Genomic DNA, 57,671 nt, shown 5'->3' with positions numbered 1-57,671 from the left:
ACGTCGCGCTCTGGTCTGAGCGGGATTTCTCCCGATGACGGCGCCGTGCTCATCGGCTACGGCGCGCCCGGGAGGCCGGAAGACCTTCGCCGGCCAAGAGGGTGTCCGCCGGGTCGCGGAGCAGCTCAGGGCCGGACAGCCGACGCTCACCGCGCGAGAAGCCGGCACGGTCATCGAGGGGGTGTGCTCGCCCGCAGAACGACGTTCGTGGCGACAGGTACGATCCGCGGGGCGTCGTCGTCCGAGAGCGCGAGCTCCATCGCACGGAGCCCGACCTGCTGCAGAGGAACGGTCACGGACGTCAGCTCCGGGACGACGTCCACCGCCGGGCCGATGTCGTCGAAGCCGGCGACGGCGATGTCCCGGCCAGGGACAAGCCCGGCGTCGCGGAATGCGGTCATCACACCGATCGCCATGACGTCGCTGACCGCGAAGACGAGTTCCGTGCCGTCCAGTCCCCGCCGGACGAGCTCCCGGGCCGCCGCACACCCCCCTCGGCGACTGAACTCGGCTTCGACCACCAGCCGCTCGTCGACGTCGATGCCGAACTCGCGCAGGCCCTCCACGAAACCGCTGCACCGGTCACGGGACGTCCTGAGGCCAGTCCCCGCCCGGACCACCGCGAACCGCCGGTAGCCGCGTCCTACCAGCGCGCGGGCAAGCTGCCGCGCTCCCCCGTAGTTGTCGATGCTGACGGTGTGGAACGGCAGGTCGTGCTGGCTGATCAGGACCACGCTGCCGCCGGCTTCCCGGTAGGCGTGGAGCTCCTCGACGAGTGCGTCGCGGGCATCGGCGCCGTCGACGCGGCTGCCGGTCAGGATGATGACGCGGGGGCGCATGCCGCGCAGCGTCCCGACGATCTGGAGTTCCCGCTCCGGCGAGCGGTCCGCGACCGCCATGGTCACGATGAGTCCGGCGGCCTCGGCCGCCTGCGTCACGCCGGCCGCGATGGAGGAGAAGTACGGGTCGTCGACACCGCTGACGACCAGCGCGGCGATGTTCGTCGAACCCCGCGCGATCGCCTGGGCGGACAGGTGCGGTGCGTAGTCCAGTTCCGCGGCCGCGGTGAGCACACGGTCGACGTTCTCCTGCCGGACGTTGCGGACGCTGCCGTTGAGCACGCGCGACGCCGTCGCCTGTGAGACGCCCGCTGTCCGCGCCACATCATGGAGGGTCACCTGACGCCCCTCGGATACGGCCTCCCCGCGACGCCCCGCAGGCGCTGCCGCTCCATCTTCCATGCCGCACATTGTGCACCGAGCCGCCCAGCGCGCAAGGCGTGTGCGACGCAGCAGCGCACCGGCCTGGGGAGTGACCGTCGGGACGGAATCCAACCGGGCCGACGTGACCACCTACCAGCCAGGCGACCGTATCCCGAGTCGGCCGACCATGCCCCCCTCGGTCCGGCCGACCGTATCCCGTGTCGCTCACCGGCACTTTCGTCCACACCTCCGCCGCCTGGCCGGGGACATCCTCGGGTAGCGTCGGCGGCGGCTCGTTTTCGTGGTGCGGGAGGGACGCGCGATGCCCCATTCAGCCAGGCCGACCGTCACCCTGCGTGACGTGGCGGCGGCCGCCGGTGTGTCGGTCTCGACAGCGTCGCGAGTGCTGGGCGGCAGTTCCCGGACGGTCGCGGAGGAGTACCGGCAGCGGGTCGTCTCCGCCGCGGCCGCGTTGCGCTACACCGCGGACGCCGCGGCCCGGGCGATGCGGCGCGCGAACGACTCGATCGCGGTCGTCGGCGACGATCTCACGACTCCGTCGATGGGGATGGTCGCCGCGGCGATGGAACGGCGAGCGCGCGACGCGGGTGCGTTCGTGACCGTCTCGTCGACCCACGGCACCGCCGAGCGCCAGCTCGAAACCGTCCGGTTGCAGCGTGCTCTGCGGCCGCGTGCGCTCATTCTGACTTCGAGCCGCCTCGACACGAAGGCCCTCGGCGGGCGCCTGCTCGACGAGTTGCTGGGCTACGAACGCGAGGGCGGCCGGGTGGTGATCGTCGGTGACACCGACATGCCGTTCGACTCCATCAGCTTCGACAATCACGGCCCTGCGAAGGAGTTGGCCACCTACGTCGCCGGGGCGGGGCACCGGCATGTGACGATCCTCGCCGGCGCGCGCGGACAGGGAAACGTCTCGGCCCGTACCGCGGGTTTCATCGCGGGTCTCCGCGACGGCGGCGTCGAGGAGCGGCACATCCGGGTCGCGCACTGCACGGTGAGCCGCCAGGGAGGGTTCGACGCGGCGCGGCGGTTGGTCTCCGAGGGGCTGGAGCCGGCCCACGCGGTCCTCGCCGCCAACGACACCATCGCCATCGGCGCGATGTCCGCCTTCCGTACTGCCGGGGTGGCGGTGCCGGACCAGGTCTCGGTGACCGGTTTCGACGACATCGAGCTCGCGACCGATGTGACACCACGGCTGACGACCGTGTCGTTGCCGCTGGCGCAGGCAGGTGCCGAGGCGGTCCGCCTCGCACTCGCGGACCGTACGGAAGCAGAGCATCTGATGATGCGCGGGCAGGTCGTGGTGCGCGACAGCACAGCGGCCCACGTCGTCTGACCCGCCCCTGAGCCGGTCACTCCCGCCGACCTGCACAGCGCCTTCGGGCCACCAGACCTGCAACGTCAAAGCCGTATTTTTTACCCGCTGACCGACGCTTGACGCCTTCGAGCACGGACGCGCACACTGCGCGGAATACGATTTCCCACTGAGCAAAGACTCTCCATCGGGCGGTTTCCGCCTCTGCGATCCACGCGACACACGCCCCGCACCGAGTCTCAGTGCAAGCCGCACCCACACCCGCACTCCCTCCCAGGAGGATCTTCCGTGCACCACGTCATAGGGCTGCCAGACAGGCACATCAGACGGTTGGCGGCCCTGGCCGCCCTGATCATGGGACTGGCCCTGCTGACCGGCCGAGCGCTGTCGCCCGCGTACGCCGCCACCACCACGGCGATCACCGTCGACGGCACCAGCGCAGGGCGCACCTTCGACGGCGTCGGCGCGATCAGCGGCGGTGGTGGCAACACCCGCCTGCTGGTCGACTACCCGGCCACCCAGCGCAACCAGATCCTGGACTACCTGTTCAAGCCCGGTTACGGCGCCGCCCTGCAGATCCTCAAGGTCGAAGTCGGCGGCGACGTCAATTCCACCGACGGCTCCGAGATCAGCTTCGAGCACACAAAGGGCGACATCGACTGCGACGCCGGCTACGAGTGGTGGGTGATGGAGCAGGCCAAGGCCCGCAACCCCGGCATCAAGCTCTTCGCCCTGGCCTGGGGCGCCCCCGGCTGGATCGGCAACGGCAACTTCTACACGCAGGACGGCATCGACTACATGATCGACTGGCTGGGCTGCGCCAAGCAGCACGGCCTGTCCATCGACTACATCGGTGGGCTGAACGAGAAGACGTACAGCGCCTGGTTCTACCAGAACCTGAAGTCGGCCATGGCGGCGAACGGCTACGCCTCGACCAAGCTGGTCGGCGGCGACGAGACCGTCTGGAACATCGCCACCGGCATGAAGAACAGCACCGCCCTGTACAACGCCGTGGACATCGCAGGCGCCCACTATCCCTGCACGTACCAGTCGGCGATGACCACCTGTTCCTCCTCCGCCGACGCCCAGTCGCTGGGCAAGCCGATCTGGGCCAGCGAGAACGGCTCGGAGAACGCCGAGACCGGGGCGGCCCCGGTCGCCCGCGCCATCAACCGCGGCTACCTCGACGCCAAGATGAGCGCGTACATCAACTGGCCCATGGTGGCCGCCGACTACCAGAACCTCTTCTTCCACGACCAGGGCCTGATCACCGCGAACCAGCCCTGGTCCGGCGCCTACAGCGTGTCCCGCACCGCCTGGTCCATCGCCCAGACCACACAGTTCACCTCACCCGGCTGGAAGTACCTCGACAGCGCCTCCGGCTACCTCGGCGGCGACCGCGCCAACGGCAGCTACGTCAGCTACGCCGCGCCCGACAAGAGCGCCTGGAGCACCGTCTACGAGACCCTGGACGCCACCGCGTCCCAGACGGTCACCTTCGACGTCGCCGGCGGCCTGCCCGGCGGAGCCCTGCACGTGTGGTCCACCGACCTGTCGCAGCCCGGCGGCGCCACCCCGCGCATGGTGCGGAACAGCGACCTGACCGCCTCCGGCGGCACGTACACGCTCACCCTGGACCCCGGTCGCGTCTACACCGTGACCACCACCACCGGTCAGGGCGCCGGAACGACCACCACGCCCACCCGCAACCGGCTCTCGATGCCGTACTCGGACTCCTTCGCCGGCTACAGCACCGGGCAGGAGGCGAAGTACTTCGCCTCCATGAACGGTGCGTTCCAGGCCGCCCCCTGCACCGGGGGCCGCAGCGGCCAGTGCCTGCGTCAGACCGCACCGACGAAGCCGATCATCTGGTGGGCGCCGGCCTCGAACGACGTCCAGCCCTACACCCTCATGGGAGACCTGGGCTGGAGCAACTACACGGTCAGCTCCGACGTACTGCTGGAGAAGAGCGGCAGCTCCGCTGAGATTCTCGGCCGCGTGGGCACTCAGTCGAAGTTCAGCACCGGGCTGAACGCCTACCATCTGCGCCTGTCCGACACCGGATCCTGGGCGTTGCTGAAGACCGGCACCACCGGCACCAACTCGTGGAACTGGACCACCCTGGCCAGCGGTTCGGTCAGCGCGCCCGGCACGGGCACCTGGCACAAGCTGGCCCTGACCTTCCAGGACAGCACGATCACCGCCAAGATCGACGAGACCACCGTCGGCACGGTCACCGACACGAGCTACGGCGCGGGCCTGGTCGGCCTGGGCACGGCCGGCTACTACCCCGTCGAGTACTCCAACCTGTCCGTCACCCACGAAACCGTCCCAGACCGCTCCGGCACCTACAAGATCATCAGCGTGGGCAGCGGCAAGGCGCTCACCGCCTCGAACGGAGGAACCACCGACGGCACTCCCATCGTCCAGAAGACCGACCAGAACAGCGGCAGCCAGCAATGGAAGCTGACGTACACCAGCGGCGGCTACCTCACCATCACAGGTGTCACCAGCGGCAAGGCCCTCGACATCAACGCGGCTTCCACCTGGCCCGGCACCCAGTTGCAGCTGGGGACTTCCAGCGGGAGCGTCAGCCAGCAATGGCTGATCGCGCCGGCCGGCAGCGGCACCTACACCATCGAGTCCCGGTCGAACGGCTACAAGGCCGACGTGTACAAGGCGCAGACCACCGACGGCACACCGATCGACCAGTGGTTCACCAACGGCAGCACCAACCAGCGATGGAGGCTGGTCAAGGTCTCGTGACGGACTGAGCACCCGGCCGATCCCATGGGCGGGGCAGGCCCCCATCGCCGGCCTCCCCGCCCATGCGCCAAGAAGCCTGACTTCGGCCTGCGCTCCCGCGCCCATCGGGCGACGGATACCCGAGCGGCCAGTGCCGTCGGCTTCCGGCAGGCCCCCACAGCGCTGCCGCGTTCATCTGCTCGAAACCTTGACTCACTCGAGGTCCGCTGGGCACACTGCGCGGAATACGTTTTCCCAGTACGTCCGCAAGGACAAGCACGAGGCTTCCAGACGGTCGGCTTCACATCCGGGAGGGCACTGTGACACCGCTATCAAGACGCCTGGAGCCGCCGGCGATCTCTGCTCCCGACAGGGCACGTCCGGCCGGCCCGGTTCCCGTGGCGTCAAGCATCCGCGGGTGTGTCCGCCGCACGGTCCCGAACCGCCCCCGCCCCGGGTCGTTAAGCGACGCCTCGACCGGAGGCGCCACGACAGGAGCCAGTACCTCACCACCGCAGACGACAAGAAGAGGACCATGACCGTCAATCGAAGACTTGTGTCACAAGCAACAGCCGCCGCACTCTGCGCGCTGGCAGTCGTGCTCGCGTCGATCGTGCTCATACCCGCGCAGCGGGCCTTCGCCGCGGGCACCACGTACTTCGTGAGCGCGAACGGCAGCGACAGCAACGCCGGAACCAGCAGCAGCGCGCCCTGGCGCTCGCTGAGCAAGGTGAACGCGACGACGTTCCAGCCCGGCGACACGATTCGCTTCGAGGCCGGTGACAGCTGGACCGGCCAGCTCTGGCCGAAGGGGTCCGGCGCCGACGGCGCCCCGATCGCCATCGACAGCTACGGAACGGGCGCCAAGCCGAAGATCGCGGGCCAGGGCACAGTCGGCGACGCGGTGCGGCTGAACAACCAGCAGTACTGGGAGATCCGCAACCTCGACGTGTCGAACGCGGTACCCACCGGAACGACGGACGGTTCGAAGCTCGGCGACCTCCGCGGCATCGGCGTGCACGGTGACAACGGCCAGACCCTGCACCACTTCGTGATCGACTCGGTCGACGTGCACGACGTCACCGGCGAGGTCAAGTGGGTCGGCGGCAGCACCGCCGACAACAAGCCGGGCATCACCTTCGCGCAGGGCTGGGACCGCTCGAAGGACACCGGCGGCATCGCCTTCCTCACCGGCGTCCAGGACATCACCGCGCCCGGCGCCCCCACGGTCCTCGACGGCATCACCGTCGAGAACTCCACCATCAAGAACACCTCGTTCAGCGGGATCGTCACCAAGCAGTACGCCGGTGACGCGCCCGGGGCCGTCTTCACCGGCTGGGGCAAGCGCGCCACGGCCACCGACCCCGCCTACACGCCGTACACCGACGTCACGTTCCGCGGCAACTACATCACGCAGGCCAACACCCCCTTCGGCTGCAACGGCATCTACCTCACCGGCGTCCGGGGCGGACTCGTCGAGGGCAACGTGATCGACCGGGTCGGTGTCTCCGGCGTCGAGACCAACATGGCCGACACCGTCACGGTCCAGCACAACGAGATCATGGGCACCCACCTCTCCTCGGGCGGTGCCGACCAGAACGCCCTGGACCCCGACATCGGCACCACCAACCAGGTGTTCCAGTACAACTACCTCCACGACAACGGCGACGGCATCCTGCTGTGCGCGTGCAACTCCGCGGTCAAGTTCGGCAGTGTGGTGATCCGCTACAACGTCATCACCGGCAGCACGCGGTGGAACATCCACATGTCGCAGCAGAGCGGCACGGTGGCGAACCTCTACAACAACACCATCGCCAACACCAATTCGCAGAACATGGTGACCGGCGGTGTCTCCGGCAAGGCGACGTTCACCAACAACCTGTTCGTCTCCAGTCAGTCCGCCCCCCAGTTCATACAACCGTCGAGCATCACGTACAACAACAACGGATACTCGTCCAACCTGACGACTCGGCCGGCGTCGGACGCGAACGCCGTGGTCGGCGCTCCGCAGTTCGTGAATGCCTCCGTCACGGGGCCGTACGGCGACGAGAACGGCCCGAGGCTCGGCACGGCGGCGAACTTCGCGCTCCAGTCGGGATCGGTGTTCGTCGACGCCGGAGCCACAGTCACCGGCAACGGCGGCCTCGACTACGCCGGGGCGACCGTGCCGATCGGGAACGGTCCGGAGATCGGTGCCTTCGAACGCGGCGCGCCCGACATCGCGTTCACGGACACGTTCGACGGCCTGGCGACCGGCGCACTCGCCAACGGGACCAACGGATGGCGGGTCATCTCGACCAACAACGACGTCTCCGTGGTGGAGACGCCGTCCGCCACCGACAAGAGCGTCCGGCTGACCCGCACCATCGAAGGCGGCGGGACCGACGGGACCAACCTCGCCCGCCTCTTCAGCACCCCGCTCCAGGGCGTGGTGACCATCGACACGCAGGTGATGCGCAACGACACGCAGGCCGGCTGGTTCGGACTGCCCTACCTGTACAACGCCAGCGGTGCCCCAGCCGTCAGCGTCGCCTTCGCGCGCGGCCAGATCCACGCGTACAAGGGCACCACGGACACGGTGCTCGGTACGTACACCAATGGCAAGTGGTACCGGGTCACGCTCACCGTGGACACCGTGAACCAGCGCTTCGACCTGGACATCGACGGTCATCGCGTGCTGAACGACGCGGCGTTCCGCACCTCGATGCCGGGGATCGCGAAGGTCGCGTGGTACTCGAACGGGGGCGAGCGCGGGGCAGTACACGTGGACGACGCCCGGATCTCGCGCGGCACCGGATTCGGCCAGTGAAATCCAGGGCCAGTCTGGTGGCGTGAGCATTCGGTAGGTGTGCCGAACCAGTAAGCGCTTCCGCGTCCCCCATGATGTTCAGCTCAGAGTGACGTCATGAAAATGAGGAATCGGATCTGCCTGGCCGATATCGGTCAGGCAGATCCGATTGCCGACTGATCAACGTGATGAAATCTGCTGCAGCGTGGCGCTCACCACCGGCACATAGAAAGTGGTAATACCCGCCTCGTTGGGATGTGTTCCCGACCCCTCTGTGCCAGGGAAACCGTCAACCAGGTCGTCGAATGTGTATTTCGCACGCTGAGTGTCATCGCGCGTGTCGAACGTCGTTTCTCCGAAGACGTCGGCAACGGCGACGTCCCACTTGCGGCAGGCTTCCAGGGTGGCCTCGCGCAGCGCCACCTGAGTGTCCCAGTCGCGCGAACCGAGTTTGTGGGCGGCGACGTACACGATGCGGGCGGTCGGCCATTTCCGCTCCATGGCGTGCAGCGTCTTCTCCAGCTCTTCGGCATAGGCGCCGAGCGTGTACGCGCGGTCCCGGAAGATGGACTGCGCGTCGTTGGTGCCTCCGTCGAAGACGACGAAGTCCGGCGCGATGTCGGTCGTTTGCTCGACCTGCGTGAGTATCTGCCCGCCGGAAGCATGCGGGTCGGCGCCGATGGTCGCACCGTTCCGGGCGAACTTGGTGAGGGTCATGCCCTCACGCTCTGCGACTACGTCCACGAAACTGTGCGGGTACACGTGTCCGTACACAATGCTGTCGCCGAAGGCATAGACGCTCTTGCCTGCCAACCCATTGTTCACATCGTCCTCCTTGCGGCTTCGCTATTCGAGTCTGATTTTAGACAGAACATTGACCCGTTGGGCGATCTGTACGTAAATTAAAAGAGACAGAAAGCGCTTACCGTTTTGAACTGGAGTGTTGACACACACATGAGCACAACCAACACCGGACTGCCCGGGGGCGTCGCCATCTCGCATCTGTCGGTCTACGACTGGCCTGCCGCCGACGGGGCGTGCGGCGGCACGCCGCACATGCACCTGGCGTGTTCAGAGGCTTACGTCGTCACCGGCGGACGCGGGGCCGTGCAGACGCTGACCGCTTCCGGGTACGAGGTCACTCCGCTCCAGGCCGGCACGGTCGCCTGGTTCACGCCGGGCACCATCCACCGGCTGGTCAACGAGGGCGATCTGCGGATCACCGTTCTGATGCAGAACAGCGGGCTGCCGGAGGCGGGGGACGCGGTTCTCACACTGCCCCCGCAGTACCTGACCGATCCGGAGACGTACGCCCGTGCCACCGCCATCCCGGCCGACGCGCCCGAGGAGGAGCAGGAGCGCGTTGCCCGGGCCCGGCGGGACCTCGCCCTGGAGGGCTACCGGGCACTGCGGGAGGCCGAGGGGACACAGGCCCTGGCCGCGTTCCACCGGGCCGCCGCAGCGCTGGTACGGCCCCGCATCGCCGAGTGGCGCGAGCGGTGGCGACACGGTGCCGAGGCCTCCGCCGCGGCCACCGGGGCTCAGCTCGACTGGCTGGAGCGGGGGGATTCCCCTCACCTCGCAGATGCCGCCGTGAGCTCTGAACAGCCCGCTGCCCGTGGGAAGTTCGGGATGTGCGGCCGGCTTGACGTCTACGCGAACTGAGGGCGTTGCGCACCTGAGGACGCGCGGCGTGCGCGGCCGGTTCGGCCCGCACCCACGGCCGGGCCGGATGGGCGGTGCAGGCGCAGGGGACGGACACGGTCCGCCTGCTCCGCGCCCACCCCGGCAGCGGCGCTGGTCACCGCCTGCGGCTGAGACGCCCTGCCGCAGGCGGCTCGGCCGTCGACTCCCGCCAGACGATCCGGAACAGGGAGCCCTCAGCCGTCTCGGGCGCGCTGTCCCTCAGACCCGCGATCAGCTTGGCCATGGCCGTACTGCCCAGTTGTTCGAGCTCCACGTCGACGGTGGTCAGTGACGGGTTCATGAACTGTCCGACCCCGGCGTTGTCCCAACCGGTCACGCTGAGGTCTCCGGGCACGTCCCAGCCGCGCTCCCGGGCGCCCCGGACGACGCCGGCTGCGACGAGGTCGTTAGCCGCGATCACCGCGGTCGGCCGCGCATGGCTCGGGAGCGACCGTATCGCCTCGATGCCGGACTCTCCCGACCAGTCTCCGTCGAAGACCCCGACGGACTCGACCCCGAGGCGTTCGACGGTCTCCAGATAGCTCTGCTTGCGCGCCCTCGCGGAGGCGAACTGCGCGTCGCCCGCCACATGGAAGAACCGGGAGTGACCGAGCTCCGCCAAGTGCTCGATCATCCGCACCAGGGGCGTGGCGTCGGCCAGTTGCCCGATGCCGCGCATCTCGTCGTCGAAGTCGGCCGAGATCACCACGGCCGTCCTCTGGTGCAGTTTGCTCTCCACGGTGGGAAGCACGGGGGCGAGGGAGAGGATGCCCTCGTACTGTCCCGAATCGGCGAGCTCCAGCAGGCGGTCGCTCCTCGCGCGTACGCCGCCCCCGGCACTCACGACATCCACGAAAAACCCTGCGTCCTGCGCCGTCGCGCCTGCACCCGCCAGCATGCGTGAGGGGTTGAAGGCCATGGCAGGCATGAGGATGGCCAGTCGGCCGGTCTTCCGCGTGCGCATCGACCGCGCCACCAGGTTGGGACGGTAGTCCAGTTCCCGTATGGCCTTCTCCACGCGTTCCAGGGTCGCCGGCTTCAGCCCGCCGTTGAACCGCAGATACCGCGACACCGTCTGGGGTGACACACCGGCGAGCCGCGCCACATCGGTGATCGTAGGCCGTCGTCGCGCCGTGTCAGCGCCATCCATCCGCTTCCCCCACCCTTCCGCCAACGTTCGGTGAAGTCAGAGACTACACACTCTTGACGTAAAAAGTGATCGTTCACTATGGTCCTCGCAACCCACAAAGTGAACGATCACTTTTCGGGTGACGCGGGGTCCGGGACGGGCCCGCACCACTGTGTTTCCGATGCCGCCGCTCAAGGGAGCAGTGCCGTGAGCTCCATCAACGAACTACGCCGGCTGCGCGGGTCCCAACGGGGCGCGCGACAGCAGAACAAGGCGGCGTTCTTCTTCCTACTGCCATGGTTCGTCGGGCTCTTCGGGATCACTCTCGGTCCGATGCTGGCCTCGCTCTACCTCAGCTTCACCAAGTACAACCTGTTGCAGCCGCCGCAGTTCAACGGAGTCGAGAACTGGACGCGCATGCTCGATGACGAGCGTCTGCACAAGTCGCTCGAAGTGACGTTCAGCTACGTCCTCGTCTCCGTCCCGCTGCAGCTGGCGATGGCCCTCGGGCTCGCCCTGGTGCTGGACAAGGGAGTACGGGGACTTGCCTTCTACCGCTCCGTCTTCTATCTGCCGTCACTGATCGGCGGCAGCGTGGCGATCGCCGTGCTGTGGCGCGCGATGTTCGGGACCAACGGCCTGGTCAACGAGGCCCTGGCCCTCGTCGGTGTCCAGGGGCAGGGCTGGATCTCGGAGCCGGGAACGGCGCTGTCCACCCTCGTCGTCCTGAACGTCTGGACCTTCGGCTCCCCCATGGTGATCTTCCTCGCCGGGCTGCGGCAGATTCCGACCTCCCTCTACGAGGCGGCCTCCGTCGACGGCGCGAAGCGCTGGCGCCAGTTCCGCAGCATCACCATTCCGCTGCTGACACCCATCATCTTCTTCAACCTGGTGCTGCAGATCATCCACGCCTTCCAGACCTTCACCCAGGCCTTCGTGGTCTCCGGCGGCACCGGAGGGCCCGCCGACTCCACCCTCTTCTTCTCGCTGTACCTGTACCAGCGCGGGTTCGGCCACTTCGACATGGGGTACGCGTCCGCGCTCGCGTGGGTCCTGCTCCTCATCGTCGCGGCCTTCACCGCCGTCAACTTCTGGGCCTCAAAGTACTGGGTGTTCTACGATGACTGACCGCACCGAAGCCGTACCCCGCTCGCTGCCCGCCCCCCGCCCTCACGCGATACGCCGGGTCAGACGCGCCGTGCGCGCCCCTCTCAAGCACTGCCTGTTGGCCCTCTGCGCCCTCACGATGCTGTACCCCGTCCTGTGGATGGTGGTCAGCTCGCTGCGTCCCAACAGTCAGATCTTCCGCAGTGCGGGACTCGCCCTGACGCACCCGCGCTTCGAGAACTACAGCAACGGCTGGCACGCCTTCTCCCATCCGTTCAGTCACTACATGATCAACTCGGCGATCGTCGTGACCGGCGCGATCCTCGGGAACCTCCTCGCCTGCTCCCTGGCCGCGTACGCGTTCGCCAGACTGGAATTCCGGGCGAAGCGCGTGCTGTTCGCCATCATGCTCGTCACCATCATGCTGCCGATCCACGTGATCATCGTGCCGCAGTACGTCCTGTACTCGGAACTCGGCTGGGTCAACACGTTCCTGCCCCTGATCGTGCCGAAGTTCCTGGCGACCGACGCCTTCTTCATCTTCCTCATGGTGCAGTTCATCCGTGGCATCCCGCGCGAGATCGACGAGGCGGCGCGGATCGACGGCGCCGGGCACGCGCGGATCTTCTTCCACGTCATCCTGCCGCTGATGGTCCCGGCCCTGGCGACCACCGCGATCTTCACCTTCATCTGGACCTGGAACGACTTCTACACCCAGCTCATTTACCTGACAGACCCGGACATGTACACCACTCCTCTCGCGCTGCGCACCTTCGTGGACCAGCAGAGCGCGACGGACTGGGGCTCGGTGTTCGCCATGAGCGTCGTGTCGCTCGTTCCCGTCTTCCTCGTCTTCCTCGCCGGGCAGCGCTTCCTGCTGCGAGGCATCGCGACCACCGGCGGCAAGTAACCGCGGGGGCTACTGCCGGACACGCGGAGGCGACCGAGTCATGGCCGTTCGGGAGCACCGCAGCCACCGATCCGACCCACTTATCAGCCACAGGAGAACCACATGAACCCCAGCCCCTTCAGACGCGTCGCGATCGGGGCGGTCGCCTCACTCTCGCTCGTGCTGACCGCCTGCTCCGGGAGCAGCACCGACTCCCCTGCCAAGCTCAGCGACAAGCCGGTCACCCTCCGCCTCACCTATTGGGGAGCGGACGCCCGCGCCAAGCTCACCGATGAGGCCATCGCTGCGTTCGAGAAGAAGCACCCCAACATCAAGATCAAGGGACAGTACAAGGACTGGAACGGCTACTGGGACGCGCTCGCCACGACGACCGCGGCCAAGGACTCCCCCGACGTCGTCCAGATGGACGAGCTGTATCTCGCCTCGTACGCCGACCGCGGAGCGCTGTACGACCTCGGCAAGGCCAAGAAGCTCCTCAACACCTCGCAGTTCGACGACCAGGCCCTGGCCACCGGACAGATCGACGGAACGCAGTACGCGCTTCCCGTCGGCGTCGGCGTCATGTCCGTCCTCGTGAACACCGACCTGTTCAAGAAGTACGGCGTGAAGGTTCCCGACGACAAGACGTGGACGTGGGACGACTACGCCAAGATCGGGAAGGAGCTGACGGACAAGAGCGGCGGCAAGATTCACGGCACGTCCACCGCACCGGGCTTCGACGCCGGCAGCCTCAAGTACTGGGCCCGTCAGCAGGGCGGCAACCTCTTCGGCAAGGACGGCAACGTCTCGCTCAAGCCCGCGGCGCTCGCTGGCATGTGGAAGTACGGCCAGAAACTGATCTCCTCCGGGGCCAGCGTCAAGGCCTCGACGATGGTCGAGGACCTGACCGCCGGAATCACCGCCGGCAGCTTCGCCACTGGCAAGACGGCCATGATCGGGGCCTACAACACGCAGATCACCGCGTTGCAGCAGGCCACTGGCGCGAATCTGAAGCTGCTGCAGATGCCCCACGTCGGCACCACCAAGGCCAACTTCTTCAAGCCCTCCATGTACTGGGCGGTCTCGAGCCAGAGCAAGCACCCGGCCGAAGCCGCCGAGTTCGTCAACTTCCTGCTCAACGACCCGACGGCCGCGGACATCCTCAAGACGGAGCGTGGAATCCCCGCGAACAAGAAGATGCTCCAGCACCTCGAGTCGGGTCTGGCGGGAACCGACAAGGCGGCAGCCGACTACATGAACGCCGTGACCCCGGGTGAGTCGCCGGTCGTGACGCCCAACGGCGGAAGCGGCATCGAGCCGGAGCTGCAGCGCTACAGCCAGGAGGTCTACTTCAAGAAGACCTCGCCCGACGCCGCCGCGAAGGCCTTCATCAAGGAGCTCCAGGGCGAGATCGACGCTGCCAAGTGACCTCCTTCCGGGGGCCGTCGCCGCTGCCCACGGCCCCCGGTAGCCCCACGAGAAGTGGGCCAGGAACCAAGAGAGAGAAACCACTCATGCCCAGCCCCCGGCCGCCGTACCGCGTGGCCATCATCGGCACCGGCGGTATCGCCCACGCTCATGCCGAAGCCCTCACCGAACTCTCCGAACGTGCCCGGCTGGTCGCCGTCGCCGACCTCGACCCCAGCCGTGCCGCCGAGTTCGCCGACCGATTCTCCGTGCCGCACGTCTTCAACGACCCGCAGGCTCTGCTGGAGAGCGAAGACCTCGATCTCGTACACATCTGTACGCCCCCGCAGACCCACGTACCGCTGGCATCCATGGTGATGCAGGCCGGCCTCACCGCCCTGGTGGAGAAGCCGACGGCACTGAGCCTGCGCGAGATGGACCAACTGGCCACGGTGCAGGAGCAGACCGGCTCCAAGGTTCTGACCGTCTTCCAGCACCGCTACGGTGCGGCTGCGGTACGCCTGCGCCGGTTGGCCCGCTCCGGCGCACTGGGTCGGCCACTAGTCGCCACCTGCGAGACCCTCTGGTACCGGCCCGACGCGTACTTCGAAGTGCCGTGGCGGGGACGCTGGGACGTCGAGGGCGGCGGCCCCACGATGGGACACGGCATCCACCAGTTCGACCTCATGCTGTCGGTCCTCGGCCCCTGGTCCCAGATCGCTGCACTCGCCGAACGCCAGGCCCGGCCCACGGACACCGAGGACGTCTCGATCGCCGCCGTCCGGTTCGACAGCGGAGCCCTGGCCACGGTGGTCAACTCCCTGCTGTCCCCCCGGGAGACCTCGCGCCTGCGCTTCGACTTCGAATACGCCACGATCGAACTCGAACACCTCTACGGCTACCGCGAGGAACACTGGCGGTTCACCCCGGCCCCCGGCCACGAGGGTCTCGCGGACCTCTGGACCGACGGTGCCGGGCCGGACGTCACGAGCGGCCACAGGCTCCAGATCGAGGCCGTGTTCGACGCCCGGGAGAGCGGACAGGAACCCGGCGTCTGCCTGCAAGAGGCGCGCCGCACGCTGGAGTTCGCGGCGGCGACGTACGCCTCGGCCTTCCGCGGTGTCCGCGTCAGCGCGGGCGATCTGACCGACGACGACCCGTTCGCGCTCAGCATGGACGGCGGCGCCGTGCCGTGGGAGCCGGTCAAGGAGGCCCTCGTATGAACGCTCTTGAGATCCGCCACGACCTGGGTACCTCGGTCACGGTCCGCGACGGCGGCACCGAGCTGTTCCGCTACGTCTACCGGCCGGACACCGTCCAACTGGAATCACCCAAGCCCTACATCCACCCCCTGCGCACCCGGGCCGGCAAGGTGGTCAGCCTGTTCCGTCCCCACGACCACGTGTGGCACAAGGGCATCGCGTGGTCCCTGCCCCACGTGGGCGAGGAGAACTTCTGGGGCGGTCCCACGTACATCCACGGACGCTTCTACGTCCAGCTGGAGAACAACGGAACCCAGGCCCACCGCCAGGTCGTCGACCTGGAGAGGGCCGACGGAACGGCGACGTTCGCCCACGACCTGGACTGGACCACGCAGTCCGGCGCGCTGTTCTTCACCGAGCGCAGGACGCTGCGAGCGAGCCTGATCTCCCCGGACGCCTGGGCGTTGACGTTCGAGACGCGGATGACCAACGTCTCCGGAACGGACGTCTCCATCGGGTCCCCGACCACCAAGGGACGGGAGAACGCCGGCTACGGCGGCCTGTTCTGGCGCGGCCCTCGGTCGTTCACCGGCGGGCAGTTCGTGACCGAGGAAGGGCTGGGCGGCGACGAGGTCCGCGGGCGGCGTATGGAGTGGATGGGCTTCGCGGGCCGCCATGACGAGACGGACGCGCAGTCGCTGGTGCTCATGGTCGACGACGCGGCCAACCCGAGTCACCCGCCGCAGTGGTTCGCCCGGACCGAGGAGTTCGCCTGCCTCAACCCGGCGCCGTTCTTCAGCGAGGAGGTGACCGTCGAGGACGGCGCGACCGTGCGGTTCCGCTACGGCGTCGGGATCGCCGATGCCGACGCGAACGCGGCTCCCGCACTCGCCGACGCGGTACGCCGGGTGCTCACACGGTCGGACACGCCGTCCGCACGTGCCGCGGAATCCACGGAATCCTCTTCAGGACGCTTCGCGACGGAGTGATCCGACCCCACTCGCTGTGCCACCCCGGCGTGCACTCCCCGCTCACCGGGGAGTGCACGCCTTCCTCGCGACCCCGGCTGACATCGCAACGGCCCGGCGCCTCTCGACCAACCGTGAGACGGCGGGCGTCCCGATGCTGCTCCGTCCTGCTCCCCGGCGAACCGGACGAGGTGGCCGCGGACGAGTTCGCGCGGAGCTGTGCGGTCCACTGCTCAATTCCCCGGGCCCCGCACCGGCCGTAGCTCTTCCGGACGTGACGTATCGCGTCCGCGTCCGCGCCTGAGCACACAGTTCGCAGCGCGGCCCAGGTCGCCGAGGCGGGCCCGAGTGGGTGGCACTCGCGAGCCTGCTGAAAGGCCGATTTCCCGGGTGGACTCGTCCCCGCCCGCGTCCCCCGTGACTTCCGGCACATTCGCTGGAAGACCGTCCACCCGGCCCGAGCACCTCCCCGGCCCGGACTTTCCCTCCTGACCGTCCACTTGGCCTTTCGGCCGGTGAGGGGGCTCGGGCTGCCAGAAGTTTCGCTGAGAATAGTGTGTTGCGGGTGTAAAAAGTGATGCTTGGCATGGACGCCACGGATGCGGTGCTTGATTGTGCTGGTCCGGCGGCTGAACCTGATCGGCAGTGCACATGGGAGAGGGCGCGGGGCGTGGAATTGCTGGACGAGTCTGATCCGGGGGCTGTAGGGGGTTATCCCCTGCTGGCGCGGCTCGGTGAGGGTGGCATGGGGCGGGTGTATCTGTCCCGGACGGTGTCGGGGCGTCCCCTGGCGCTGAAGACGGTGCGCGCCGAGTTCGGACGGGAGCCAGGGTTCGAGGAGCGGTTCGCGCGGGAAATCCGTAACAGCGACCAGGTGCGCTCTCCTTGGACGCCTGCGGTGGTGGACTACAGCCCGGTGGGGCAGCGCCCGCAGTGGCTCGCCACCGAGTACGTGGCCGCGCCGTCCCTGGCGGAGTGGGTACGGCAGTACGGCCCGCTGCCCGAGCAGAGCGTACTGGCACTGGCGGCCGAGCTATTCGGGGCGCTGGGAGCGGTACACGGGGCCGGGCTGGCCCACCGGGATGTCAAGCCGTCCAATGTGCTGCTGGGCCGCCGCAGTCCGTTGCTCATCGACTTCGGGATCGCGCGCGCGAGGGAGGACACGCGTCACACGAGGACCGGCGGTGTGATCGGTACCCCCGGCTATCTGGCGCCGGAGCAGGCGAGCGCCGGGGAATCGGGTGCGCCCGGTGATGTGTTCTCGCTGGCTTCGGTGCTGGTGTACGCGGCAACGGGCCGGGGTCCGTTCTCCCGCCCCGACGAGGAGTTCTCGCCTGCGGTGCTGCTCTACCGCATCGTGCATCAGGAGCCGAACCTCGACGGCGTGCCGGCGGCCCTGATCCCGTTCTTGCGGTCCTGTCTGGCCAAGCACCCCGAGCAGCGGCCCACGCCCGCCGATGTGAGCGTTCTGCTGGAACGCCTGGGCGGCCGGTGCGGTACCTGGCCGCAGCTGCTGCCCGAGGCACTGGAAAAAGATCTCGCCGTACGCGAGGAGGAGGCGGACGCCTTGGTCTCCACGACAGTGCGATCGCCATCTGTGCCGGCTGTGTCACGTGAGCCCGAAGACGGCCCGGCCCCGGCCGACGCGGGGACCGCCGTCCTGCCGCCTTCCGACGCCGTGCGACGGTGGCTGTCAAGCCGTACCGGCCGGGTGGTCGCCGGGACCACGGTCGCGGCCTTGATGGCCACGGCAGGCACGTTCGTCGTGCAGCCCTTCTCCGACGATGACGCGTCCGGCGGGACGCCTTCGTCGTCCGCGCCTACATCGCTTCCCGCGGCCTGGGCAGGTACATGGGTCGGTACCGGGCCGGGCAATCCCACACCTGACAGTTTCAATCAGCCCCGGACCGACCGGTTCACCGTCACTTTGACTCTCCACCCGGCACAACAGGGTGAGCCGGCGGGCAAGCAGGTCAGCAACGTGACCGAGGTGAACACCGGCCTTGAGCTGGGATGCACCGAGACACTGCAATTGCGGGAGGTACGCAAGGACTCGATGGTCCTCAAAGCTGTCACCAGCCAACCCACCGACCCGTCGGCCGAAGTCGGCTGCCCCAGCGGCAATGTCTACGTCGTCACGATGACCGACCGAGACACCCTGAGCCTGAGCGACGAGGGTGACCAGTCCGCCGGGGCGCCGTCCACCCTCACCCGGCGCTGACGGATGCGCCCGCCGGCCATGCGATGCCACGCCCTTCCCATCCATCGCCGGCTTCGCTGAGGCCGTAGCGCTCCGTCGCCTCCCTCCGGACGCACTCCCGGCCGCGAGGTGCGAAAGCAGTGCGTGGGCGGCGCGGGAGCGCGAGGCGCAGCGGGAGGCGGGAGTGCCGAGCCCGCGGGGCACTGCCCGGGCACCTTCGCTTCACCGGTGCGCGGAGGTTCCGCCGGGTGGGCCGATCCCGGCGGAGCTCCACCCGACGATCTCCCAGCCGTTAAAGTGGTGCCGATCCTGTCCACCGCGTCGGAGCCGACCTTGCCGAACATGTCCCACCTTGAGGAGCTCTTCTCCGACGAGGGTGACGGCGCCGCCGGCCCCGTGCGGTCGCCCGGCTGGCAGAGCACCGTCTCGCCACAGGGGCTCGCGGTGACGTTGATCGCCGATTACACCTTCCCCGTCCGGTCCTGGCTGCCGTCGGCGGCGATCGTGGCGCTGCTCGGCGAGTTCCAGGTGACCCCGGGCGCCGCCCGTACGACGATCAGCAGGCTGATGCGCCGTGGTGTGCTGGAGGGCAGCCGGCAAGGGCGGTACAGCTCCTACCGGCTGACGTCTCAGGCCGCCGTCGATCTGTGGAGCGGCGCCAGCTCGATCGCCACCTTCACCACTCAGCCCGACTCGTGGGACGGACGGTGGACACTGATCGCCTTCTCCGTTCCGGAACAGGAGAGCACGCGGCGGCGGGCGTTGCGCACCGCGCTGCGTTGGCGCGGATTCGCGCCGCTGTACGACGCGCTCTGGGTGTCGCCGCACCCCCTGACCTCCAAGGGGCGGGTCGAGGTGGCCGACCTGGCGCGGGGAGCGGTGACCGTGTTCCGCGCGCGGCAGGAGGAACTGGACACGGAGGTCGACCGCAGCCCGGTCGAGGCATGGGACCTGACCGGCATCGCCGAGCATTACCAGGCCTTCGTCAGCCGTTGGAGCGGCTTGCTCCCGCACATCAGCGCCGACGGCGTCACCGGAGCCGACGCGGTGCGCGCCCGGACCGAAGTCATGAACGCCTACCGGCACTTCCCCATCCTGGACCCGTTGCTCCCCATCGGGCTGCTGCCATCCGACTGGCCCCGGTCACGGGCGCGGGAAGTCTGCGTCGCGGTGTACGACGGGCTGCTCCAGCCCGCCCAGGACCATGTCCGCGCCGTGGTGACCCGATTCGCGGAGGGACCGCACCTCGACATCAAGGCCCATACGATCGCCGGCATGAGTGCGGGTATCGGCCACGGCTGACGGCGGGCCGTCGCGAGCGTGACCGGGCGGTGTGCGGAGACGCACACCGCGCCACTCGCGCCTCGATCTGTCGAATGCGCGTCGAAGACAACAGAGTTGGGCGCCAATGATTGACAGACCGGCACCCGATCGGGACTCTGACTGTTGCAACCCGATGTGGGAACGCTCCCAGAGGCGCAGCACAGGACCAGTGGAAGGAGAGGCACTCTCTGCCACGCTTCCGCGGAGGTCGGCAGGTGTTCACCGGCTCGCCCTGCCTCTGCCCGCAAGGCAACGCCACATCGATCACCACCACGGTCGCTGTCACGGGCAGGACCGGAACATCCTCCACCGGCGCGATACGCCCACCTGACCACCCCCACGGCTACGACCCCACCAGCTCGGTCAGTACGACCGCCCCGGCATCGCCGATGCCTCCTCCCGGCACCTGACCGAGCAGCGTTGCGAACCCCCCACACCAGGAGTCTTCATGACCATGCAACGGCGTAGTTTCCTGACCCTGAGCGCGGCCGGAGCCGCGGGCGTGGGCTTGTCCCTGCTCGGCACGGGCCAAGCAGGTGCCACCGCTCGGGCGGGAGCTCCGACCCAGCGGTTCGCGGTCGGCGTACGCCAGTACGCCTGGAGCCGCGGCAGCCGCCGTTGGACCACCTACGTCTACTACCCCGCCGCCGGCGCCCCGGGCGGCTCCCCGGTCGCCAACGCCCCCGTCGCCCAAGGCGTCTTCCCGGTCTGCGAGTTCATGCACGGCTTCAGCAGCAGCCCGCAGAATTCTTTGGCGATCATCCGCCCCCTGGCCGAGGCGGGCTTCATCGTCCCCGCCCCCCACTTCGCCAACCTCAGCGGCCAGGACGTCTACAACGGCAACCAGTCCAAGGACGTCTCCGAGGTCATCACGCGGACCCTCGCCCTCAACACCGCCGGGGACCCGCTGGCCGGCCACATCAACACAGCGGTCGGAGTCGGTGTCTCCGGCCACTCGATGGGCGGCATGACCACCCACGGACTGTTGACGGCCTGGCCGGACGCACGGATCACCGCCGCGATCCCCATGTCCTGCGTGGACATGGGCAACCCGAGCCCGTCGGTCCGCGCCAAGGTCCTGTTCACGCACGGCGACCGGGACGGAACGTGCCCGATCTCCTCCGCCCGCCAGGCGTACCGGGAACTGCCCGCCGCCAAGGCGTTCCTCACCTTCCGCGGCGCCGGCCACAGCAACTACTTCGGCGACTCCCGCACCGTCAACACCTTCGTGGACTGGATGCGGTGGAGTCTGTACGGCGGCACCGCGGCCCGCGACCGCCTTCGCACCGACGCCACCTCCAGCACCACCACCTGGGAATCCGCCCTGAGCTGAGGAGCAGCTACGCGCGGCTCCGGACGCGCGCATTGGCCGTGACCGCGGCACACCCGGGCCTGGCCGCCCAGGATGCGTGACCGTCCACGGACGCGCACCAGTCGGGGCAGCCCGGCCCTCGTCACAGCACGAGCGCTTCGCTGCTCCGACCACTTTCCGGGACTCCTGCGAGTCAGCCGCAGCGCCCACTGGCTGTGTACGTTCGCAGGCCCGCGCCCCAGAAATGGCACCCCCGAACAGCGGGGCGGCTCCGGCCGCTCGCGCTCGGGCAGAAAGGTCCACTTGAGGGTTCGACACCCTCAAGACCGCAAGAGAGGAAAGCCCATGGCTTCACTAGCAGGGAAGATCAGAGTCATTCTCCTTGCCGTCCTGTTGGCGGTTGCCGCATCTGTGTACGGCACGGCGCATCAGGCGTCGGCCGATACCGTGGCACAGTCGAGCGCTTCACAGATCGTGGCCGACATGGGCGCGGGATGGAATCTGGGGAACCAACTCGAAGCCACCACCAACGGATACCCCAGCGAAACGGCATGGGGCCAGCCGGCCGTGACCCAGGCCCTCATCGACAAGGTGCGGGCGGCAGGGTTCAAGACGATCCGGATCCCCGTCTCCTACCTGGGATACATAGGACCCGGCCCGAACTACACGATCAACGCCTCCTGGCTGAACAGAATCCAGGAAGTCGTCAACTACGCCTACAACAGGGGCCTGCATGTGCTGATCAACATGCACGGTGACGGCTACAAGAACGTGAGCGGCTCCTGGCTGATCTGCGACTCATCCTCCCAGACGACGATCAAGGCCAAGTACGAGAAGGCCTGGCAGCAGATCGCGAACAGGTTCAAGAACTACGACCAGCGCCTGATCATGGAGTCCATGAACGAGGAGTTCGACGGGCAGTACGGCCGTCCGACCCAACCGTGCTACTCCAACATCAACAGCTACAACCAGATCTTCGTGGACACCGTACGGAAAACGGGCGGAAACAACAGTTCAAGGTGGCTGCTCGTGGCCGGCTGGAACACGAACATCGACTACACCGCGGGGAATTACGGCTTCCAGCTTCCGTCCGACCAGTATCGCTCCCCCTCCATTCCCGCCAGTGAGCGGCGGATCATGATCTCCGTTCATCACTACAGTCCGTGGGACTTCGCCGGAGAGGAAAGCGGCACCATCACGCAGTGGGGACGAGCAGCGACCAATCCGTCGAGGAAGTCGACCTGGGGACAGGAGGACTATCTGGACGCCCAGCTCAAGACGATGCACGACGTGTTCGTCACGAAGGGATATCCGGTGGTGGTGGGCGAGTACGGTGCCATCGACAAGTCATCGTTCGATTCATCGAACAACAGGTATCGCGCGGACTTCGCCCGGGCCGTCGCGGCCACTGCCAAGAAATACGGGGCCGCAAGCGTCTACTGGGACAACGGTGCGACCGGACGGTACGGGTTCGGGCTGTTCGACCGGCGCTCCCTCACGGTGACCCAGCAGGGCATCATCAACGGCATCATGAGCGGCGTCGGTGTCCCTGTGACCGTCCAGGGCCCTTCCGCCTGACGCACAGCAGGACCGGAGACTCGGCAACGGGTACAGAACGGACCTCGGCGGGCGCGCAGTTGGACGGGGGGAGCGATGCCGCACGGTGTCGATCTCGTCCAACTGCGCGCCGGCCAGCCGGAGAAGCTACGCTGCTTCGCATCTGCGAGCACGTGCGACAAATGGAGGACAGAGATGTCTTCACAAGTGGCGCCCGGTGACGACATGACGACCGGACTTGACCGGCGCGCCGAGCCCAGGGAGTTCCTCCGTTCTCGCAGGGCCCGACTCAAGCCCGAGGACATCGGCCTGCCCTCGTACGGGCGGCGGCGGGCCCCCGGTTTGCGGCGCGAGGAGTTGGCGCAGTTGGCGGGAGTGTCGTACGCGTACTACGCGCGTCTGGAACAGGGTTACGGCGAGACCATGTCGGCCGAGGTGCTGGACGCCGTGGCCCAGGCCCTGCGCCTGAACGAGGAGGAACGGGACCATCTGATCCGGCTGGCCCAGCCCGGCCGTAACCGCATCGCAGGCCGCGCCCACGCCGCAGCGGCTACGGCCCAGCGTCCAGAACCTCCTGGACACGCTCGGCGTTCCCGCCTACGTCGTCAGCCGCCGTCTGGACGTCCTCGGACGGAACCGGCTCGCCACCGCCGTCTTCGGGGACTGGGCTCAAGTGCCGCCCGGGGAGCGGAACACGGCCCGGCTGATCTTCCTCTCTCCTGAAGTGCGCGACCGGTTCGCCGAACCGGACCGCACGGCTGCGATGGTCGCCGGCGTTCTGCGGAGGAACGCCGGCAAGAGTCCCGAGGACGCACACCTGGCCTCGCTGATCCGCGAGTTGTCGCAGAAGAGCGAGGAGTTCCGGCGACTGTGGGCCCGGCACGAGGTGAGCTGCGGGAGCGTCGGCGAGGTCGTGCGGATGCGGCATCCGCTGGTGGGAGAGTTCGACCTCGTGCACGAACCCATGGCGCTGCCCGGGGGCGCCCCCATGCGGCTGAACACCTACCACGCAGAGCCGGGCTCACGGTCGGAGGAAACCCTGCGGATGCTGGCCAGTCGGGAGATGGAGCCGCAGGACTGGGAGGTCGGTCCGGCCGGGGTGACCCGACGCTCGTGGGCCGGCATGAGCGGGCGGCGGCTCGGGGGCGGGCCGTCAAGCGGTCGGCACCGGGGTTGGTGGCATCGGGGCCGGGACGGAACCGTGGATGGGGCCGGGGAGGCGGGACAACGACAGGCCGGTGCCGTTGTTGGTGATGATGCGGCCCGCGTCGTACACGCCGAGCATCCGCCGCACCCGGACCAGGCCGAGCCGGGCGTCGACGGCGACCTCGGCGAACATGGCGGCGTAGCCGTCCATCGAGAACCGGCTTTCCGTTTCCGGGGTGTACGACCTGCGCGCCTCCAGGTGGGTGAGGTTGTTGCGGGTGAGGAGTTGCCGGTACGTCTCCCCGCGCGCGGCGTCGCCCTTGACGTGCAGCCGTCCGCCGCGGACCACGGCGTCGCCGGCGTCGACGCCGTGCAGCGGTGAGCGTTCGTCCTCGACCGCGAGCTCGAGGGCCTGCCGGCGCAGCTTGTCGCAGGTGTCCTGAACGGCGGATCCCACACTGAGCATGGTCTGCTAGGCGCCCTGGGCGGGGGCCGGCGGCATGGCGGAGTCGCCGAGCCTGAATTCGACGTCGGGTACGGCCAGGCCGAGGGCGTCGGCGGCGACTTGGGTCATGGAGGTGTACGTGCCCGTGTCGTGGGTCGCGGACTGGACCACGGCGGTACCGTCGGCGCCGAGTCTGGCGTGGGCCTGGGCCTGGCCGCGGAAGACGTCGTAGCAGCCGGTGGCCACACCGGCGCCGATCAGCCAGTCGCGGTCACGCGTGGAACGCGGCCCGGGGTCGCGCCGGTGCCAGCCGAAGGCACGGGCGCCGACGCGGAAGCACTCGCGCGGCCGCCGGGTGGAGAAGGGCTGCTGCTTGGACGGGTCCTCACCGGGTTCGTTGCGCAGCCCCAGCTCGATCGGGTCGATGCCGAGCTTGTGGGCGAGTCCGACCACCGCGGTCTCGATGACGAAGGCCGCGCTGCCGCAGCCGGGGCCGCGCATCCACTGCGGGGTGCTCACATCGAGCGGCACGAGCCGGACGTGCTGGCTGAGGTCGGCGCGATACAACGAGCGGACGCGAAGTCGCTGTACGCCTGTGCCCGGTGCCGGCCGGACTGGTCGTGGATGACGAACACCCTCACCGGGCGGCATGCCCCGCAGCCGGTGCTCGGGTACCCGGCCCGGTTTCACTCGTTCAACGAACGCCGCTTCCCTGATGCCTGAACCCGTTCAAGCATCAGGGAAGTCGGCCATCCAGCTCAGAGGCGGTTCGGGAGGGCGACCGTGGGGCGGGGCGGAGTGCCCATGTTGGCGCCGATGAAGAAGCTGGGGTGCGGGGGCTGGTTGTAGGCCGTGTTCTGCCAGGCCAGGGCCGTGCGGTACTGGGTGTCGTGGAGGAGGGTCGTGATCCGCGTACTGGTCTGGTACGGCGTGGCGTAGATCCGCAGGGCCGTGTTGTTGGACGTCGGCCAGATGACCTCCTCGCGCCAGTCGCCGAGGATGTCGCCGGACAAGGACGGCGTCGACTTGGTGCCGTTGTTGGAGTGGACCCCGGAGCCGGTGAGCAGGCGGGTGTCGCCGGAGGTGCCGTACTTGTCGATGTGGGTGCCGTCGAGGAGTTCGCGCGTGGTGTCGCCGTCCCACCACGCCAGGAAGTTGCTGGACCCGGGCTTACGGCTGGCGACCACCGCGCCCTTGGGGTTGCGGACGCCACTCACGAGCGACGACCACGACTCGGCGCCCGCGCTGCCGGACCAGATGTCACCGGACACACCTCGGCCGTTGTCACCGGCGGCCGGAGTGGACCAGAGGATCTGGCCGGTCCTCACGTCCGCCATCCAGGAGGACGGCTTGGAGCTGTCCTCGTCGACCTTGAACTCCTCCAGACCCGGCCGGGACGGGTCGAGGTCGCCCACATGCATCGCGTCCCCGTGGCCGTTCCGCGTCGTCCACAGGCCGTTGCCGTTGTCGTCGACGGCCATCGCACCGTAGACGATCTCGTCCTTGCCGTCGCCGTCGACGTCCGCGACCGACAGTTGGTGGTTGCCCTGGCCGGCGTAGCCGCTGTTGGCGTTGGAGTCGAAGGTCCAGCGGCGGGTGAACTGCCCGTTCCGCCAGTCCCAGGCCGCGATCACCGCGCGGGTGTAGTAGCCACGAGCCATGATCACCGAGGGGCGTGAACCGTCCAGGTAGGCCGTGCCCGCCAGGAACCGGTCCACGCGGTTGCCGTAGGAGTCCCCCCAGGACGACACCGTGCCTCGGGCTGGGACGTAGTCGACGGACTGCATCGCCTTGCCCGTCTGCCCGTTGAACATCGTCAGGTACTCGGGGCCGGACAGCACGTAACCCGAGGAGTTGCGGTGATCGGCCGAGGAACTGCCTATGACCGCGCCGGTTCCGTCCTTCGTGCCGTCGGCGGTCTTCATGGCGACCTCGGCCTTGCCGTCGCCGTCGTAGTCGTACACCTGGAACTGTGTGTAGTGGGCACCGGAGCGGATGTTACGGCCCAGGTCGATACGCCACAGGCGAGTGCCGTCGAGCTTGATGCCGTCGACGATCGTGTTGCCGGTGTAGCCGGACTGGGAGTTGTCCTTGGCGTTCGTCGGCTGCCACTTCAGAACGAGGTCCATGGCGCCGTCGCCGTCGAGGTCGCCGACGGAGGCGTCGTTGGCCTCGTAGGTGTACGGCGAGTTGCCCGGGGAGGTGCCGCCGGGCGGTGGGGAGATCGGCACGTCCTTGTACCCGGTGCGGAACTGAAGCGCGTGCTCGGACGACGCCTGCTCGATGCCGTTCACCACCGCGCGCACCGTGTAGTCGGCCGAGTCCGGGGAGCCGGCGTCCAAGTAGTTCGTCGAGGTGGTCAGGGGCGAGGAGTTGAGTCTCGTGCCGCCACGGTAGACGTTGAAGGCCACGTCGTTCGGGTCAGTGGCCAGCCACCTCCACGACACTAGGTTCCCGCTGCCGGTGTAGACGCTGGTCAGGCCCCGGTCGAGGCGTTCCACCTGCCGCGCGGTCGCGGCGTGCGCGGTCTGCGGCAGACCGGTGAGTGCGGAGAGGGCCAGTGCGGTGGCGGCCGTCAAGCCGCCGAACAGCCGCTTGCTCGACCGGCGTTGGAATCGCCATGGGGGCGATGCGGTGTGCTGATGACGGTACGGGTCGGTCACGATGACCTCCGATGTGGGGGGTGATGTGAAGATCGCGGCGACGGCGATCTGACCACAGCGTGGGAACGCTCCCATTCGCTGCGAGGGTAGGAATTCACTGATAGCCCGTCAAGCATCCCGTTGGCCTTTTCTGTTCGAGCATGTTCGAGTGCGAGCCGACGAGATGTCCCGTGTACAGCCTCGTCTCCGTCGCCGCATTCCACACAAAGGGCACTTGAACTGGGCTGACTCCCGCCGTTTCAGACAACTCACGGCCAAGGCGCGGCGAGCATCCGCCCACAGGATCGCACTGCTTCTTTCATGGATCGGGGAACAATGGTTGACAGCTTGGTGCTCGATCGAGAAGCTGCGTGATGCACCTCCGGTTCGTTGTGATGCGATTGCGCACTTAAGTCGCAACACCTCTGTGATCGCTCACAGTTCCGACCTGGAGGAGCGGCCTTGGCGTGCCAAGACCGCCCTCTTCGACACGTGCCACTCGCAAGCACTCCTGCCTTAGTTGTCGCCACACCGAGGGAGGCAGCATCGGCTGGATCGCACGCGGCTACACCAACTCCTTGAACCTGAGCGTCAGTTGCCCCCACATGACCCGCCCCTCGCTCCTGGACGTCTCTCTCACTGACCCGCTCTCCGCCGACCGCGACGCCTTACCCACGGCCGACGGAAGGAAAGGACCGACCATGTCCCCGCAACCCCCCACACCAGTTGCCGGGCGCCTCAGCCGGCGAACCCTGCTCAAGGCCACCACCACCACCGCCGGGGCGATCGCCACCGCCGTCGCGTTCGCCGAACTCGAGACGCCTGCCGAGGCCGCGGCGAGCTTCGTCAAAGGCGTCGACATCAGCTGGGCACCGCAGATGGAGGCGCGCGGCTACTCCTGGAAGAACGCCGGCGGGCAGACCCAGGACCTGCTGACCATCCTCAAGGGTTACGGCATCACCGCCGTACGGCTGCGCACCTTCGTCAACCCGTCCAGCAGCGCGACCGACGGGCACTGCAGCATCAACGAGGTCGCCACCTTCGCCAAGCGGGTCAAGGCCGCCGGGATGTCGATCATGCTCGACTACATGTTCGGCGACACCTGGAACTCCGTCGGCGTGCAGAACCCGCCCGCCGCCTGGCGGAACATGAGCTACAGCCAGATGCGCTCCGCGATGAGCACGTACGTGAACCAGACGATGACCGTCATGAAGAACAACGACGTGCTGCCCACCTGGGTCCAGATCGGCAACGAGATCAACAGCGGGATCTGCCGCCCCGTCGGCAGCATCTCCAACGGGGCGCAGATGACCGGACTGCTCAACGCCGCCTACGACCAGGTCAAGGCTGTGTCGCCGAACTCGACGGTGTGCATCCACCTGGCCCAGCCACAGAAGTACGACGTGATGACCACGTTCTTCAGCCGCTTCGCGGCGAGCGGCGGCAAGTGGGACATGTCGGTGTTCTCCTCCTACGGCAGTGCCGACCTCGCCCCCGGCATCGTGGCGAACATGAAGAAGATCTCCGCCGCCTACGGCAAGCCGTTCCTGCAGAGCGAGTTCGGTGGCCGGGTGGACCGCGCCTCCTCCACCCAGGCCTCGCTGGTCGCCTACATCAAGGCGCTCAAGGCCAACGGCGGGCAGGGGATCTTCTACTGGGAGCCGGAGTGCATGTCGCCGTTCACCGGCTACAACATGGGCGCCTGGGACTCCTCCACCAAGCGGCCCACCACCATCATGAACGGCTTCACCCAGGCCTGAGCGACGGGCCATGGACCGCAACCCGGGCAACTCTCCGGTCAAGGATGGGGATTGGTGATTGTAATGGGCATGACATCACGTCTCGAAGGACATGGAGTCAGGCTGGGAGTGGTGGGTCTGCTGACCCTTGCGACGCTGGTCGGCACCGGTGCGGCGCATGCCGGTGCCGCCACCCGGGCGCTGCCTGCTGGTTGTTCCGGCACTGCGCCGATCAAGTGTCACTACGCGGTCTCACCCGGCAACTACGACGTGACGGTCTCCATCGGTGGTGCCCCCGGCGCCGAGACCGACATGTGGGTGGAGGCCCGGCGCCTGATGCTTCCGGCAACGAAGACGGCGGCCGGTGCCACCGCCACGTACTCGTTCACGGTCAACGTGCGGCAGCCGGAAGGGCAGCCCACCGGCCAGGGCGGCACCGGAAACCCCGGCCTGGACATCCGGTTCTCGGGGACCAACCCGCAGGTGTCGGCCGTCTCGGTGAAACCGGCGACCCAGCCGCTCGTCGCCTACCTGGCCGGTGACTCGACCGTGTGCGACCAGCCCCTGGCCCCGTACACGGGATGGGGCCAGATGATCACGCCGGCGGTGCGTCCCGGGGCATCCATTGCCAACTACGCGGACTCGGGGGAGAGTTCGGGCAGCTTCCTGAGAAACTCGGCCCTCTTCCCGGCGCTGTTGCCGAAGGTCAAGGCAAACGACGCGGTCTTCATCCAGTTCGGCCACAACGACAAGCAGACCAGCGCGTCAGCCTTCCGGAGCAACCTCACCTCCATGATCACGCAGGTCCGTGCGAAGGGCGGCGTCCCGGTTCTGGTGACCCCGCCGGTCCGCCGGCAGTTCAACGGCAGCCGGCTCACGCCCACAGCACTGCACGTCAACGGTCTCGGAGTGAACCTGCCCGCCGAGATGCGCTCGGTCGGCACCGCGCAGAACGTGCCGGTGATCGATCTGACCGCCAAGAGCAAGACGCTGGTCGAGTCCCTCGGCCCGTCCGCCTCCGCACAGCTCTTCCTGCGCTCATCCGTCGACGGTGTCACGGACAACACCCACTTCTCGCAGTACGGCGCGAGCCAGATGGGCGGGCTGGTGCTCCAGAGCATCCGCGAGCAGCGCCTGCCCCTGGCCGCGTACCTGCGCTGACCGAACGCCCGGCGCCAGTCCCAAGGAGGGACCCGTTGAGGAACTTACGGATTCTCATCACGACCGCGCTCGTGATCGCCTTGTCGAGCCTCGGTGTCAGCGCCGCATCCGCGGCGGACCGCGTCGCCACAGACTGCACCAGTGCCTCCCGCGCCCAGGCCCCGACCGCACAGGCGGCCGCCGCGCCGGTCACCGTGTGGCTGGCCGGCGACTCCACCATGGCCAACCCGAGCTCCGGCCGGTGCCCGGTCGGCTGGGGCAGCCAGTTCGACGCCCTGTTCAACAGCGACGTGACCGTCAAGAACCAGGCGGTCGGAGGCCGCAGCATCCAGACCTGGCTGTACGAGGGGAACGTGAGCAGCACCAAGGGCTCGGACGGTGAGTGCCGCCTCACGTCCACCACGTACTCGTCCCGGTGGCAGGCGATGCTGAACTCGAGCACCGGAATGAAGGCCGGTGACTACCTGTTCATCCAGTTCGGCATCAACGACTCCTCCTCGACCTGCCCCCGGCACGTCGGCCCGGCCCGGTACCAACAGTTGATGACGATGATGGCGCAGGCCGCCCTGGCCCGGGGCGCGCACCCGGTGCTGCTCACCCCAGTGGCCGCCATCACCTGCTCCGGTGGCACGGCGACCAAGAACCGCGGCTTCGTGGGCGAGACCTTCGCCGCCGGATCCGCCACCAGGGCGCCCGTCATCGACCTGCAGACACTCAGTGTCTCGCTCTACAACAGCCTGCGCTTCTGCCCGAACAACGGCGACTACGGAGGCAGCGGTCCCCTGGGCACCTTCTTCTGCAACGACCACACCCACTTCGACACCTACGGCGCCCAGCGGATCGCAGGGCTCGTCGCCGGTGACGTTCGCCGCCAGAACCTCCCGCTCGCCGCGTATCTCAGGTAGCACGCGGCGTTGGGCGCGAACCGGGGACGCAGTCGTCCCTACCTGACGGTGGCGTGTGGACGTGGCTCGGCTCCGACCGGGCCGCGGCATGCGACGTGTTCCCGTCCTCCTCGCATTCCTTCATGAGGCCGGAGATGCGTGAGTCCCGGCCCTTCTACGGCGGGACAGCGCACCATCGAGGTGTTCGGACCGGCGGCGCGGCAGGCCAGGACCGTTCACCAGAGCCCGTACGACCGGGTGATGGACCCCGCGTCGCCGCCGAGCTCGCCGACGTGGAGTCCGGCAAGAACGTCGACACGGCATGGAGGGACGCCCAGAACGCCATCGAGCGTGAACTCACCCGCAAGGGGCGATCTGAATGGGCCTCGCCGATGCGCCATGCGGGAAGACCGTCGAGCGGCGCGGGAGGGCCGCCAAGCCACCACCGGACGGGTCCAGGCCACTGCCCGCCGGCGCCGCTACTGGCGGATGTACACGGCGGTCTCCCCCTTCTAAAAGCGTTCGCACCTGCGCTGAGTTCTTCAGGCAGGCACGAGCCCTACTGCCGCACGGGAAATCACCTGATTCGGGAGATGACGCTGTGAGAACCGCGATGTTCGGCACCCCTGCCCTCCTGCTCTCGGTGGTCGCGGCGAGTTCCGTCGCCATGACCCCCGGTTCGGCGTCCGCGAGTGCCGCGGCGGCCGGAAACACCTACTACGTCGCCCCGAGCGGGAACGACAGCGCGGCAGGTACGCAGGCCGCTCCGTGGGCATCGATCGCCCGTGCACAGGCCGTCGCCAAGGCGGGCGACACCGTCTACTTCCGGGGCGGCACCTACGCCTACACCCGCGCGAACAGCGCGTGTTCGAGCCAGACCGCCAAGGTCGACGCGATCACCCTCAACAAGAGCGGCAGCTCCGGCAGCCTGATCCGGTACTGGGCCCAGCCGGGCGAGAAACCGGTTTTCGACTTCTCTCGGATGACAGACGACTGCCGCATCAAGGGCTTCGACGTCACCGGCAGCTGGATCCACCTCAAAGGACTGGAAGTCAAGGGCGTTCCCCAGAACAACAACCGCAACGCCGAGTCCTGGGGGATCTGGGTTTCCGGCAGCAACGACGTCTTCGAGCAGATCAACACCCACCACCACATGGGTACCGGCCTGTTCATCAGCGGTGGGGGCGGCAACCTCGTCCTCAACTCGGACGCGCATGACAACTACGACCCGCGCAGCAACGACGGGCCCGGCGAGAACGCCGACGGGTTCGGTTCGCACTACACGCCGACCGGCCGCCCCGCGAACGTGTTCCGGGGTTGCCGATCGTGGTGGAACGCCGATGACGGGTTCGACCTCATCTCCACCTACTCGCCAGTGATCATCGAGAAGTCGTGGGCCTGGCGCAACGGGTACGTGCTGGGGACGACGACGCCCTCCGGCAACGGAGCCGGCTTCAAGTCCGGCGGCTACGGGGGCGACTACGAGGCCAACGCGCCGAAGCACACCGTCCGCTCCTCGGTGGCGTTCCTCAACAAGGCGGCCGGCTTCTACGCCAACCACCACCCGGTTGCCAACGACTTCTTCAACAACACCGGCTACGGAAACCACCCCAACTTCAACATGCTGGGAATCGACTCGCGCGGCGCCGCCGTCGGCCGGGGCACCCTGCGCAACAACATCGCCTACACCGGAACGGCGACGTCGAACATGAGCGGCACGAACGCCGCGTACAACTCCTGGAACCTCGGCGTCCCCCTGTCGGACTCCCAGTTTCGCAGTGTGTCGACGTCCGGCTGGGACGCGCCCCGCCAGCCGGACGGGAACCTGCCCGTGCTGCCCCACCTCCGTCTCGCGGCGAACAGTGCCCTGACCGACAAGGGCACCGCCGTGGGACTGCCCTTCAGCGGAAGTGCGCCGGATCTCGGCGCCTTTGAGAATGACGGAAGGTGACCTCTTGAGACAAAGATCGCGTGTCGTCTCCAAGTACTGGAAGTTAGCCGCCAACTGGAAGTTGGCCGCCGCCACCGTGTTGTCCGTGGCGTTGGCGGCGCCGCTCTCGGCGAGCACCGCCGCGGCGGAGACACCTGCAAGGCAGACAAAGGCAACCGAGCTCCAGGACCAGGGGGCCGCTGCTGGACCGGTGACGGATCGCGGCCTCAAGTACCTGGTGTCGGACTACCAGACGCGCACTCCGACGAAGTACACGGCTGACTCCTGGAAGCCCTTCGCCAAGGCGTTGACCGGCGCGGCCGAGGTCGCCGGCGACACGTCGGCCACCACATCGGACGTAGCCGACGCGAAGACAGCCCTGATGAGCGCCGCCGCCGCTCTGAAGGCCGCCGACGAGGGCACGTTCCAGACCATCACGAACAACACCTTCTGGAACGACACCAGCGGCAACCCCATCTACTCGCAGGGCGGCGGGGTCTTCAAATTCGGCGACACCTACTACTGGTACGGCGTGCACTACACCGGCGCCGAGCTCTACCGGGCCAATCCGACGAAGAAGTACGACGGCAACGTCAGCTTCGTCTCGGTCCCCGTGTACTCCTCCAAGGACCTGGTGAACTGGAAGTTCGAGAACAACGTCGCGACGCGCTCGACCAAGATCAACAACGGGGCCACCCTCGGTCAGGCAGGGTGGGTCGGGCGGCTCGGGGTCTCGTACAACGAGAACACCGGCAAGTACGTGCTCGCCACCCAGGCCTACGTCGGAGGCGGGCACGGTGTCCTGCTGCTGCAGGGTGACTCACCCACCGACACCTTCGACTACGGCTACTTCCAGACCCAGATCACCAACTCGCCGACAACCGGCACCGGGGACCAGACCGTCTTCACCGACGAGGACGGCAAGGACTACCTGATCTTCTCCAACCGCGAAGGACGGTCGCGCGGCTTCGTGGCCAAGTTCCGGGAGTCCGACTCGCTGCGGATCGAGCCAGCCGTGCAGATCCGCAGCGGCGCCGGTCGCGAGGGCAACGCGATGTTCAAGCTCGACGGCAGGTACTACCACGCGGCGTCGGACCTGCACGGCTGGAACACCTCTGTCAACTACGTCAATGAGTCGACCAGCAGCAATGTCCAGGGCTCCTACAGCAGCGAGTACGTCCTTGCCGGCACCGAGATGGACTACAGCCACGTGACCCAGACCGGGTTCTTCGTGACGGTCAAGGGCACCAAGCAGAACACGGTGCTCTACGCCGGCGACCGCTGGGCCGACTTCGCCTGGAACGGCATCGGGTACAACCAGTGGGTGCCGATCACCAAGACCGGCGCACGGCCGCAGTTCCACTCGGTGAGCCAGTGGCAGTTCAACGCCACGACCGGGGAGTGGCGCGTCGGGCCGGCGAACAACTACATCCTCAACCCCGACATCCAGGCCGACCGCGTCATCGTCTCCGGCGTACGGGGATGGCGGAACCTCGGCGGTTCGGTGACCAACGTCAACGGTGGTGTGAACGGGTCTCGCTTCGCCCTCCAGGTGAGCAACAGCGGCGGCGTCGAGCAGCGGGTCGAGTCGGTGCCCGCAGGCACCTACACCCTGTCCCTGCATGCTCGGGGCAGCGCCGGACAGGTCGTGATCACCGGCGCCAACGGCAGCCAACGCACCCTCGGTATCCCGTCGTCGAGCGGCTGGGCCAAGCGCGAGCTCACCGGCATCGAGCTGCCCGGCGGGGCCGCCACCGTCACCGTGCGGGCGTCGGGTTCGGGCGGCGTCACCGTCGACCAGCTCTCACTCGTCAAGACCTCTGCCGGCACACCAGCGCCTCCGGGGCGTTACGAGGCGGAGTCCGCTCCGGCGCAGTGCCGGGGCACGATCGACTCGAATCAAGCCGGCTATTCCGGCAGCGGGTTCTGCAACGGCGACCCCGCTGTGGGGGCCTTCGCGGAGTTCACCGTGAACTCCGAGACCGCCCGTACGGCGACGCTGGGGATCCGGTTCGCCAATGGCGCCACCACCGGTGCGAGGCCCGCGAACCTTGTCGTCAACGGAGCCACGGCAGGGGCGCTCTCGTTCGAGTCCACCGGTGCGTGGACGACGTGGACGACCAAGACCGTGACGGTCCCGCTGAACGCCGGCAGCAACACCATCCGGCTGGATCCGACCACGGCAGCCGGACTGCCGAACGTCGACTACCTCGATGTCGGCTGACTGACATCCCGCGCTCTGCCGGTCTCTGCGACCGGCAGAGCGTAGGGAACAGCCCATGCCGCCCGTACGTGACATCGTCAGGAGAAGGACATGAGCAGAACGCGTCTGCCCCGCGCCATCGCGGTCACGGCGACGTTGGCCACCATGGTGTCCGCGAACCTACTCATGGTGCCCGAGCCGGCCCACGCGACCTTCGGAACCGCGGACATCAAGCCGATAGAGAGCAATATCGCTGCCAAGCCCTGGGCCTCGGCGATGGCCGCCTCCGGCTCGTCCAGCGCCCGTCTGGCGATCGACGGCGACCCGACGACGTCCTGGCAACCCGGTAGTGCCGGCGCCCGTCAGTGGCTCACCGTCGACCTCGGTGGAACCTACGACAACCTGCGCAAGGTCAAGGTGCTGTTCCCGGACCGTGGCGTGGCCCACCGGTACGTCGTCGAGGCCTCATCCGACGGTCGCCGGTGGAGGACCATCGCCGACAGGTCCCACGACCGAGCCGTGTCGCGAGGGGAAGTGCACCTGTTCACCCGGCCGGCAACGCGCTTCGTCCGGCTGACCTTCACAGGTGGGCCGGGCCGGGCCCGGGCAGGTGTCAGCGAGCTCCAGGTCTTCAACTACCTGCGGGACGACCTCACCCTCGGCGCCGATCTGTCCTGGATGGACGACGTCCAGGACCAGCAGTACTGGGTCGACCCCCTGGCCGAAGACCGCGGCGCCGGGCCACACCTGCTCGACGTGGCCAAGGACCGTGGCATCGAGTACAGCCGGCTGCGGATATTCAACGAGCCGCGCAGCGAGAGCACCGGCCAACCGACGCCGATACCGCGCCAGGGCCCGGAACGCTCACTGGTCTCAGCCAAGCGGATCAAGCAGCGGGGCATGGGCCTGGGGATCGACTTCCACTACGCGGACTCATGGGCCGACCCGAGCAAGCAACCTAAACCACGCGCCTGGGCCGAGCTGGAGTTCGCGGACCTGTCCCAGACCGTGTACGACTTCACCGCCGTCTATCTGAAGCGACTGATCCGGCAGGGCACCACGCCGGAGAAGGTGGCCGTCGGCAACGAGATCATCAATGGCTTCATGTACGGCAGCGAGGCGGCAGACATCGGCACGACGAATCCGCCGTACTTCGTCGACCAGGCCGATGTCTACCAGTCCCAGCCCGGCGGCGGCCTGCTGTGGAAGTACTGGCGGTCGACCGACCCCGTGGAGCAACAGCTCTACGACCAGTCGTGGGACCGGTTCACCACCCTGGCCGCGGCCGGGATCAAGGCCGTCCGCGACGCGTCACCCACATCCAAGGTCGAGATACACGTGATCGTCGACAAGGACAAGCTCGCCAAAACCATGGAGTTCTGGCACCAGTTCCTCACCCGGGTGAAGGCAAAGGGCCAGAACCCCGATGTGCTGGCCATCTCGTACTACCCGGAATGGCACGGTACGCCCGAGGCGCTGGATCTCAACCTGAACACCATGGCCACCGCCTACCCCGGCTACGAAATCGACATCGCCGAAACCGCCTACCCCGCTTCAGGCGGCGACGGCTCGCCGTTGCCCAACTCGCCGTACCCGCGAACCGTTCAGGGGCAGGCGGACGCGATCCGGAGGGTGTTCCAGGCCGCCAACGACGTGGTCGACAACCGAGGTTCAGGGGCACTGGTGTGGGAGCCGGCCGGCTACCAGTCGATGTTCCGGGCCGTGCCCGGACTGGCGAACACATGGGAGCCGCACGCGTCCATCAACGTCTTCAACGCCAGCCACGCCAAGCACATCCTCCAGGACACCGTCTACACCAGCACCGTGGTGGGGGCCGCCCCGAAGCTGCCCTCCTCCATCCGCATGCTCACCACAGCCAACAACAAGATCACCACTGTCCCCGTCCGCTGGCAGCCGTTGCCACCTGGCGCGACCGACAGGCCGGGTGAGGTGACAGTCACCGGGACGACCGGCACAGGACCGGTCACGGCGGTCATCGACGTCATGCCCGGACACGGCGAACACGACGTGACCACCTCATAGCCAGCCTGGGAGAACCAGGCCGTGTTCGAGGGAACGGCCACGCTCGCCCCGACATCCGGGGCGCCCGACCCACCGCACACCGCTCGCGCCACCCCTCGCGGGTGGCAGGAGCACCCACACCCGCTGTCGCGCCGTGCGCCCCGTCGCCCTGTCGGCTTCTGCCGCCGACGGGACGCACCCGGCATCGGGGCCAGCCGAACGCCGAACCCCCCACCCATCCCCGCACCCAAGGAGTCACCATGACCCTGCGCCGACGGACCTTCCTCACCATGAGCGCGGCCGGAGCGACCGGCGTGGGCCTGTCCCTGCTGGGGGCAGGACAGGCACCGGCCGCCGCCGGGCCGCTGGACACCGCGCCGACCACACCGTTCGCGGTCGGCGTGCGCCGGTACAACTGGACCCGCGGCGGCCGCCCGTGCACCACCTACGTCTACTACCCGGCCACCGGCACGGCCGGCGGCAGCCCGGTGACGGACGCCCCGGTCGCAAGCGGGGTCTTCCCCGTCTACAACTTCACCCACGGCTACGGGAGCAGCCCGCAGAACTCCCTGTTCATCATCCGGGCCCTGGCTTCGGCGGGCTTCGTCGTCCCCGCCCCGCACTTCAACCACAACTTCACCGACGTCAACAACGGCAACACCTCGAAGGACGTCTCGCAGATCCTCACCAACACCCTCGCGCTCAACGCGAGCGGGCCGCTGGCCGGGCACATCGACACCGGCATCGGCGTCGGCGTCTCGGGCCACTCCCTGGGCGGCATGGTCACCCACGGTCTGCTGACGTCCTGGCCCGACAGCCGGATCGTCTCCGCCAACCCGCAGTCCTGCGTGGACATGGGAAACCCCGCCGCCTCGGTCTCGGCCAAGGTCCTGTTCGTCCACGGTGACCGGGACTCGACCACGTCGTACTCCTCGGCCCGGCAGGCGTACTCGGAGATGACCTGGCCCAAGGCGTTCCTCACCTTCGTCGGTGGCAGCCACACCAGTTTCTGGAGCGACCAGCGCTTCCCGAGGACCGTCGTCGACTGGGCCCGCTGGACGATGTACGGCGACACCGCCGCACGGGACCGCCTCCCCGCTGACGCGTCCGGGTCCAACACCAGGTGGGAAGCCCAGCTGGGCGACTCCCCCGGCGGCCCGGGCCTCTACACCCTGCTGGCCCAGCACAGCGGCAAGGCCGCCGAGATCAACGGGGCCTCCACCGCCGCCGGCGCACAACTCGTCCAGCGCACCAGCAACACTCGCCCCAACCAGCAGTTCGAGTTCATCGACGCCGGCAACGGCCACGTCCGCGTCAAGGCACAGCACAGTGGCCTGTTCCTCCAACCCACGGGCAGCGCGACCGGCGCGGACGTCGTCCAGCAGGCCGGCACCAGCGCCACCAGCCAGCAGTGGCGCGTGGTCGATCACGGTGGCGGCGTGATCAGCCTCGTGAACCGGGAGTCCGGCCTGGCGATGGATGTCTGGGAGTACTCGACCGCCGACGGCGCCCGCATCGCCCAGTACACCTACAGCGGCAACCCCAACCAGCGCTTCACCCGCCGCCGCGTCTGACCGGAACGTGTCGGGGCACCGCTCGGACTACAGGGCGGGCGGTGCCCCTCAGCGCTGCGGGCAACCGGACGAGGGCCCGCTCCCGAGGCGACCTGCGTCGACCTGGCGCGTGGTGGCGGCAGGCCACCGGCCGAAGCACGGGTGATCGTACCCGGCGAGGAGGTTGGCGCCGTCGGCCGTGACCCCACGACCCGTCTCGTGGCCGCGGCCGTCCCGTCGCGCCATCTCGTCACGGCGTTGTGCCGACGCCGTCGCCGAGGACGTCCGCTCGCCGGCCGCGCAGGGAGCTGACCCCAGGATGGCCACACCGATCCGCCTGCTGTGCTCGCGCGGCAATGAGTGTATTGGCCAGGAGCATGGCGATGGTCATCGGGCCCACGCCGCCGGGGACGGGAGTGACGAAGGCCGCGGTGCCGACGACGGCGTCGGTGTCCACGTCCCCGCGCAGACCCGCCTTGGAGCGGTGGATACCGACGTCGATCACGGTGGCGCCGGGCTTGACAGCGTCGATGCCGATGAGACCCGGGATGCCGGCCGCCACCACCAGGACGTCGGCGCGGCGGCACACGGCGGCCAGGTCGCGGGTGCGGGAGTGGCAGATCGTGACGGTCGCGTTCCTCTCCAGGAGCAGCTGGCCCATCGGCTTCCCGACCAAGGTGCTGCGGCCGACGACGACGGCTTCGGCCCCCTCGAGAGGAATCCGGTGGGCGTCGAGCAGGGCCATCACCCCAGAGGGAGTGCAGGGTCGCAGGCCGGGGCTGCCCTGGGCGAGCAGTCCGGCGTTCACGGTGGCCAGGCCGTCGACGTCCTTGTGCGCCGGGATGCGCGCGAGCAGGGCGGCGGCGTCCAGGTGGGCCGGTGTGGGCAGCTGCAGGAGGATCCCTGAGACCGCAGGGTCGGCCGCCAGTTCGTCGATGAGCGCGGCAGCGTCATCCTGAGTTGTCTCGGCTGGAAGATGCCGGTGCAGGTCGGTCATGCCGGCCGCGGTGCAGGCGCGGCGCTTGTTCCGGACGTACACCTCGCTCGCCGGGTCGTCGCCTATGAGGACGGTAGCCAGGCCGGGCGCGTTCCCCCCGGCGTCCACGAGTGCGGCGACGCCGGAGGCGACGTCGGAACGGACCTGCCGGGCAACGGTGGTGCCGTCGATGAGCTGCGCGGTCACGAGAATCCCTTGGAAGACGATTCAGAAGACGATGGTGGAGTTGCCGTGGATGGCGAGCCGGTCCTCCAGGTGCGCGCGCACGGCGCGCGAGAGAACGGCGCGCTCGACATCGGCGCCGAGGCGTACGAGGTCGGCGGTGGTGTGCCGGTGGTCGACCCGGACGACGTCCTGGTCGATGATCGGGCCCTCGTCCAGATCGGCGGTGACGTAGTGGGCGGTCGCACCGACCAGCTTCACGCCGCGGTCCTTGGCCTTCTGGTACGGGCCGGCCCCGATGAAGGCGGGCAGGAAGCTGTGGTGGATGTTGATCAGCGGACAGCCGACCGCTTCGAGGAAGGAGGGCGTGATGATCTGCATGTACCGCGCCAGCACGACGAGGTCGACGTTGCCGCGCAGCAGGTCGAGGATGCGGCTCTCGGCCTCGGCGCGGTTGTCCCGGGTGGCGGGGACGTGGATGTAGGGCACCCCGAAGGGCCGGACCTCGTCGGCGAGGTCGGGGTGGTTGGACACCACCATGACCACATTCATGTCCAGTTGGCCGCGACGGTGACGCCAGAGCAGGTCGAGCACGCAGTGGTCGGTCTTGGACACCATGATGGCCACCCGTTTGGGCCGGGCGGCCTCGGTGAGGCGGTGAGTCATGCCCCAGCGCTGAGCGACGCCGGTTTCGAATGCACGGTCCAATTCGTCCCGGGCCGCGGACAGGCCGGGCAGGTGGAACCCGGTGCGCTGGAAGAAGGTGCCGCCGACCGCGGTCGTCGAGAACTGGTCCAGGCTCGTGATGTTCGCACCGGCCTCGGCGAGGAACGTGCTCACTGCCGAGACCACGCCCGGCCGGTCGGGGCACTGGATCAGCAGACGCCCGTGGTCGGCTCGGTCCTCGGGGATCCCACCCTTCTGCGAAGTGCCCCCCGTGGACGTGGTGGGCGCGGACGCGGTGGGTGCAGACGTAGTGGGTGCGGACATGGCGACTCCGGTTTGCTGAGCGGGGCGGGTACGCGTCGGCGCGGTGCTGGTCGCGGCGCCGGTCATGTCAGGTCCGAGAGAAGACGCCGGCGCCACGCTTCGGTCGGCGCGAGATCGTTGAAGGTGAAGACGTGGAACCCGGCGACGGCATCGTCGGCCTCGCCGAGGTGGGGCGCGAGCCCCGAGAGCAAGGCGTCCGGCCGATAGCCGCCGGGGAGGAAGAAGCGCCGGAGCAGGGTCTGCTGCTTCTTCAGGAACTTCGCCGACTCCCCGAGGCCCAGTCCGCCTGCGACGCGCAAAAGCTTCTGCCGGTGGACGGCACCGGGGAGGCCGACGTGGATCGGCAGCTTGATGTCGTAGGCGCGGACCCGGTGGATCCACGCCAGGATGGCTCGGGGATCGAAGACGATCTGGGTCGTGATGTGCGTGGCGAGCGGCGCCTTGTCCGCCAGCGCCTGCATCAGCACCTGCTCCGATACGTCCGGATGGCCCTCGGGATGACCGCCGATCCCGATGTCGGTGAAGCCGTGGTCGAGTTCGTGCACCGCCCGTAGCAGCGCCAGAGCGTCGGCGAACGCTGTCGTCGTGGCGGTACGGTCGCCTCCGACCACGAACACGCCGGTGATACCGGCGTCGCGGCACCTGCCGACGAGACCGGCCAGGTGCTGGTGGCCCCTCACTTGCTGGGCCGACAGGTGCGGTGACACGGCATAACCGTGGCCCGCGAGCGCGACCGCCAGGTCGATGGTCGCGTCCTGTCCCTTGGCCGGTGAGGCCGTCACGGTGAGCGGGACGTCGGTCGGGACGTGGTCGCGGACGGCCTGCTCGGTCTTGGCGAACGGGATGACCTCGTAGCCGAGACCCCGCACGGCCCGGACCAGGTCAGCGCGCACGATCACGTCGTGCCGGGAGTGGAGTCGGTTCACGGTCGGCCTCTCGGATGGGCGGGTGGAGGAGTCCGGCACGTCAGTGCTGAGCCGGCGGCCGGGTCTGTACCGTGGCCCGGATGGTGGTCTGCACGTGGTGGGGTTCGCTGAGCGGTCGGCCGGCTCCGCCGTCGGGCTCGCCCCACAGGACCTCGACGCGGTCGCCGTCGGTCAAGGACTCGTCGAGGATGGCGATGGTCACCACGCGCCCGACGTTGACGGTGTATCCACCCCACGTGGACAGGCCCACGAGGCGATCGCCCTGCATCACGCTGTCCAGGTAGATCGTGGCGGGGTTCAGGTTGGGCAGGCTGAGCAGCTTGGGTCGGGGACCGTCTCCGAAGAAGCCGACCCGGACCACCTCCATGACGTCGTCGGTGTCCCACTCCAGCCAGCGCTTGAGGCGCTTGGGTCCCTGGGCGGCGGCCTGCTCGAGCGCGGTGCGACCGATGAAGTCGTGGTCGAGCTTGACGATGGAGCCGTAGCCCAGCTCCCAGGGGTAGAAGTAGTAGTCCTGGATGTCGTCCGAGACGTAACTACCCTCAATGGTGATCATGCCCTCCATCCCGAAACCGGGCAGGTGCTGCCGGTAGGCGGCCGTCTCCGGGGAGCTGTAGACGGCGGACGGGACGGCGGGGATCCACCCGGACTCGACGGTCGAGGACAGGTAGGAGACGGCCCCGCCCTGGCGCAGGCCACTCTGCGCGCCGGCGTGCAACAGGGTCTCCAGGACGCTGGGGCCGTGCTCCACCGGGCCGAAGAGCTCCAGGCCGGTGTACTCCTCGCCCGGCACGCCCGCCATCGTGTGGTTCAGGGCGCGAACCGGGGTCCCCGCGATCGCGAAGGAGCCCATGCGGAAGAACGGGATGCGGTCGATCGGGGCGCCGACGGCGCGTTCGAGGATCTCCTGAGTGCGAGGGCCGTTGAGCTGGTACCGGTAGTGCTGTCGGCGGCCCAACGGGTTGTGGACCGACGCCGGATCCACGCTGAACTCGACGTCGTAGTCGCCCTGTTGAGCTTGGAACTGCACCCAGTTGGCCGCCTGGGGGACACCGACCAGGCTCAGGTGGTCCTCCTCGAGGCCGAACAGGATGCAGTCGCCGATGTAGCGGCCGTCCGGCCCGACGGCGACGAACTGCTTGGCACGGTCGCGGCCGAGGGTCGCCGGGCTGTTGACGCCGGTGTCGCTGATCAGGCGCTTCGCGTCGGGCCCGGTGATGTGCACCTCGGTCATGTGGTGGGACTGGTCGAACAGGACGCAGGCGTTCTTCCAGGCCCACTGCTCGTTGTGCCAGGTCGTGTACTCCTGGGCGTAGGTGAACGGGTAGTGCGTGGCGGGATTGGTCCGCAGCATCGCCAGCGGGCCCCCGCTGCGGTCGATGCGCTGCTGCAGGGTCTCGAGGTGCGGTTGGTCGGTCACGGGGTGCCTCCTGGGTGGGTGGTGGTCGGCGAGGCGCCGGGGTCGCTGCGACGAGATGCCGGGCAGTGCGTCGCCCTCGAGCGCGCGGAGGGGGCGCCGCCCGGGCCTGGCATGCTCGGGGCGACTCCGTTTACTGGTCACCGGCCGCGGAGGTCCTCGTTCACGCAGCGGTTGCGCTGACGGCCGGGGCCGATGATGGGGCTGCCGGCGACATCGCCGGCAGAGAAGAAGCGGCCGCCGTGGTGGGCACCGTTTCCCGACCGGAGACCCTCAAGGACGAGGTCCTGGAGCCGCACCCGCTCGCGGGAGTAGGCGAACAGCCGGGCGAAGTGGAGGAACATCTCGTCGGCGGCCAGTCCTGCAACACCTCGCCGCCGACCTGTAGGACGATCCGCACGGCGTCGCGGTCGGCCAAGGGCGCCGGCACGACGAACGGCCCGAACGGCTCGGCGTGGCATGTAATGGTTTCAGGCACCGGTCCGTCGCCGAACTGGACGGCGAACAGCGACGTGAATGCTGTTTCCGGCGACGAAGCCGAGCGGCAGCTTCATCCCCATCGGCGACATCGGCGAACTGCTCCGCACCCCTGGGGAACTGGGCTGGTCCCGTGGCGTCGACCTGCACGGCCGCAGCTTCCTCCGCCGCGACGCGCTTCTCACCCAGGCGGCTGACGGCGGTCCGCGCCGGTTCGCCGGGGCGGTCGGGAACACCGAGGAGCCGCATCCCGTTGACGTCGCAGCTGTCGCCCCAAGTCCGGTACAGGATTCCCTCCGCGGGTGGACCGAAGGTTGCCAGGCGGTCCAGATCCCAGCGGCCGTCCCGGCGGGCCGGCTGCGCGGCCGTTGTGACCCGCTCGTGTCAGCGGCGACCTGCGCGGGAGGCACGGGGGTCCCTTCGGATACCACCATCGTCGTCTTCTCCTGGGGCGGGCTGCCGTCCGACTCTCGGCCGGGCGGCAGGAGGTGGGGTGGGGCCGCCGACGACGCGCGGGGCTTTCGGTGCCTGCTCGTCCCGCCGACGTCGTTGATAGTGACAACAGCCGCACCGATGCGGAATGGTCGAACTGGTATGCCACCAATCCACAGGACGTATGGCGAGCCACCGATGTCCACCTATTGAGCCGCCTACCGAACCCCAGCCAGCGGACCAGCTCCAAGCCTCGTTCCATGTGCGCGTGAGGCGCCGACCCGGTTGCGGCGGCGCTTCGGTGAGGACCTGCGCCCGCGTCGACCGCGCCTACGAGCTCACGTCGTTCGCCGCCACTCTGCTGGTCCGGCTGTGGACGCGGTCAACGTCAAGGCTCTGATCCGGCCCGACGACGCGAGCACCCTGCCGCGGGAGGCCGTCCGCGACTGTCCCGGCGAGCCCCCGGTCCAGGTCCACTGAGTCCGCGTGGTGGCAGAGTCCGACGACAGCGTGGACAACGAGTTGCCGACCGCCGACCTGGCCCCTCGTCACCACCTACAGGGGGCACGCCCCGCTCCCCTACGCGCCCCTGCGCGGGATACACCCGATTCAGCCGCTTGATGACGATGGCGGCGCGGCGCCTCCAGGATCGTGAACACCGGGTGGAGTTGAACCAGCCACGCCGGGTTTCCGGCCCCGGGCAGGTGGGAGTGCCGGAGTTGTTCACGGCGGTCTGATGCTGCGTCAGCACGACGCGGCCCTCCAACTCGGCGGCCCGCCGATCGGCGCTGCGTGAAGTCGACGGCGCCGCCCAAGGTTCACACGTCGCGCCACCGGGCCGTGGCCGCGCCGGCCACCGACGCGAGCGTGCCACCCCCGGTTCCTCGTGTTCGACGTGGGCCGCTCTGCCCGGCTCGCCGTACCGCTGGTGCACGCAGGGCGGCCGCATCCGCGTGGCACGCCCGCCGGTGCCCTGCCTGTCGAAGTGTGGCGCCGAGCCGTCGGAAATTAGGTGGTCACCGCCCGTCGGCGCGTTTCCAGACTCTCCGCCACCGTGAAAAGTGCTGCTACGCCGCCGAGCGCACGCGCAGTCCTCGCTGGAGGCCGTCCAGCCCGCCTGCGAGCATCGCCTGGCTGAGTACCGTGCCGCGGAGCCCTGCGGAGCCATGGAACGCCCCCGGGTAGAGGTGGAGCTCCGTGGTGACCCCCGCCTGTACCAACCCGCTGCGCGTAGCTCATTCACTCGTCCCGCAGGGGATCGAACTCGCACACTCGCCGCGGCGCGCGCCGTCCGGTGGGGCCTCTGTGGCACTGCGCTCTCACCTGCCTCTGCTCGGTGGCTCTCCGCCGTCCTCGCCACTCTTACCGTCCTCAACAGTTCCGATCCCACGACTCGACTTGATACTCAGTATCAGTCCGATGTACAGTCTTCTCATAAGACTTCAGCTCGAAGAGAAGAGCTTTCCCATGAGCAAGATCTGGTTCATCACTGGCTCGTCGCGTGGCTTCGGCCGTCAGTTCGCCCAGGCGGCCCTGGAGCGTGGCGACAAGGTCGCGGCCACCGCCCGCAACACCGACTCCCTGGCGGATCTGGTGGCCGCCCACGGTGAGGCGGTCCTGCCGCTGAAGCTGGACGTCACCGACAAGGCCGCCGCGTTCGAGGCCGTCCAGCGGGCGCACGAGCACTTCGGCCGCCTGGACGTGATCGTCAACAACGCCGGGCACGGACTGTTCGGCGCGGTCGAGGAGCTGACGGAACAGCAGGTCCGCGGTCAGATGGAGACCAACTTCTACGGCGCCCTGTGGGTCACCCAGGCCGCCCTGCCCCTCCTGCGCGCCCAGACCAGCGGCCACATCGTGCAGATCTCCACTGTCGGCGGCGTCACCTCCTTCCCCAACCTGGGCGGCTACAACGCCTCCAAGTGGGCCCTGGAAGGCCTGACCGAGGCCCTCGCCCAGGAGGTCGCCGGCTTCGGCATCAAGGTCACCCTCGTCGAGCCCGGCGGTTTCGAAACCGACTGGGCAGGCTCCTCCGCCACCTTTGCCACACAGCTGCCGGCCTACGACGACCTGCGCACCGCTGTCGCCGCCGCCTGGAGTGACGTCGAGTCCGGCGACCCCGCCGCAACCGGCCCCGCCCTGCTGAAGATCGTCGACGCCGCCAACCCGCCCCTGCGCGTCTTCTTCGGCACCGCCCCCCTCCACCTCGTCCCCCAGGTCTACGCCGAGCGCCTGAAGACCTGGCAGGAATGGGCCGACATCTCCACCCAAGCGCAGGGCAACGCCGCGTAACCCGTGCGACGGCCGCGCCGGTCACCCCGCTGACCGCTCCCATGGGAGCGGTCAGCGGGCGTGTGCACTTCCCCAGCGAGAAGCCGCACGCTCGCCGGTCGAGCTTTTGTGAAGTAGCCACCTGTCCTCCGGCTTGGCAGCTCTCAACCGATGGGCAGGCAAGGGACGGTCGGCAATGCTCCGCTCCGACCAGACCTCGACGCCGGCTGAGCCCGAGCAGCGGCCTGCCCGAGAACGAGACCATGCCTCGTGCACCCCGCGCTGCGGGACGGACGGGTTACCTCAGGGCAGCGGCTTCAGGTTCCCGTCACTGATCTGCCGTCGCAGGACAAACTTCTGGATCTTTCCCATGGCGTTGGCAGGAATGGCGTCGGCCAGGTACCAGTGGCGTGGTGTCTTGTACGGGGCCAGAGCCGTGTGCAGGTGGTCGTGGTGTCCGGCAGCGGTGGGCGGGTCGGCCGGATCGGTGGCGTTGATCACGGCGGCGACCTGCTCGCCCCACGCCGGGTCGGAGAGGCCGAGCACGGCGGCCTGCCGCACCTTGGGGTGGGTGCTGAGCGCCGCCTCGACCTCGGCGGGATAGATGTTCTCCCCGCCTCGGATGATCATGTCCTTCAGGCGGCCGGTGACGGTGACGTAGCCGCGCTCGTCCATCACGCCCAGGTCGCCGGTGTGCAGCCATCCGTCGCGGTCGACGGTCTGCGCGGTGGCCTCGGGGAGGTCGTGGTAGCCGAGCATGACCTGGTATCCACGGGCGCAGATCTCACCCGGCTCGCCCACGGGCAGCGGATCGGCGTCGGCGGGGCCGACGATTTTGACCTCAACCTGCCACAGGGACCGGCCGACGGTGTGCAGCTTGTCGTGGGCGCTGTCGTCGGGGCTGGTCTGGGTGACGGCGGGGCTGAGTTCGGTCTGCCCGTACAGGGTGGAGAAGCGCGCCGAAGCGGCGCTCGGTCTCCTCAACGAGTTCTGGAGGCACCCGGTCACCGCCGGACAGGACGGCAGAGCAGGCGCTGAGGTCATAGGAGTCGAACGAGGGGTGGTTCAGCAGGGCGGAGAGCATCACCGGGACTCCGGCGAAGAAGCTGACCCGCCACTTCTGCAGCGCCTCCAGAACCAGGGCGGGCTGGAAGACCTGGACGAGTACGAGGGTGCCGTTGGCGGTGGCCACTCCGAGCACCGTCAGGTCGCAGCCGGTGGTGTGGAACAGTGGCAGCGCGCTGCCCCAGACGCCGTTCCGGGTGAATCCGGCGCGGGCGGCCACGAAGGCGGCGTTGCTCGAGCGCCAGGCCGCCGCCCGACTTCCCGCCGACGTCGACCAGCAGTGGATCTCGCTCGCCGAGCATCTGCTCCCCCGACTTCGACGACCTGCGGCACGGCGCGGGGCACCCCACACGGCCCATGGAGGGCAACCACGCGCTGCTTCTCGAGGCCACCCTCGCCGCGACCCATATCGTGAGCACCTCCGCTGTGCACGGGTACGCGCTGGCCTCCCACACCAAGCACTACCTGGACCACTGGACGTCCTGGATGTACATCCAGGATCCCGACTTCCGGGCCGCCACGGCCGGACGCACCGTGTGGGGCGTCACCACCGTCAGGATCGTGCAGCTCGCGGATGACCGGGTACTCATGATCCGCAACGAATTCGAAAGAGTCTTCCGGAGCGCCGAGCACACTCGGCCATACCTCAGCGCCCCGCGGCGGCGACACTCTTCGACGAACCCACGCACACCACCGGCTGCGGCAACGCACTCGCCGTCCGGATGCGTCCGATACCGGAATCGGCTTGGGCGGCGATTCGCTAGGCGACGCGTTCCGCCGCACGCCCCAGCGCATCACGGAACCATCGGTGGCCGGGATCGTCGCTCATGGTCGGGTGCCATCGCAGCGACAGGTTGAGAGGTCCGATGTCCACCGGGCTCGGCAGGATCCGCACGGGCGCCACGGGTGCCAGGCGTCGCGCGAGTCTCTCCTGAAGGAAGGCGACGCGGTTGCTGCCGGCGAGCAGGAACGGGACCGACAGGAAGCTGTCGGTCACCACCTCCACATGCGGCTCAATGCCATTCGACCGCAGGTGGCGCAGCGCCGGGAAGCTGACCGGGTCGGAGTGGGTGAACTGGCTCACCCACGGCAGGAGGGCGAGTTCGGCCAGGGTCGGCTCGCTGCTGATCACGGTGTTGCTGTCGGCCACGACGCACACCCAGCGGTCGCGCAGCAGGAGCCGGCCGGGATAGCCCTGCACCAGCTCGTGCGGCAGGACCACCCCGTCGGTGTGCCGGATCAGAGCGTCGGCGTCGAAGTGGGAGCTGGTGGTGAGGGGGCGAAGGTCGAGTCCGGCGCCGGGGGCCTCCTCGGCCAGAATCCGGTTGAGTTCCTCGAACAGGATGGCGACGGTGTAGTCGGAGAGCGCGAGGGAGAACTGCCGGTTGGTCGTCGCGGGGTCGAAGTCGTCGCCGAACACGCGCTCCAGCGCTTCGGTGGCCGACTCGATCCGTGACAGCAGGCTGGCGGCCAGCGGGGTGAGCTCGTAGTCCCGGCCGACCCGGATCAGCAGCTGGTCGCCGAACCGGCGACGAAGGCGGGCCAGCACCGCGCTGGTGGCGGGCTGGCTCAGGCCGAGGGACTCGCCGGCCCGGGTGACGTTGCGCTCGACCAGCAGGGCACGCAGCACGGGCAGGGTCGCCACGTCCTGGTTGCGCAGTATCCGCCCTGACTGCTCCGGGGTGCGTCCACCTGCCGTCGGGCTTGGAGTCGAGTTGTACGTCACCGCGGTGTCCTCCCCCGGCTTCTGTTTCAGGCGCGGTCCGGCGAGCCCACCAGCACAGCAGTGCGGCTCCGAGGCCTTCGCCGAACGACCCGCACCGGCCGGTCGATGCTGAGCATCCGTTCCGTCGATGGGTCGCATACAAAGCTGAGCATATCCCAGGCCTCGTGGCCCGGTTCACAATCAGATCATCCTCCGGCCGGCCCGTCCTCCGGGCTCCTTGTCGTCCGCCGGAACGGCCGGACAGACCCATGGCGAAAGGTGATCCATGACTTTCCGCCGTCCAGGTGTCGTGCGTCCCGCACGACCCAGCGTCACCGAAACGGAAACGTGACCCATGACTGAGACCGCCCCTGTCACGCGCGCTCCGGAACACCCGGTCGACCCGGCGACCGGACTGCGCGCGGGAACCTTCGCGCTCGGAACCTTCGCCGACGAGACGCGTGCCTTCCCGGCCCTCGTGACCGCCGACGGCATGGTCACCGACCTGTCCGACCGGTTCCACGACCTGCACGAGGTCTTCGCCGACTGGACGACGAACCTCCAGTTCCTCGAAGAGGTGTGGACCGACTCCTCCCGACCGACGCGGCCGTTGACGGAGCTGCGTGCGCTGCCGCCGCTCAGCCATCCCAACCTCCTGGGCGCCGGCGCCAACTACAAGACGCATTCGGCGCAGATGCTGACGAAGAACGCCTTCAACCAGCACAACCGCCGAGTGGGCGAGACCGACGAAGAGTTCTTCCAGCGCAATCTCGCGTTCATGGAGCGCCGGTCGCGAGAGGGCATTCCCTTCGCCTGGGTCGGGATGCACTCCTCGCTCGTGGGCGCGACCGACGACGTCGTGCTGCCGGCCCTGGGCGACGAGCCCGACTGGGAGCTCGAACTCGGGGTCGTCGTCGGCGGGACCGGTCGGTTCCTCACCCCGGACGAGGCAACAGGGCTGATCGCCGGCTACACGATCGTCAACGACCTAGGCACAGTCGACCAGTTCCGCCGCACCGACATCCCTTGGGGCTTCGACTGGATGGGCAAGCACCAGCCTGCGTTCAAGCCGGCGGGGCCGTTCGTCGTGCCCGCACAGTTCTTCACGCTCGACGACACCATCCGGACCACGTTGAAGGTCAACGGCCAGGTCATGCAGGACTGGCCGACCGGCGACATGATCTTCGACCCGGCGCAGTTCGTGGCGTACGCCTCCGAGCACGTCCGGCTGACGCCCGGGGACATCATCTTCATGGGCTCTCCGCCCGGGAATGGCAAGCACCACGGTCGCTTCCTGCACGACGGAGACGTCATCGAAAGTGAGATCACCTACCTCGGACGGCAGCGCAACCGCTGCGTCGCCGAGGTCCTGCAGGGCCGCAAGCCCCACTTCGGCCGCTTCCCGACCGACTGAGCCCGGCCGACCGACTCGGCCGGCCCCACCCAGGCGTTTTCAGATCCACCGGAGAGCGAGGCGCACCATGTCGTACACCGCCGAGACGCATGTCGAACCGGACTGGTACCAGGAGGACCGAGGGGCCGTTCCCTCGGTAGTGGGATCCGCTCACCGGAGCGGTACGCCGAGTACACCCGTCTGCGCCGCGAGTGCCCGGTCGCCTTCAGCGACACCCCCGAAACGCACGCGCCCCGGGCCCGTGTCCCTGGACAGGTTGATCGGCTGGGACAACGGCTGGAATCAGCGCTCCGAGCCGGCTCGGACGGATGAGGTGGTGGCGCCGTGAGCGTGCCCACCGTCGATGTGCACGCCCATGCGGGCGTACCGGCCGTCGACGCGCTGATCGAGGGGCAGCCGGGTCTGGTACGGCAGCGGGAGATCGACGCGGCCACCCTCGGCCGGGCGTCCCTGGCGGTGAACCTGAAGCAGATCGCCGAGCTCGGGCCGAAGCTGGTCGACCTCGAGCTGCGGCTGGCCGCGATGGACGCCGCGCGTGTGCAGGTGCAGGCGGTCAGCGCAGTACCGCTGCCCCATGCGTGGGCCGACCGGGAGCTGGCCTCCCGCATCGTCGCGGTGGGCAACGAGGGCATCGCCGCGTTGTGCGCGAAGGAACCGACTCGGCTCCTTCCGATCGGAGCCGTAGCGCTGCAGCACCCCGACCTGGCGGTCGGGCAGCTCGTGACAGCGGTCCGCGACCTCGGTATGCGGGGGGTGCAGATCTCGACCTCCGCCGGGCCGGGCCGGGAACTCGACGACCCGTCGCTGGCCGACTTCTGGGCGGCCGCCGAGGAACTGGGCGCCGCCGTGCTCATCCACCCCTGGGGCTGCACCCTCGGCGAGCGGCTGAACGCCTACTACCTGTTCAACAGCGTGGGAAACCCGACCGAAACCGCTCTCGCGCTGTCCCGGATCATGTTCTCCGGACTGCTCGAGCGGCACCCGCGGCTGAAGATCTGGTCCGCGCACGGCGGTGGCTACCTGGCCGGTTACATGGTCCGCGCCGACCACGCCTGGGCGGCCCGCTCAGACGCGCACACCACCGCCGAGCCGCCGTCCGCGCTGCTGCGCCGCACCTTCGTCGACTCGCTGGTCTACACCACCGAGCAGCTGCGGCACCTGGTCGGCTCGATAGGCGCGAGTCAGGTGACCCTCGGCAGCGACTACCCCTTCGACATGGGCGTGGTCGACCCGGTCGACCGACTGGAGGCGGCCGGCTTCGACCAGGCCACGACCGACGCCATCCGCGGTGGCAACGCCGCCCGCCTCCTGGGTCCGATCCCGACGGTGGGAACCGCGCACTCGTGACGAAGCCCCGATGCCCTTGCTGCCGATCCTTGATCGGAACTCCACGGAGGAAGACCTGTGACCACGTTCGACCGCTCCGATCCCGAAGGGGCCATCGCGGCCGCAGCCAAGCGCGTCTCCAACTGGGGCCGCTGGGGCGCCGATGACGTCCTCGGCACGCTGAACTTCCTCGACGAGGCCAAACGGGCACAGGGCGCGCAGCTGGCCCGCCGCGGCGTGAGCTTCTCGCTGGCCCAGCGCTTCGACGCGGAAGGTCCGCAGAAGGGGTGGCGGCGGCGCACCAACCCGGTGCACACCATGCTCTCTTCCGGCCTGGACGCAGAATTCGGCCCGGCGGAGTTCCCGCACGGGCTCGGCGGCGCTGACGACGTGGTGTTCATGCCGCTGCAGGCCTCCACCCAGTGGGACGGCCTCGGCCACATCTTCGACCACGGCACCGCCTACAACGGACGCCGCGCCTCACAGGTGGTGACCAGCGAGGGAGACAGGCTCACCGGCATCGAGACCGTGGCCGACAGGATCGCCGGCCGGGGTGTGCTGCTCGACGTCGGCAGGGCGATCGGAGCCGAGGGCGAACTGCCGGACGGCTTCGCCATCACCGCCGAACACCTCGAGGCGACCATCGCCGCGCAAGGTGACACTGCCCGGGTCGGCCGCGGCGACCTGCTGCTGGTGCGCACCGGCCAGCTCACCCGGGCCCGGCGCGGCATCGCCGCGGGCGACGGCTGGGGCGACTACGCGGGCGGTCCCGCCCCCGGTCTGTCGTTCGCCACGGCCGACTGGCTGCACTCCTCCGAGATCGCCGGGATCGCCACCGACACCTGGGGCTTCGAGGTTCGCCCCAACGAGTTCGATGTCGCCTTCCAGCCGCTGCATCAGGTCGCCATCCCGCACATGGGCCTCTTCCTCGGGGAGATGTGGGACCTCGACGCCCTGGCGGCCGACTGCGCCGCCGACGGCGTCTACGAGTTCTTTCTCGTGGCCGCCCCCCTGCCCGTGACCGGCGCCGTCGGCGCACCGGTCAACCCCCTCGCCGTCAAATGACGGGTAAGGAGCCCACCATGCCCGTGGTGCACGACGTCATCGTCGACCGACGTCCGTCGAACACGCTCACTCCGCCGCCCCTCCATCTCGCCGGTTCGGGTCGATGAAGTTCGCGACCTGGGAGTCCCAGGGCAGAACGTTTTCGGGTGTCGTCTCCGAGGCGGGGCTGCACGCCCTCCCGGAGGGGACGACGGTGCTCGACCTCGTACGTGCGGGGCTGCCGGCCGCGCTGGAGACCGGCGGCACGGCGCTGGAGACACGGGCCGTGCCGGTGGACGGCGTCCGGCTGCTGCCGCCGCTCGCCCCGCCCACCGTGCGGGACTTCGTGGCGTTCGAGGAGCACGTGGAGGGGGTGGTGCGGAGCATGACCGACGGCGGAGTGATGCCGGAGTGGTACGAGGCACCCACCTTCTACTTCACCAACCCCTACGCGCTCGTCGGTGCCCATGACGACGTCGCCGTCCCGCCCGGCTCACAGCTGCTCGACTTCGAGCTCGAGGTCGCCGCAGTCGCCGGCAGGGGCGGCGCGTCGCTGAGTCCGGCGCAGGCCCGTGATGCCGTCTTCGGCTACACGGTGCTCAACGACTGGTCCGCGCGCGACCTGCAGCGCCGGGAGATGAAGGTCGGCCTGGGCCCGGCCAAGGGCAAGGACTTCGCCGGCACTCTGGGCCCGTGGCTGGTCACCGCCGACGAACTGGAGCCGTACCGGGACGACGAGGGCTTCCTGTCCCTCGAGATGCGGGTCTCCGTGAACGGCACCGAGATCGGGCATGACCTGCTGTCCAACATGGGCTGGCCGTTCGAGGAGCTGGTCTCCTACGCATCCCGCGGCAGCGAGGTCCGCGCCGGGGACGTCCTCGGCTCGGGCACCTGCGGGAACGGCGGTTGCCTGGCCGAGCTGTGGGGCCTCCGTGGCCGCCCGGATCCGCCGCCGCTGCGGCCCGGCGACGTCGTGGAGATGACCGTCGAGGGCATCGGCACCATCCGCAACCGGATCGTCCCCGGCCTTCAGCTCCCGCCGGTCCGCGCCGCCCGGCCTCGGCCACGGGCAAGGAAGCGGCTGTCGTGAGCGGGCGGTGACGTGAGCGTGGTGCTTCGCCGGGGGTCGAAGTCCGGTGAGCACGAAGGCGCGCGTCGATGAGCGCACCGCCGGGCGCCGTCCTCAGGGGCGACGCCCGGTCCGGTGGTCGTGCATCGTCATGCTCGCCGGCTCCCGTGGTTGTCGGTCCGCATGTGCCGGGCACGGGGGCTTAGACCGTGTCCTACATGGTCAGTTGGCGGTTGTGTTGGGCATGGGGAGTGGACGGTGGGGATGGATCGTTCCGGACGGCTTGTGGGAGTTGGCAAGGCCGTTGCTGCCGCCGGCGCGGGTGCGTCCGCAGGGTGGAGGGGTCGCGAACATCGATGATGAGGCGGTGTTTGCCGCGATCATCTACGTTCTGGTCAGCGGCTGCGCTTGGCGGGCGTTGCCACCGTGCTTCGGAGCGTCGAAGTCGACCGTGCATCGCCGCTTCGCCATCTGGTCTCGCGCCGGAGTATGGGGGCGGCTGCATCAGAAGGTTCTCCAGCTCCTGGACGAGCAGGACCTGGTCGACCTGTCTCGTGCGGTCCTCGATTCAGCCCACGTGAGGGCTAAAAAGGGGGCGAACTTGCAGGTCCGAGCCCCGTGGACCGGGGTAAGCGCGGTTCCAAGATGCATGTCCTGTCCGACGCGAACGGACTGCCCCTACGGGTCGGGCTCTCCGCGGCCAACACCCACGACAGCCTCGCCCTGAAGCCGATGCTGTCCCATTTCCACATGGGACACGAATCCCACGCGGTCGACTCCAAACCCGTGCGCCTTCATACAGACAAGGCGTACGACATCCCTCACCTGCGACGATGGCTATGGGGCAAACGCATCGGCGTCCGCATCGCCCGCAAGGGCATCGACTCCAGCGAGCGACTCGGCCGACGCAGGTGGGTCATTGAACGCACCATGTCCTGGCTGACCGGCTACCGCCGTCTCAACCACCGTTACGAGCGGAAACCAGGCAACTACCTGGCCTTTCTCGGGCTGGCATCCGCCCTCTGCTGCTACAAGCGGTTCCTCAAACTGACCATGTAGGACACGGTCTTAGCAGGGGGCTCAGTAGGGGCTGGACAGAGCCTCCATCGCCCGCCCCCGCACCTTGTTCTGGGCGGCGATCGGCTCTCCCCGCTGCTGCATGCGGTCCAGTTCGACGCTGGTCTGCACGACCAGGCGAGCCCGCTCGAAGCGCCGTGTCATGAAGCGCTTGAACACGTCCTCGAGCGGGCCGCCGGCCGCGCATTCCTGACCGAGGACCACGCCGTCCTCGACCGCCATACCCCCGCCGGCACCGAGGTGGGCGGTGGTGGCGTGCGCGGCGTCGCCGATCAGCAGGATCCGACCCCGGTACCAGGGCTCGGACACGAGCAGCCAGTCGTAGTCGTTGACGATGATCTTCGTGTCGTCCGTGAGCCGTTCCTCCAGCGCGCGCATCAGCGGTGCGGTGAAAGAGCGGAGGTTCTCCCGGACGATCTGCCGGGCCTGTGCCGCGTCGATCCGCGGGCGCTCCGGGAACTCGCGGCCGGTTGCAAGGTAGAGGCCGCCGTCCCGCTGCCGCCGGGTCACGCAGAGGTGCTCCGACTCGTAGTGCCCGATCGGGCCGACGTCCGGCACCCCGTCGGCGACCCATCGGAACATCGTGAGGCCGGAGTAGGTCGGGGTCACCTGGTCCCCCAGGATGAGCGAACGCGTCTTCGACCGGATGCCGTCCGCGCCGATGACCAGGTCGTACGACCGCTCCGAGCCGTCGGTGAGGGTGGCGGTGACGGAGTCTTCCGTCTGCCGCAGCCCGGCGAGACCCACGCCGTTCCGCACGCTCGCGCCGGCCCTCTCCGCGGCTCGCCGGAGGATGTTCGCCAGGGCAGGCCGGTAGATGAGGATGCCGTGCGGCAGAGCGGACGTCGGTGCGGGAGGCATGGGCGGCGTGGACACCGGTTTCCCCGCCGCATCGAAGTAGGCGAAGATGTCCTGCGGGGACACCGCCAGCCCCTCGTCCAGGCACTGATCCAGGACTCCCATCTCGGCGAGACCGTCGACGGCCCGGTTGAGCAGTGAGATGGCGGCCCCGGCCGGACCGTCGGCCAGGTCGACGACGTCGCAGGAGATCCCGGTACGGGACAGGGCGGTCGCGGCGGTCAGGCCGGCGATGCCCCCGCCGACGATGAGCGCGTTCTGGATGCTGGTCAAGGCAGGACTCCCGAGTGCGTCAGGGCAGGTTGAGGAGATCGGTGCAGGGCGATGAGAGACGTCCGGGCCGAATGCCAACGAGCGTCGGTGAGCACCGGGAGTCCCGGCGGCTCCGCTGCGGATGCCCTGAACTCCCGTGGTGCAGCACCATCTTGTGGGTGGCCTGGGCCACGTCCAATACGCGGTTTCATATCGCAGCCATGGACCGGATGAATACACGGCCACACGCCGTGTCCGCCCTTCGGGGCAGCTCGCGTCACGGGTCGGCGTCAAAGGATCTGGTGTCCCCTCCGGTGCTGGTGTCCCCTCCGGTGCTGGTGGCGCTGCTCCGGGGAACGGTGCGTCACACGGGCCGGCGAGGTCGTCGGGCTCATCCAGTCGGCCACCGGCAATGCCCTGGCCGGCTGCGGCCCCGCTTCGGTGACGAGCTGCTGGTGGGCATGCTCCACCGGGCGGCCTCAGCTGCCACGGACTTTCGCGCACCCTCCCACATGACGAACGTCGTCGGACCATACGCTCCGCGGATAGTGCGCATACCGGTTCCGCTATTCCACAACGACGTCGCACCGCTCACGCTGTTACCACCGAATGTGGAGACTCCCTCTGTACGGCTGGTCTGCCTGGAGGGTTCCATGCTGAAAGGTGAGCGATGGCCAGCGTCGTCCAAGTGCTGTGCACTCCCCATGACCCGCTGCTCCCCGGCGTTGCCGCCGGCGGATCGGCGGCTCCCGAGCCGCTGCGGCGATCAATAGCCCATTTCGCGGAACTGCGGGCACGGCTCGCCGCCGCGCGGCCCGACGTGCTGGTGGTGGTTTCCGGTGACCACTTCAACCAGTGGTTCTACGACAACATGCCGACCTTCCTGATCGGCAAGGCGGTCCGTGCGCGTGGCCCGTTCCCGCACGAGCAGGAGCTGTTCGGCATCGGGTCCTACGACACCGCCCTGGAAGGGGACATCGCGCGGCACCTACTGCGCGGTGGCTTCGAGCGCGGGATCGACTTCTCCTACAGCGATGACTTCCTGCTCGACCACGGGTTCACCGTCCCGTTGAGCTTCCTCAGGCCCGAGCAGGACCTACCGGTCGTTCCGATCTTCACCAACGTGATGGCTCCGCCGGTGGCCACCGGGCGTCGTTTCTACGACCTCGGCGCCGCCATCGTCGAGATGGTGGAGGCGCACCCCGCCGACCTGCGGGTGGCGATCATCGCCAGCGGGCACCTGTCCAACGCGATCGGCAACCCGGCCATGGCTCGGTTCCAGACCGAGCCGGAGACAGAGTGGGACAAACGGGTATGGGAGCAGATCACTGCCGGTGACACCGAGTCGCTGATCAAGGAGACCACCTACGAGTCGCTGGCAGCGATCGGCAGCGGCACCCCTGGATTCCTCGACTTCCTCTTCGCGCTCGGCGCTGTGGGCGGAGTCACCCCGGACTACGCCGAGAAGGTAGCCAGCACCTTCGCCCCGCCGACCGGTTTCCTGGCCTGGGGTGACCATGCGTCCGCCCCCGCATCGGAGGTGGTGGCCCCATGAGCCGGTACGCAACCAACCGGATGCTGTGGGAGGTCGCCGCCGATGGCGACCTGGCGCG

The 57,671-nt window shown here is 68.6% G+C and carries 41 protein-coding genes and 3 pseudogenes (1 of these 44 cut by a window edge); 29 read left to right on the top strand and 15 right to left on the bottom strand.

Features of this window, described 5'->3' with window-relative positions; translation table 11 throughout:
* Nucleotides 1-170 precede the first annotated feature (170 nt).
* Nucleotides 171-1,178 carry a LacI family DNA-binding transcriptional regulator gene (locus RKD20_RS38685; protein WP_075662365.1) on the bottom strand — a complete coding sequence of 336 codons (1,008 nt, stop codon included), beginning with the start codon at nucleotides 1,176-1,178 and terminating at the stop codon, nucleotides 171-173.
* A 346-nt stretch (nucleotides 1,179-1,524) separates the two neighbouring features.
* Here RKD20_RS38685 and RKD20_RS38680 point away from each other — a divergent pair, with 346 nt between their 5' ends.
* The 3 genes from RKD20_RS38680 (at nucleotide 1,525) to RKD20_RS38670 (ending at nucleotide 8,092) form a co-directional block, all read left to right on the top strand.
* Nucleotides 1,525-2,559 carry a LacI family DNA-binding transcriptional regulator gene (locus RKD20_RS38680; RefSeq protein WP_075662363.1) on the top strand — a complete coding sequence of 345 codons (1,035 nt, stop codon included), beginning with the start codon at nucleotides 1,525-1,527 and terminating at the stop codon, nucleotides 2,557-2,559.
* Nucleotides 2,560-2,826: 267 nt separating this feature from the next.
* Nucleotides 2,827-5,304, top strand: a complete 2,478-nt coding sequence (locus RKD20_RS38675) for an RICIN domain-containing protein (protein WP_424881748.1) — start codon at nucleotides 2,827-2,829, stop codon at nucleotides 5,302-5,304.
* Between the two features lie 577 nt (nucleotides 5,305-5,881).
* Nucleotides 5,882-8,092 (top strand): right-handed parallel beta-helix repeat-containing protein, encoded by a 2,211-nt coding sequence (locus RKD20_RS38670; RefSeq protein ID WP_424881747.1) that lies wholly within the window; start codon nucleotides 5,882-5,884, stop codon nucleotides 8,090-8,092.
* Nucleotides 8,093-8,251: 159 nt separating this feature from the next.
* Here RKD20_RS38670 and RKD20_RS38665 read toward each other — a convergent pair whose 3' ends face one another.
* Nucleotides 8,252-8,896, bottom strand: coding sequence for an SGNH/GDSL hydrolase family protein (locus RKD20_RS38665; RefSeq protein ID WP_424881746.1), 645 nt, complete (start codon nucleotides 8,894-8,896; stop codon nucleotides 8,252-8,254).
* A 129-nt stretch (nucleotides 8,897-9,025) separates the two neighbouring features.
* On the opposite strand from RKD20_RS38665, the gene RKD20_RS38660 reads away from it, so the two are divergent.
* Nucleotides 9,026-9,736, top strand: a complete 711-nt coding sequence (locus RKD20_RS38660; protein ID WP_424881745.1) for a cupin domain-containing protein — start codon at nucleotides 9,026-9,028, stop codon at nucleotides 9,734-9,736.
* Nucleotides 9,737-9,872: 136 nt separating this feature from the next.
* Here RKD20_RS38660 and RKD20_RS38655 read toward each other — a convergent pair whose 3' ends face one another.
* Nucleotides 9,873-10,862 (bottom strand): LacI family DNA-binding transcriptional regulator, encoded by a 990-nt coding sequence (locus RKD20_RS38655; RefSeq protein ID WP_424881744.1) that lies wholly within the window; start codon nucleotides 10,860-10,862, stop codon nucleotides 9,873-9,875.
* Between the two features lie 240 nt (nucleotides 10,863-11,102).
* Here RKD20_RS38655 and RKD20_RS38650 point away from each other — a divergent pair, with 240 nt between their 5' ends.
* The 10 genes and pseudogenes from RKD20_RS38650 to RKD20_RS38605 all read left to right on the top strand — a co-directional run.
* On the top strand, nucleotides 11,103-12,014 hold the full coding sequence (locus RKD20_RS38650) for a carbohydrate ABC transporter permease (protein ID WP_394298087.1): 912 nt from the start codon (nucleotides 11,103-11,105) through the stop codon (nucleotides 12,012-12,014).
* Entirely contained in the window at nucleotides 12,007-12,903 is an 897-nt protein-coding gene (locus RKD20_RS38645) for a carbohydrate ABC transporter permease (RefSeq protein WP_424881743.1), read from the top strand. Before RKD20_RS38650 ends, RKD20_RS38645 begins: the two co-directional genes overlap by 8 nt.
* A 102-nt stretch (nucleotides 12,904-13,005) precedes the next feature.
* Nucleotides 13,006-14,310: an ABC transporter substrate-binding protein gene (locus tag RKD20_RS38640; protein WP_424881742.1), complete on the top strand. Its 1,305-nt coding sequence runs from the start codon at nucleotides 13,006-13,008 to the stop codon at nucleotides 14,308-14,310.
* 86 nt (nucleotides 14,311-14,396) lie between these two features.
* Entirely contained in the window at nucleotides 14,397-15,512 is a 1,116-nt protein-coding gene (locus tag RKD20_RS38635) for a Gfo/Idh/MocA family protein (protein WP_424881741.1), read from the top strand.
* Nucleotides 15,509-16,480 (top strand): PmoA family protein, encoded by a 972-nt coding sequence (locus tag RKD20_RS38630; RefSeq protein ID WP_424881740.1) that lies wholly within the window; start codon nucleotides 15,509-15,511, stop codon nucleotides 16,478-16,480. Before RKD20_RS38635 ends, RKD20_RS38630 begins: the two co-directional genes overlap by 4 nt.
* Before the next feature lie 565 nt (nucleotides 16,481-17,045).
* On the top strand, nucleotides 17,046-18,680 hold the full coding sequence (locus tag RKD20_RS38625; protein ID WP_424881739.1) for a serine/threonine-protein kinase: 1,635 nt from the start codon (nucleotides 17,046-17,048) through the stop codon (nucleotides 18,678-18,680).
* Nucleotides 18,681-19,001: 321 nt separating this feature from the next.
* On the top strand, nucleotides 19,002-19,961 hold the full coding sequence (locus tag RKD20_RS38620; protein WP_424881738.1) for a PaaX family transcriptional regulator C-terminal domain-containing protein: 960 nt from the start codon (nucleotides 19,002-19,004) through the stop codon (nucleotides 19,959-19,961).
* Nucleotides 19,962-20,430: 469 nt separating this feature from the next.
* Complete coding sequence (locus RKD20_RS38615) at nucleotides 20,431-21,315, top strand: alpha/beta hydrolase family protein (protein WP_424881737.1); 885 nt, start codon at nucleotides 20,431-20,433, stop codon at nucleotides 21,313-21,315.
* A 324-nt stretch (nucleotides 21,316-21,639) separates the two neighbouring features.
* Nucleotides 21,640-22,872 (top strand): glycoside hydrolase family 5 protein, encoded by a 1,233-nt coding sequence (locus tag RKD20_RS38610; RefSeq protein WP_424881736.1) that lies wholly within the window; start codon nucleotides 21,640-21,642, stop codon nucleotides 22,870-22,872.
* 204 nt (nucleotides 22,873-23,076) lie between these two features.
* A pseudogene (locus RKD20_RS38605) lies at nucleotides 23,077-23,923 on the top strand (helix-turn-helix domain-containing protein); the annotation flags it as partial.
* 177 nt (nucleotides 23,924-24,100) lie between these two features.
* Here the strand turns inward: RKD20_RS38605 and RKD20_RS38600 are convergent.
* Nucleotides 24,101-24,997, bottom strand: a pseudogene (locus tag RKD20_RS38600) (xanthine dehydrogenase family protein molybdopterin-binding subunit); the annotation flags it as partial.
* 203 nt (nucleotides 24,998-25,200) lie between these two features.
* Nucleotides 25,201-27,105 carry a rhamnogalacturonan lyase gene (locus RKD20_RS38595; RefSeq protein ID WP_424881735.1) on the bottom strand — a complete coding sequence of 635 codons (1,905 nt, stop codon included), beginning with the start codon at nucleotides 27,103-27,105 and terminating at the stop codon, nucleotides 25,201-25,203.
* Between the two features lie 680 nt (nucleotides 27,106-27,785).
* Here RKD20_RS38595 and RKD20_RS38590 point away from each other — a divergent pair.
* The 7 genes from RKD20_RS38590 (at nucleotide 27,786) to RKD20_RS38560 (ending at nucleotide 38,597) form a co-directional block, all read left to right on the top strand.
* The gene (locus RKD20_RS38590) at nucleotides 27,786-28,844 is read left to right on the top strand and encodes a glycosyl hydrolase 53 family protein (protein WP_424881734.1); all 1,059 of its coding nucleotides are present in this window, start codon (nucleotides 27,786-27,788) and stop codon (nucleotides 28,842-28,844) included.
* Nucleotides 28,845-28,913: 69 nt separating this feature from the next.
* Entirely contained in the window at nucleotides 28,914-29,984 is a 1,071-nt protein-coding gene (locus tag RKD20_RS38585; RefSeq protein WP_424881733.1) for a rhamnogalacturonan acetylesterase, read from the top strand.
* 35 nt (nucleotides 29,985-30,019) lie between these two features.
* The gene (locus RKD20_RS38580; RefSeq protein ID WP_424881732.1) at nucleotides 30,020-30,889 is read left to right on the top strand and encodes an SGNH/GDSL hydrolase family protein; all 870 of its coding nucleotides are present in this window, start codon (nucleotides 30,020-30,022) and stop codon (nucleotides 30,887-30,889) included.
* Nucleotides 30,890-31,469: 580 nt separating this feature from the next.
* A complete protein-coding gene (locus RKD20_RS38575; protein WP_424881731.1) occupies nucleotides 31,470-32,819 on the top strand; it encodes a right-handed parallel beta-helix repeat-containing protein in 1,350 nt (449 codons plus the stop codon).
* A 4-nt stretch (nucleotides 32,820-32,823) separates the two neighbouring features.
* Nucleotides 32,824-35,022, top strand: coding sequence for a family 43 glycosylhydrolase (locus RKD20_RS38570; protein ID WP_424881730.1), 2,199 nt, complete (start codon nucleotides 32,824-32,826; stop codon nucleotides 35,020-35,022).
* 90 nt (nucleotides 35,023-35,112) lie between these two features.
* Nucleotides 35,113-37,044, top strand: coding sequence for a glycosyl hydrolase 53 family protein (locus RKD20_RS38565; RefSeq protein ID WP_424881729.1), 1,932 nt, complete (start codon nucleotides 35,113-35,115; stop codon nucleotides 37,042-37,044).
* A gap of 239 nt (nucleotides 37,045-37,283) precedes the next feature.
* Complete coding sequence (locus RKD20_RS38560) at nucleotides 37,284-38,597, top strand: RICIN domain-containing protein (RefSeq protein WP_424881728.1); 1,314 nt, start codon at nucleotides 37,284-37,286, stop codon at nucleotides 38,595-38,597.
* Between the two features lie 229 nt (nucleotides 38,598-38,826).
* Here the strand turns inward: RKD20_RS38560 and folD are convergent, their stop codons facing one another.
* From folD to RKD20_RS38535, 5 genes are all read right to left on the bottom strand, one after another.
* Nucleotides 38,827-39,759, bottom strand: a complete 933-nt coding sequence (folD, locus tag RKD20_RS38555; RefSeq protein WP_079195783.1) for a bifunctional methylenetetrahydrofolate dehydrogenase/methenyltetrahydrofolate cyclohydrolase FolD — start codon at nucleotides 39,757-39,759, stop codon at nucleotides 38,827-38,829.
* A 21-nt stretch (nucleotides 39,760-39,780) separates the two neighbouring features.
* Nucleotides 39,781-40,725 (bottom strand): formyltetrahydrofolate deformylase, encoded by a 945-nt coding sequence (purU, locus tag RKD20_RS38550; protein ID WP_079195782.1) that lies wholly within the window; start codon nucleotides 40,723-40,725, stop codon nucleotides 39,781-39,783.
* Between the two features lie 62 nt (nucleotides 40,726-40,787).
* Nucleotides 40,788-41,651, bottom strand: a complete 864-nt coding sequence (locus RKD20_RS38545; RefSeq protein ID WP_424881727.1) for a methylenetetrahydrofolate reductase — start codon at nucleotides 41,649-41,651, stop codon at nucleotides 40,788-40,790.
* A 40-nt stretch (nucleotides 41,652-41,691) separates the two neighbouring features.
* Nucleotides 41,692-43,071 (bottom strand): aminomethyl transferase family protein, encoded by a 1,380-nt coding sequence (locus RKD20_RS38540; protein ID WP_424881726.1) that lies wholly within the window; start codon nucleotides 43,069-43,071, stop codon nucleotides 41,692-41,694.
* 137 nt (nucleotides 43,072-43,208) lie between these two features.
* Nucleotides 43,209-43,412 carry a hypothetical protein gene (locus RKD20_RS38535; protein ID WP_075662703.1) on the bottom strand — a complete coding sequence of 68 codons (204 nt, stop codon included), beginning with the start codon at nucleotides 43,410-43,412 and terminating at the stop codon, nucleotides 43,209-43,211.
* Between the two features lie 2,032 nt (nucleotides 43,413-45,444).
* Here RKD20_RS38535 and RKD20_RS38530 point away from each other — a divergent pair.
* Nucleotides 45,445-46,269: an SDR family oxidoreductase gene (locus RKD20_RS38530; RefSeq protein ID WP_424881725.1), complete on the top strand. Its 825-nt coding sequence runs from the start codon at nucleotides 45,445-45,447 to the stop codon at nucleotides 46,267-46,269.
* Between the two features lie 282 nt (nucleotides 46,270-46,551).
* On the opposite strand, the gene RKD20_RS38525 is transcribed toward RKD20_RS38530, so the two are convergent.
* From RKD20_RS38525 to RKD20_RS38510, 4 genes and pseudogenes are all read right to left on the bottom strand, one after another.
* Nucleotides 46,552-46,878 carry an AMP-binding enzyme gene (locus tag RKD20_RS38525; RefSeq protein WP_370517758.1) on the bottom strand — a complete coding sequence of 109 codons (327 nt, stop codon included), beginning with the start codon at nucleotides 46,876-46,878 and terminating at the stop codon, nucleotides 46,552-46,554.
* 174 nt (nucleotides 46,879-47,052) lie between these two features.
* Nucleotides 47,053-47,533, bottom strand: a pseudogene (locus RKD20_RS38520) (AMP-binding protein); the annotation flags it as partial.
* Between the two features lie 241 nt (nucleotides 47,534-47,774).
* Entirely contained in the window at nucleotides 47,775-47,903 is a 129-nt protein-coding gene (locus RKD20_RS38515) for a hypothetical protein (RefSeq protein WP_256726563.1), read from the bottom strand.
* Between the two features lie 170 nt (nucleotides 47,904-48,073).
* On the bottom strand, nucleotides 48,074-49,039 hold the full coding sequence (locus tag RKD20_RS38510; RefSeq protein WP_218638903.1) for a LysR family transcriptional regulator: 966 nt from the start codon (nucleotides 49,037-49,039) through the stop codon (nucleotides 48,074-48,076).
* A gap of 334 nt (nucleotides 49,040-49,373) precedes the next feature.
* Here RKD20_RS38510 and RKD20_RS38505 point away from each other — a divergent pair, with 334 nt between their 5' ends.
* The 5 genes from RKD20_RS38505 (at nucleotide 49,374) to RKD20_RS38485 (ending at nucleotide 54,930) form a co-directional block, all read left to right on the top strand.
* Nucleotides 49,374-50,432, top strand: a complete 1,059-nt coding sequence (locus RKD20_RS38505; protein WP_075662693.1) for a fumarylacetoacetate hydrolase family protein — start codon at nucleotides 49,374-49,376, stop codon at nucleotides 50,430-50,432.
* Nucleotides 50,433-50,756: 324 nt separating this feature from the next.
* Nucleotides 50,757-51,779, top strand: coding sequence for an amidohydrolase family protein (locus RKD20_RS38500; protein WP_075662691.1), 1,023 nt, complete (start codon nucleotides 50,757-50,759; stop codon nucleotides 51,777-51,779).
* A 57-nt stretch (nucleotides 51,780-51,836) separates the two neighbouring features.
* The gene (locus RKD20_RS38495) at nucleotides 51,837-52,823 is read left to right on the top strand and encodes a cyclase family protein (RefSeq protein ID WP_424881724.1); all 987 of its coding nucleotides are present in this window, start codon (nucleotides 51,837-51,839) and stop codon (nucleotides 52,821-52,823) included.
* 103 nt (nucleotides 52,824-52,926) lie between these two features.
* Nucleotides 52,927-53,892, top strand: coding sequence for a fumarylacetoacetate hydrolase family protein (locus tag RKD20_RS38490; protein ID WP_424881723.1), 966 nt, complete (start codon nucleotides 52,927-52,929; stop codon nucleotides 53,890-53,892).
* A 223-nt stretch (nucleotides 53,893-54,115) separates the two neighbouring features.
* Nucleotides 54,116-54,930 (top strand): IS5 family transposase gene (locus RKD20_RS38485; protein ID WP_424881722.1). Its coding sequence is split into 2 segments (ribosomal slippage): nucleotides 54,116-54,458 and nucleotides 54,458-54,930, totalling 816 coding nucleotides; the frame shifts between segments, so codons are not numbered across the junction.
* 21 nt (nucleotides 54,931-54,951) lie between these two features.
* Here RKD20_RS38485 and RKD20_RS38480 read toward each other — a convergent pair.
* Nucleotides 54,952-56,079: an FAD-dependent monooxygenase gene (locus tag RKD20_RS38480; protein WP_424881721.1), complete on the bottom strand. Its 1,128-nt coding sequence runs from the start codon at nucleotides 56,077-56,079 to the stop codon at nucleotides 54,952-54,954.
* A 649-nt stretch (nucleotides 56,080-56,728) separates the two neighbouring features.
* On the opposite strand from RKD20_RS38480, the gene RKD20_RS38475 reads away from it, so the two are divergent.
* Both RKD20_RS38475 and RKD20_RS38470 read left to right on the top strand, forming a co-directional pair.
* Nucleotides 56,729-57,613 carry a hypothetical protein gene (locus RKD20_RS38475; protein WP_075662679.1) on the top strand — a complete coding sequence of 295 codons (885 nt, stop codon included), beginning with the start codon at nucleotides 56,729-56,731 and terminating at the stop codon, nucleotides 57,611-57,613.
* Nucleotides 57,610-57,671, top strand: partial view of a hypothetical protein gene (locus tag RKD20_RS38470; protein ID WP_424881720.1) — the 5' portion only. The gene runs 226 nt beyond the window's last position; only the first 62 of its 288 coding nucleotides appear in the window; the start codon lies at nucleotides 57,610-57,612; its stop codon lies beyond the right edge, outside the window. Before RKD20_RS38475 ends, RKD20_RS38470 begins: the two co-directional genes overlap by 4 nt.

This window comes from Streptomyces sp. SLBN-8D4, assembly GCF_049739545.1.
In the GTDB taxonomy this organism is placed as follows: domain Bacteria; phylum Actinomycetota; class Actinomycetes; order Streptomycetales; family Streptomycetaceae; genus Streptomyces; species Streptomyces canus_C.
This window is presented reverse-complemented; position numbering and strand designations above follow the sequence as displayed.

Bases quoted from the DNA above. Each gene is read 5' to 3' on its own strand.
- RKD20_RS38680 (WP_075662363.1), top strand. From the start codon at position 1,525: ATGCCCCATTCAGCCAGGCCGACCGTCACCCTGCGTGACGTGGCGGCG.
- RKD20_RS38660 (WP_424881745.1), top strand. From the start codon at position 9,026: ATGAGCACAACCAACACCGGACTGCCCGGGGGCGTCGCCATCTCGCAT.
- RKD20_RS38645 (WP_424881743.1), top strand. From the start codon at position 12,007: ATGACTGACCGCACCGAAGCCGTACCCCGCTCGCTGCCCGCCCCCCGC.
- RKD20_RS38640 (WP_424881742.1), top strand. From the start codon at position 13,006: ATGAACCCCAGCCCCTTCAGACGCGTCGCGATCGGGGCGGTCGCCTCA.
- RKD20_RS38635 (WP_424881741.1), top strand. From the start codon at position 14,397: ATGCCCAGCCCCCGGCCGCCGTACCGCGTGGCCATCATCGGCACCGGC.
- RKD20_RS38630 (WP_424881740.1), top strand. From the start codon at position 15,509: ATGAACGCTCTTGAGATCCGCCACGACCTGGGTACCTCGGTCACGGTC.
- RKD20_RS38625 (WP_424881739.1), top strand. From the start codon at position 17,046: ATGGACGCCACGGATGCGGTGCTTGATTGTGCTGGTCCGGCGGCTGAA.
- RKD20_RS38620 (WP_424881738.1), top strand. From the start codon at position 19,002: ATGTCCCACCTTGAGGAGCTCTTCTCCGACGAGGGTGACGGCGCCGCC.
- RKD20_RS38615 (WP_424881737.1), top strand. From the start codon at position 20,431: ATGACCATGCAACGGCGTAGTTTCCTGACCCTGAGCGCGGCCGGAGCC.
- RKD20_RS38610 (WP_424881736.1), top strand. From the start codon at position 21,640: ATGGCTTCACTAGCAGGGAAGATCAGAGTCATTCTCCTTGCCGTCCTG.
- RKD20_RS38590 (WP_424881734.1), top strand. From the start codon at position 27,786: ATGTCCCCGCAACCCCCCACACCAGTTGCCGGGCGCCTCAGCCGGCGA.
- RKD20_RS38585 (WP_424881733.1), top strand. From the start codon at position 28,914: ATGACATCACGTCTCGAAGGACATGGAGTCAGGCTGGGAGTGGTGGGT.
- RKD20_RS38565 (WP_424881729.1), top strand. From the start codon at position 35,113: ATGAGCAGAACGCGTCTGCCCCGCGCCATCGCGGTCACGGCGACGTTG.
- RKD20_RS38560 (WP_424881728.1), top strand. From the start codon at position 37,284: ATGACCCTGCGCCGACGGACCTTCCTCACCATGAGCGCGGCCGGAGCG.
- purU (WP_079195782.1), bottom strand. From the start codon at position 40,725: ATGTCCGCACCCACTACGTCTGCACCCACCGCGTCCGCGCCCACCACG.
- RKD20_RS38535 (WP_075662703.1), bottom strand. From the start codon at position 43,412: ATGTTCCTCCACTTCGCCCGGCTGTTCGCCTACTCCCGCGAGCGGGTG.
- RKD20_RS38530 (WP_424881725.1), top strand. From the start codon at position 45,445: ATGAGCAAGATCTGGTTCATCACTGGCTCGTCGCGTGGCTTCGGCCGT.
- RKD20_RS38525 (WP_370517758.1), bottom strand. From the start codon at position 46,878: ATGATCATCCGAGGCGGGGAGAACATCTATCCCGCCGAGGTCGAGGCG.
- RKD20_RS38515 (WP_256726563.1), bottom strand. From the start codon at position 47,903: ATGAGTACCCGGTCATCCGCGAGCTGCACGATCCTGACGGTGGTGACG.
- RKD20_RS38505 (WP_075662693.1), top strand. From the start codon at position 49,374: ATGACTGAGACCGCCCCTGTCACGCGCGCTCCGGAACACCCGGTCGAC.
- RKD20_RS38490 (WP_424881723.1), top strand. From the start codon at position 52,927: ATGAAGTTCGCGACCTGGGAGTCCCAGGGCAGAACGTTTTCGGGTGTC.
- RKD20_RS38475 (WP_075662679.1), top strand. From the start codon at position 56,729: ATGGCCAGCGTCGTCCAAGTGCTGTGCACTCCCCATGACCCGCTGCTC.